Origin of the sequence: Mycolicibacterium vaccae NBRC 14118 = CIP 105934 (assembly GCF_001552715.1) — a bacterium.
GTDB classification, from domain to species: domain Bacteria; phylum Actinomycetota; class Actinomycetes; order Mycobacteriales; family Mycobacteriaceae; genus Mycobacterium; species Mycobacterium vaccae.
Genome location: NZ_BCRS01000024.1, coordinates 1 through 46,069, shown reverse-complemented (window position 1 = coordinate 46,069; position 46,069 = coordinate 1). Strand labels below are relative to the sequence as shown.

Annotated in this window: 43 protein-coding genes and 1 pseudogene; 34 read left to right on the top strand and 10 right to left on the bottom strand. The window is 67.8% G+C overall.

Features of this window, described 5'->3' with window-relative positions; all coding sequences use genetic code 11:
* The 9 genes from MVA01S_RS07295 to MVA01S_RS07255 all read left to right on the top strand — a co-directional run.
* Positions 1–262, top strand: a 262-nt coding sequence (locus MVA01S_RS07295; RefSeq protein ID WP_159426305.1) for an ROK family protein, incomplete at its 5' end; no start/stop codon positions are given.
* 271 nt (positions 263–533) lie between these two features.
* Positions 534–1,073: a 50S ribosomal protein L10 gene (gene rplJ / locus MVA01S_RS07290; protein ID WP_003929625.1), complete on the top strand. Its 540-nt coding sequence runs from the start codon at positions 534–536 to the stop codon at positions 1,071–1,073.
* 38 nt (positions 1,074–1,111) lie between these two features.
* Entirely contained in the window at positions 1,112–1,501 is a 390-nt protein-coding gene (gene rplL, locus MVA01S_RS07285; RefSeq protein WP_003929624.1) for a 50S ribosomal protein L7/L12, read from the top strand.
* A gap of 187 nt (positions 1,502–1,688) precedes the next feature.
* Complete coding sequence (locus tag MVA01S_RS07280; protein ID WP_003929623.1) at positions 1,689–2,762, top strand: ABC transporter ATP-binding protein; 1,074 nt, start codon at positions 1,689–1,691, stop codon at positions 2,760–2,762.
* Between the two features lie 288 nt (positions 2,763–3,050).
* Complete coding sequence (locus tag MVA01S_RS07275) at positions 3,051–4,799, top strand: ICP22 family protein (RefSeq protein WP_003929622.1); 1,749 nt, start codon at positions 3,051–3,053, stop codon at positions 4,797–4,799.
* Between the two features lie 70 nt (positions 4,800–4,869).
* A complete protein-coding gene (locus tag MVA01S_RS07270; RefSeq protein WP_003929621.1) occupies positions 4,870–6,603 on the top strand; it encodes a hypothetical protein in 1,734 nt (577 codons plus the stop codon).
* 285 nt (positions 6,604–6,888) lie between these two features.
* On the top strand, positions 6,889–10,401 hold the full coding sequence (gene rpoB / locus MVA01S_RS07265; protein WP_040540714.1) for a DNA-directed RNA polymerase subunit beta: 3,513 nt from the start codon (positions 6,889–6,891) through the stop codon (positions 10,399–10,401).
* Positions 10,402–10,455: 54 nt separating this feature from the next.
* Positions 10,456–14,418 carry a DNA-directed RNA polymerase subunit beta' gene (locus MVA01S_RS07260; RefSeq protein ID WP_003929619.1) on the top strand — a complete coding sequence of 1,321 codons (3,963 nt, stop codon included), beginning with the start codon at positions 10,456–10,458 and terminating at the stop codon, positions 14,416–14,418.
* A gap of 78 nt (positions 14,419–14,496) precedes the next feature.
* A complete protein-coding gene (locus MVA01S_RS07255) occupies positions 14,497–15,489 on the top strand; it encodes a calcium/sodium antiporter (protein ID WP_040540775.1) in 993 nt (330 codons plus the stop codon).
* On the opposite strand, the gene MVA01S_RS07250 is transcribed toward MVA01S_RS07255, so the two are convergent.
* The gene (locus tag MVA01S_RS07250; RefSeq protein ID WP_003929617.1) at positions 15,473–16,408 is read right to left on the bottom strand and encodes an NmrA family NAD(P)-binding protein; all 936 of its coding nucleotides are present in this window, start codon (positions 16,406–16,408) and stop codon (positions 15,473–15,475) included. The two genes, MVA01S_RS07255 and MVA01S_RS07250, sit on opposite strands and share 17 nt — an antisense overlap.
* A 31-nt stretch (positions 16,409–16,439) precedes the next feature.
* A complete protein-coding gene (locus tag MVA01S_RS07245; protein WP_003929616.1) occupies positions 16,440–17,420 on the bottom strand; it encodes a zinc-dependent alcohol dehydrogenase family protein in 981 nt (326 codons plus the stop codon).
* 104 nt (positions 17,421–17,524) lie between these two features.
* On the opposite strand from MVA01S_RS07245, the gene MVA01S_RS07240 reads away from it, so the two are divergent.
* The 3 genes from MVA01S_RS07240 to MVA01S_RS07230 all read left to right on the top strand — a co-directional run bounded on the left by MVA01S_RS07240 (position 17,525) and on the right by MVA01S_RS07230 (position 20,175).
* On the top strand, positions 17,525–18,112 hold the full coding sequence (locus MVA01S_RS07240; protein ID WP_003929615.1) for a TetR/AcrR family transcriptional regulator: 588 nt from the start codon (positions 17,525–17,527) through the stop codon (positions 18,110–18,112).
* Positions 18,113–18,122: 10 nt separating this feature from the next.
* A complete protein-coding gene (locus tag MVA01S_RS07235; protein WP_003929614.1) occupies positions 18,123–18,872 on the top strand; it encodes a deoxyribonuclease IV in 750 nt (249 codons plus the stop codon).
* Between the two features lie 106 nt (positions 18,873–18,978).
* A complete protein-coding gene (locus MVA01S_RS07230; RefSeq protein ID WP_060941564.1) occupies positions 18,979–20,175 on the top strand; it encodes a phosphatase PAP2 family protein in 1,197 nt (398 codons plus the stop codon).
* Here MVA01S_RS07230 and MVA01S_RS31905 read toward each other — a convergent pair.
* Positions 20,113–20,379 (bottom strand): annotated as a pseudogene (locus MVA01S_RS31905) (cupin domain-containing protein); the annotation flags it as partial. The gene MVA01S_RS07230 and the pseudogene MVA01S_RS31905 sit on opposite strands and share 63 nt — an antisense overlap.
* A 73-nt stretch (positions 20,380–20,452) precedes the next feature.
* On the opposite strand from MVA01S_RS31905, the gene MVA01S_RS07225 reads away from it, so the two are divergent.
* Genes MVA01S_RS07225 through MVA01S_RS07215 form a run of 3 tightly spaced genes read left to right on the top strand, consistent with a single transcriptional unit; the run spans position 20,453 to position 23,590 of the window.
* Entirely contained in the window at positions 20,453–22,111 is a 1,659-nt protein-coding gene (locus MVA01S_RS07225; protein ID WP_003929610.1) for an acyl-CoA dehydrogenase family protein, read from the top strand.
* 10 nt (positions 22,112–22,121) lie between these two features.
* Complete coding sequence (locus tag MVA01S_RS07220) at positions 22,122–22,835, top strand: PaaX family transcriptional regulator C-terminal domain-containing protein (protein ID WP_003929609.1); 714 nt, start codon at positions 22,122–22,124, stop codon at positions 22,833–22,835.
* Entirely contained in the window at positions 22,832–23,590 is a 759-nt protein-coding gene (locus tag MVA01S_RS07215; protein ID WP_003929608.1) for a crotonase/enoyl-CoA hydratase family protein, read from the top strand. Before MVA01S_RS07220 ends, MVA01S_RS07215 begins: the two co-directional genes overlap by 4 nt.
* Positions 23,591–23,680: 90 nt before the next feature.
* Here the strand turns inward: MVA01S_RS07215 and MVA01S_RS07210 are convergent, their stop codons facing one another.
* Positions 23,681–24,091 carry a DUF3060 domain-containing protein gene (locus MVA01S_RS07210; protein WP_003929607.1) on the bottom strand — a complete coding sequence of 137 codons (411 nt, stop codon included), beginning with the start codon at positions 24,089–24,091 and terminating at the stop codon, positions 23,681–23,683.
* A gap of 2 nt (positions 24,092–24,093) precedes the next feature.
* Positions 24,094–24,471, bottom strand: coding sequence for a DUF3060 domain-containing protein (locus MVA01S_RS07205; protein ID WP_040540710.1), 378 nt, complete (start codon positions 24,469–24,471; stop codon positions 24,094–24,096).
* 68 nt (positions 24,472–24,539) lie between these two features.
* Here MVA01S_RS07205 and MVA01S_RS07200 point away from each other — a divergent pair, with 68 nt between their 5' ends.
* From MVA01S_RS07200 to MVA01S_RS07155, 10 genes are all read left to right on the top strand, one after another.
* Positions 24,540–25,091 carry a DUF3558 domain-containing protein gene (locus MVA01S_RS07200; RefSeq protein ID WP_003929605.1) on the top strand — a complete coding sequence of 184 codons (552 nt, stop codon included), beginning with the start codon at positions 24,540–24,542 and terminating at the stop codon, positions 25,089–25,091.
* Between the two features lies 1 nt (position 25,092).
* Positions 25,093–25,629 carry a DUF3558 domain-containing protein gene (locus MVA01S_RS07195; protein ID WP_003929604.1) on the top strand — a complete coding sequence of 179 codons (537 nt, stop codon included), beginning with the start codon at positions 25,093–25,095 and terminating at the stop codon, positions 25,627–25,629.
* Positions 25,630–25,683: 54 nt separating this feature from the next.
* The gene (locus MVA01S_RS07190; RefSeq protein ID WP_003929603.1) at positions 25,684–26,259 is read left to right on the top strand and encodes a TetR/AcrR family transcriptional regulator; all 576 of its coding nucleotides are present in this window, start codon (positions 25,684–25,686) and stop codon (positions 26,257–26,259) included.
* 287 nt (positions 26,260–26,546) lie between these two features.
* The gene (gene rpsL, locus MVA01S_RS07185) at positions 26,547–26,921 is read left to right on the top strand and encodes a 30S ribosomal protein S12 (protein ID WP_003929602.1); all 375 of its coding nucleotides are present in this window, start codon (positions 26,547–26,549) and stop codon (positions 26,919–26,921) included.
* Positions 26,921–27,391, top strand: coding sequence for a 30S ribosomal protein S7 (rpsG, locus tag MVA01S_RS07180; protein ID WP_003929601.1), 471 nt, complete (start codon positions 26,921–26,923; stop codon positions 27,389–27,391). Before rpsL ends, rpsG begins: the two co-directional genes overlap by 1 nt.
* An 83-nt stretch (positions 27,392–27,474) precedes the next feature.
* Complete coding sequence (gene fusA / locus MVA01S_RS07175) at positions 27,475–29,577, top strand: elongation factor G (RefSeq protein WP_003929600.1); 2,103 nt, start codon at positions 27,475–27,477, stop codon at positions 29,575–29,577.
* 89 nt (positions 29,578–29,666) lie between these two features.
* Positions 29,667–30,857, top strand: coding sequence for an elongation factor Tu (tuf, locus tag MVA01S_RS07170; protein WP_003929599.1), 1,191 nt, complete (start codon positions 29,667–29,669; stop codon positions 30,855–30,857).
* 206 nt (positions 30,858–31,063) lie between these two features.
* Positions 31,064–31,882, top strand: coding sequence for a cutinase family protein (locus MVA01S_RS07165; RefSeq protein WP_040540768.1), 819 nt, complete (start codon positions 31,064–31,066; stop codon positions 31,880–31,882).
* 25 nt (positions 31,883–31,907) lie between these two features.
* Entirely contained in the window at positions 31,908–32,726 is an 819-nt protein-coding gene (locus MVA01S_RS07160; protein WP_003929597.1) for an SHOCT domain-containing protein, read from the top strand.
* 46 nt (positions 32,727–32,772) lie between these two features.
* Entirely contained in the window at positions 32,773–33,624 is an 852-nt protein-coding gene (locus MVA01S_RS07155) for a mycofactocin-coupled SDR family oxidoreductase (protein ID WP_040540678.1), read from the top strand.
* Here the strand turns inward: MVA01S_RS07155 and rocD are convergent.
* Both rocD and ddaH read right to left on the bottom strand, forming a co-directional pair.
* The gene (gene rocD, locus MVA01S_RS07150; RefSeq protein ID WP_040540675.1) at positions 33,621–34,838 is read right to left on the bottom strand and encodes an ornithine--oxo-acid transaminase; all 1,218 of its coding nucleotides are present in this window, start codon (positions 34,836–34,838) and stop codon (positions 33,621–33,623) included. The genes MVA01S_RS07155 and rocD overlap by 4 nt on opposite strands.
* Positions 34,835–35,683, bottom strand: a complete 849-nt coding sequence (ddaH, locus tag MVA01S_RS07145; protein WP_003929594.1) for a dimethylargininase — start codon at positions 35,681–35,683, stop codon at positions 34,835–34,837. Before ddaH ends, rocD begins: the two co-directional genes overlap by 4 nt.
* 113 nt (positions 35,684–35,796) lie before the next feature.
* On the opposite strand from ddaH, the gene MVA01S_RS07140 reads away from it, so the two are divergent.
* From MVA01S_RS07140 to MVA01S_RS07130, 3 genes are all read left to right on the top strand, one after another.
* Positions 35,797–36,243 carry an Rv2324 family transcriptional regulator gene (locus tag MVA01S_RS07140; protein ID WP_003929593.1) on the top strand — a complete coding sequence of 149 codons (447 nt, stop codon included), beginning with the start codon at positions 35,797–35,799 and terminating at the stop codon, positions 36,241–36,243.
* A gap of 56 nt (positions 36,244–36,299) precedes the next feature.
* Positions 36,300–37,484, top strand: coding sequence for an NAD(P)/FAD-dependent oxidoreductase (locus MVA01S_RS07135; RefSeq protein WP_174538863.1), 1,185 nt, complete (start codon positions 36,300–36,302; stop codon positions 37,482–37,484).
* Between the two features lie 92 nt (positions 37,485–37,576).
* Positions 37,577–39,109, top strand: a complete 1,533-nt coding sequence (locus MVA01S_RS07130; RefSeq protein ID WP_003929591.1) for an HNH endonuclease signature motif containing protein — start codon at positions 37,577–37,579, stop codon at positions 39,107–39,109.
* Here MVA01S_RS07130 and MVA01S_RS07125 read toward each other — a convergent pair.
* Genes MVA01S_RS07125 through mftR form a run of 3 tightly spaced genes read right to left on the bottom strand, consistent with a single transcriptional unit; the run spans position 39,106 to position 41,535 of the window.
* Positions 39,106–40,383 (bottom strand): VOC family protein, encoded by a 1,278-nt coding sequence (locus MVA01S_RS07125; RefSeq protein ID WP_003929590.1) that lies wholly within the window; start codon positions 40,381–40,383, stop codon positions 39,106–39,108. The two genes, MVA01S_RS07130 and MVA01S_RS07125, sit on opposite strands and share 4 nt — an antisense overlap.
* Positions 40,380–40,904, bottom strand: a complete 525-nt coding sequence (locus tag MVA01S_RS07120; protein WP_003929589.1) for an RNA polymerase sigma factor — start codon at positions 40,902–40,904, stop codon at positions 40,380–40,382. Before MVA01S_RS07120 ends, MVA01S_RS07125 begins: the two co-directional genes overlap by 4 nt.
* A 16-nt stretch (positions 40,905–40,920) precedes the next feature.
* Positions 40,921–41,535 (bottom strand): mycofactocin system transcriptional regulator MftR, encoded by a 615-nt coding sequence (gene mftR / locus MVA01S_RS07115; protein WP_003929588.1) that lies wholly within the window; start codon positions 41,533–41,535, stop codon positions 40,921–40,923.
* A gap of 101 nt (positions 41,536–41,636) precedes the next feature.
* Between mftR and mftA the strand changes: the two genes are divergently transcribed.
* The 6 genes from mftA to mftF form a co-directional block, all read left to right on the top strand.
* On the top strand, positions 41,637–41,729 hold the full coding sequence (gene mftA, locus MVA01S_RS32340; RefSeq protein WP_003929587.1) for a mycofactocin precursor MftA: 93 nt from the start codon (positions 41,637–41,639) through the stop codon (positions 41,727–41,729).
* A 2-nt stretch (positions 41,730–41,731) separates the two neighbouring features.
* Positions 41,732–42,022 (top strand): mycofactocin biosynthesis chaperone MftB, encoded by a 291-nt coding sequence (gene mftB, locus MVA01S_RS07110; protein ID WP_003929586.1) that lies wholly within the window; start codon positions 41,732–41,734, stop codon positions 42,020–42,022.
* Positions 42,019–43,206, top strand: a complete 1,188-nt coding sequence (gene mftC / locus MVA01S_RS07105) for a mycofactocin radical SAM maturase (RefSeq protein ID WP_003929585.1) — start codon at positions 42,019–42,021, stop codon at positions 43,204–43,206. The genes mftB and mftC overlap by 4 nt, the downstream gene beginning before the upstream one ends.
* A gap of 3 nt (positions 43,207–43,209) precedes the next feature.
* Complete coding sequence (gene mftD, locus MVA01S_RS07100; RefSeq protein ID WP_003929584.1) at positions 43,210–44,385, top strand: pre-mycofactocin synthase MftD; 1,176 nt, start codon at positions 43,210–43,212, stop codon at positions 44,383–44,385.
* Positions 44,386–44,486: 101 nt separating this feature from the next.
* Complete coding sequence (gene mftE / locus MVA01S_RS07095) at positions 44,487–45,242, top strand: mycofactocin biosynthesis peptidyl-dipeptidase MftE (protein WP_040540668.1); 756 nt, start codon at positions 44,487–44,489, stop codon at positions 45,240–45,242.
* Positions 45,239–46,069: mycofactocin biosynthesis glycosyltransferase MftF (gene mftF / locus MVA01S_RS07090; protein WP_082762376.1), on the top strand; the 831-nt coding region annotated here is incomplete at its 3' end. The genes mftE and mftF, both read left to right, overlap by 4 nt.

Genomic DNA, 46,069 nt, shown 5'->3' with positions numbered 1-46,069 from the left:
GCTGCGCGCGTTCGGTCGCGGCGCCGACGCGCTGGCGCGCACGATCGCGTCGGTGGCCGCGGTGTGCGACCTCGACCTCGTCGTTGTCGGCGGCGGGGTCGCCAAAGCCGGCGCCCTGCTGTTCGATCCGCTGCGCGAGGCCCTGACCTCGTACGCGGGGCTGGACTTCCTGGGCGGGCTGCGGGTGGTGCCGGCCGAACTCGGCGGTGATGCGGGCCTGGTCGGGGCGGCCGCGCTGGCGCGGCCCCCGCGTTTTGGCTGATCGCGGCACGGCACGCTATCCTGGTCCGGTTCCACCGAAGACCGTCGGTCACCGAGCAATCGGTTGAAGGTCCGGACACATCTGTTGTTCTTCGCGCAAGCGGCTCATCAGATATCCGGCGGCCCACGCAGGAGGACGAGGCTGGTACGTCTGTTACGTACTCTGTGCGCCCCGACCTGTCTGTGTCGGGGCGCTTGTGTTTTCCGGGCTTCTCAGTCGCCTCTCGGGCCCTGCGGTTGGTGGACATCCCAACCATCACGAGGAGGCAAGCATGGCCAAGGCTGACAAGGCCACCGCGGTCGCCGACATCGCCGAGAAGTTCAAGGAGGCGACGGCCACCGTCGTCACCGAGTACCGCGGCCTGACGGTGTCCAACCTTGCCGAGCTGCGTAGGTCGCTGGGTTCGACGACGACCTACACCGTCGCCAAGAACACCTTGGTGAAGCGTGCCGCGGCGGAGGCGGGCATCGAGGGGCTCGACGAGCTCTTCACCGGCCCGACCGCCATCGCGTTCATCGACGGCGAGCCCGTCGACGCCGCGAAGGCGCTCAAGAAGTTCGCCAAGGACAACAAGGCACTGGTCGTCAAGGGCGGCTACATGGACGGTCGCGCGCTGACCGTCTCCGAGGTCGAGCGGATCGCCGATCTCGAGTCGCGCGAGGTGCTGCTGTCCAAGATGGCCGGCGCACTCAAGGCGAAGCAGTCCCAGGCCGCGGCGCTGTTCGCAGCCCCCGCGTCCCAGGTCGCCCGCCTGGCCGCAGCTCTGCAGGAAAAGAAGGCCGGTTCGGAAAACTCCGAATCCGCCGCGTAACAAACCCCCCACCGAAGTAATCAGGAAGGACCATCACCATGGCCAAGCTCTCCACCGACGAACTGCTCGACGCGTTCAAGGAAATGACCCTGCTCGAGCTCTCTGAGTTCGTGAAGCAGTTCGAGGAGACCTTCGACGTCACCGCCGCGGCCCCGGTCGCCGTTGCCGCTGCCGGCCCCGCCGCAGGCGCCCCCGCCGAGGCCGCCGAGGAGCAGTCGGAGTTCGACGTCATCCTCGAGTCCGCCGGCGAGAAGAAGATCGGCGTCATCAAGGTCGTCCGCGAGATCGTCTCCGGCCTGGGCCTCAAGGAAGCCAAGGACCTGGTCGACAGCGCGCCCAAGCCGCTGCTGGAGAAGGTCAACAAGGACGCCGCCGAGGACGCCAAGGGCAAGCTCGAGGCTGCCGGCGCGACGGTCACCGTCAAGTAATTCGCCACATCTGAACGCTGTGGGGTCGGCCTGGCAAACGGGCCGGCCCCACAGTTGTCTGTGACTCGAAGTCGTCGACCTTGTCGGCAGACCGAGTGTTACGGCGAACCGGCGTAGGTTACAGTGACTCAAGCCACAGGGCGGGATCCTGTGGCTTGTCGTTTAGTTTTGGGCGGAAGGAATTCGCGTGGGCATTGGCATTCAGGTTGAGGGACTGACGAAGTCCTTCGGAGCCCAGCGAATCTGGGAGGACGTGACCTTCGATCTGCCCGCCGGAGAGGTCAGCGTTCTGCTCGGGCCGTCCGGTACCGGCAAGTCCGTGTTCCTGAAGTCGCTGATCGGTCTGCTGCGCCCGGAGCGCGGCAAGATCATCGTCGACGGCACCAACATCATCGAGTGCTCGGCCAAGGAGCTCTACGAGATCCGCACGCTGTTCGGCGTGATGTTCCAGGACGGCGCACTCTTCGGCTCGATGAGCCTGTACGACAACACCGCGTTCCCGCTTCGTGAGCACACGAAGAAGAAGGAAAGCGAGATCCGCAAGGTCGTCATGGAGAAGCTGGACCTCGTGGGTCTGGCCGGTGACGAGGACAAGTTCCCCGGCGAGATTTCCGGCGGTATGCGCAAGCGTGCCGGCCTGGCCCGGTCGCTGGTGCTGGACCCGCAGATCATCCTCTGCGACGAGCCGGACTCCGGTCTGGACCCCGTGCGTACCGCCTACCTCTCGCAGCTGCTGATCGACATCAACGCGCAGATCGACTGCACGATCCTGATCGTCACGCACAACATCAACATCGCGCGGACGGTGCCCGACAACATGGGCATGCTGTTCCGCAAGCACCTGGTCATGTTCGGCCCCCGCGAGGTGCTGCTGACCTCGGACGAGCCGGTGGTCAAGCAGTTCCTCAACGGTCGCCGCATCGGTCCGATCGGTATGTCCGAGGAGAAGGACGAGTCGACGATGGCCGAAGAGCAGGCCATGGTGGACGCCGGTCACCACGATGGTGGTACCGAGGAGATCGAGGGCGTGCCGCCGCAGGTGCAGGCAACCCCGGGTATGCCGGAGCGCAAGGCGGTCGCTCGCCGTCAGGCCCGCGTGCGGGAGATCATGCACACCCTGCCGCCCGCCGCCCAGTCCGCGATCCGCGAGGATCTCGACCGCCAGAGCAGCTACTCGTCGCAGGATTACCCCGACGACACGCAGCAGCGGGTCGAGGATGACGCCCCGACCGGGCGCATCCCGGTCGCCGGCGAGCGCTGATTCGCCAACTCTGATCTCGTCACACCACCCGGCGCCAGCGCCGGGTGGTGTTTCACATCTGCTGTCCCTGCGCTGTGGCACCGATCGATGTGCCCACATGTGCCGCTGCGTGCGGATTTGCGCCGGGAGTGGCTTCGGAGAGGCGTCGCTACGCGCCGACGTTAATTTCCTCTTGTAAATATTAGCTATCCGGCTATAAAGTTTGCCAGAATCGCGTGTCCGCGTCTGAAAACCGTTTTGGTGATCCGGCCGTGGTGTCGCTGCGTGATATCTGACAACGGGAGAGTGATGGTCGACCGCTATCGAGTCTGGCTGGGGGCAGGCGTTCTGGCGGGGGGATTCTCGGCGGCGATGCTCGCCGGTGCCGGGGTGGCGTCGGCGGACGACGGGTCGTCGACAGGCTCGGGATCTGCGGACAAACCGGCCTCGACCAGTTCGGACGATGGCGGTGGCGCCGATACAACGACGTCACCCGCCAAAGACGCCGACGGGGACACCGACCGGGATGCTGACGACGATTCCGGAGACGACCGGGACGACCGGGACGACGACCTGGACGACGACCTGGGCACCGACCCGGACAATGGCGGCGACGAGGACGTGCGGGCGCCCGAAGGTGACGAGGGAGCCGACGACCCCGAAGAGGCCGACGACGTTGCCGACGATGAGCTCGGCGGGGATGCCGACTACGGGTGGCCCGGTTCGGCCGCGGTTCCCGCGCCCACGCCGGGCAGGCACGCGCTGCCGGAGCCCGAGGAGTCGCTGCCGACGCCGGACCCCGACCCGATCAGCGAGCCCAGCGAGCCCACCGGACCGGCCGAAGCCGAAGCCGAGGCCGAACCGGAGCCGCCGTCACCGCTCGTCGACTCCATCGAGACCGACCTGTCGGCCCGCGACGGCGCCGCCGTCATCCAACTCGCGGCCGCGAGTTCACCCTGGGCCGGCGCGTCGGCGTTCAACCTCTTCGACGTCGTCGAGGACATCAGCACGATGTTCTACAACTGGTACACCGGCACGATGCAGTTCCTCGCCGGACCGGCCCGGGCGCCGTTCGGCAGCCGGGTCCGGGTCGAGAGGTCGTCGCTGGACCTGGGCAACGGTGTCGTCGTCTCGGCCGACTGGTACTTCCCGCCCGGCAAGACCGCGCCGAAGGGCCTGATCTACCTGCAGCACGGCATGCTCGCGAGCGCGTCGTTCTACACCGCAACCGCGGCCTATCTCGCCGAGAAGACGCACAGCATCGTGGTCGCGCCGACGCTGACCTGGAATGTCTTCGACACCGACAACTTCCCGCTGACCTTGCCCGCCACGCACCGCGCGATCGCCGACCTGTTCTCCGGCGATCGCGAGGCCCTCACCGCCAGCGCCCGGCAGGCCGGGTGGCGCAACGCCCTGCCGACGCGTGTGGTGTTGGTCGGGCACTCCGCAGGCGGAGGTCTGGCCGCGGGCACCGCGAGGTACATGGTCGAGCGGGGCCTGGCCGGCGATCTCGCGGGTGTGGTCATGCTCGACGGCGCCGGCCAGTACGGGGTGCTGAGGGCCGATCTGGCGAAGATCCCGCGTTCGATCCCGGTGTACAACCTCGCCGCGACCCCCGGTGCATGGAACAACAGAGGGCACGCCAGCCAACGCCTCAATCAGGTCAGGCCGGGCATGTTCACGGGTGTGCTGGTCCGTGGCGGACACCATTCCGACTCCATGCAGAGCACCAGCGGGCTGGTGCAGTTCATAGCCTATCTGGCCACCGGGTTCTCGTCTCCGTGGAATGTGGAGGCCAACGAGATCCTGTCCGCGGGCTGGATCAACGACATGCTCGACGGCACCTACACCGATCGGCTCTACCGGCCCGCGGTGTCACCGGTCGGCCTGGTCACCGGTCTGTGGCTGGATCCGCCGTCGACCGTCGACGCGCCTGGGCTGACCGCGTACGCGACCGCGCGCGACGTCTGCCCGGTGACCCCGACCGTCGCCGTATGCACCGATCCGCTGCCGGGGCGGGGTGGGGGACGGAGCCCGGGTTCGACCGCCGTGGCCTGATTCCGGCAAATCACTTCGGTGCCCCGGCGACCGCGATACGTTTTGCGCGGCTGCGACGGAGGGGTCACCGATGGACGACCGGCTGGCGAAGTTGGTGGGGGCAGGGGCGATCGCCGCCGGGATGGCGGGCGCACTGCTGGCCGGCGCTGGCGTCGCGGCCGCGACGACCGAGTCCGAGACGGGCAACGCGTCGACAAGTTCGGAGTCGGCCCAGCCGGAATCGGGTGAACCCGGCGACAGCGACGACACCGCCGAGTCCCCGGCCGCCGACGACGCGGAGCCGGAAGTAGACGCGACGGACGAAGACGCGGCCGAAGAAGCGGACCCCGAAGAAGAACAGGGCGCCGAAGACGAGGGCGCCCAAGACCGGGGCGCCGAAGAAGCGCAAGGCCCCGAAGAAGAAGAAGAGGCGGTCGTCGAGGAAGGCCCCGACGAGGACGAGGCGTTTGTCGTCGAGGAAACGCCCGAGGCGGACGTCGACACGGCCACCGAACTCCCGGCCGAGGTGGAACCCCAGGCGGTAACCCCGGTCCAGGACGAGGCCCGGACCGAGACCACCGCGACAGCGCCGCTCAAGAGCCATCAGACCGAGCTGGCCACGATGCTTGAGCAGCCCGGCCGGGAGCTGGCCACCGCTCCCCGGAAGCAGACGTTGCTCAGCGTCGTCGGCACGGTCATCTTCACCATCTACTCCGCGGCGATCCGCGTACTGGGCGGTCCGCCGCTGCTGCCGTGGGGCAGCACCGTCACCGTGCGCAGTTCCTCGTTGCGGATCGACTGCGGCGACGGCTACGACGTGCCCGCGGACTGGTACGTCCCGGCCGGGGACGTCCCCACCCGCCTGATCTACCTGCAGCACGGCTTCCTGGCCTCGGGAGCGTTTTACAGCTACACCGCGGCCCGGCTGGCCGAGGCGACGCACAGCATCGTCGTCGCGACGTCGGTGACGTCGAACTTCCTGGCCTGCGACGGTTGCTGGGTGGGCGGCTCACCGCTGCACAAAGCGGTGGCCGGCCTGTTCGTGGACGGCAACGCCGCGCTGGCACAGAGCGCGCTGGCCGCCGGCTATGGCGGCACGCTGCTCGACGGCGTGCAGAAGGTCGCGTTGGTCGGGCACTCCGCCGGTGGCGGGCTGGCCGCCGGCGCGGCGGGGTACATGACACAGAACGGCGCCTTCGACCGGTTGGCCGGGGTGGTGCTGCTCGACGGGGTGGGCTTCGGCGACGTGACCCCGGCGGCGCTGGGCAAGCTGCCGCAGGACTTCCCGATCTACAACCTGGCCGGCCGGTCCTATTACTGGAACCTGTCCGGCACCTCGAACACGTCGCTGGAACAGTGGCGTCCGGGGAAGTTCAACGGCGTCCAGCTCGTCGGCGGATCCCACTCGGACACCATGCTCGGCGGCAATCCGTTGATCCAGGCCGCGCTGAACATCGTCACCGGCTGGTCGAAGGTCGCCAACGTCAAGGCCGCCGAGAAGATCAGCGCCGGCTGGCTCAACGACATGTTCGCCGGCGCACCGCCGTCGGAATCGGGCTTCTACGGCGCCCCGGGAGACACCCTCACGGTCGCGACCAGCCGCGGAACAGCGACGGCCATCGTTCTGCCGGGCCCGGCCGAGCGTCAGACGTTCATCGACTGGCTGTTCACCTTCGGGGCGCGCCTGCTGTTCGGGATCAACTTCGCCACCTGCGCCGTCGAGCCGGACGAAGTGTTCACAGAAAACTCCACAAACACCGCGTCATCTCTTGACGCAACGGCGAAACCGGGCCAATCTATTGCCCAGCAATGTGTGCACGGATGACAGCAGTGAGGGCCGCCAGCCAGCGACCGAAGTTCCGTAGCACACAGTGCTGCCTCGAGGGTTGAGGAATAGGCTGTCCTGCGCTATCGTTGGACGTTGCGCTGGCTGCGCCCTGCCCACCTCGCTTTTTCCGACCCGCACTAGTCATGTGGTCCTAGCCTGAGCCCCCGCTCAGCGATCTAGACGCGTGCCCGTGCGTCCGGTGGTTGGTTGTAGCCAGCCGAACCGACGCAGAAACGCGGCAAAAACGGACCGGCTTCTCCGGTGTCGAAAGAGCCGCATTAGGTGCTGGAAGGATGCATCTTGGCAGGGTCCCGCCAGATCGAGTCAACCACTAACCACTCCGTTCCCGGAGCACCAAACAGAATTTCCTTTGCCAAGCTCCGCGAACCGCTCGAGGTTCCGGGGCTTCTCGACGTTCAGACCGAATCCTTCGAGTGGCTCATCGGGGCCGAGGACTGGTTCCGCCGCGCCGCCGAGCGCGGGGACGTGGACCCCAAGGGTGGTCTGCAGGAGGTCCTCGAGGAGCTCTCACCGATCGAGGACTTCTCGGGCTCGATGTCGCTGAGCTTCTCCGACCCGCGTTTCGACGAGGTCAAGGCGCCGGTTGACGAGTGCAAAGACAAGGACATGACGTACGCGGCTCCGCTGTTCGTCACGGCCGAGTTCATCAACAACAACACCGGTGAGATCAAGAGCCAGACGGTCTTCATGGGCGACTTCCCGATGATGACCGAGAAGGGCACCTTCATCATCAACGGCACCGAGCGTGTCGTGGTGAGCCAGCTGGTCCGTTCCCCCGGTGTGTACTTCGACGAGTCGATCGACAAGTCGACGGAGAAGACGCTGCACAGCGTCAAGGTCATTCCCGGCCGCGGCGCGTGGCTGGAGTTCGACGTCGACAAGCGCGACACCGTCGGTGTCCGCATCGACCGCAAGCGCCGTCAGCCTGTCACCGTGCTGCTCAAGGCGCTCGGCTGGACCAACGAGCAGATCGTGGAGCGCTTCGGCTTCTCCGAGATCATGATGAGCACGCTGGAGAAGGACAACACCGCAGGCACCGACGAGGCGCTGCTGGACATCTACCGGAAGCTGCGACCGGGCGAGCCCCCCACCAAGGAGTCGGCGCAGACCCTGCTGGAGAACCTGTTCTTCAAGGAGAAGCGTTACGACCTCGCACGCGTGGGCCGCTACAAGGTCAACAAGAAGCTCGGCCTCAATCTGGGCCAGCCGATCACCAGCTCGACGCTGACCGAAGAGGACGTCGTCGCGACCATCGAGTACCTGGTGCGTCTGCACCAGGGCGACCAGACGATGACCGCCCCCGGCGGCAGCGAGGTCCCCGTCGAGGTCGACGACATCGACCACTTCGGTAACCGTCGTCTGCGCACGGTCGGTGAGCTGATCCAGAACCAGATCCGCGTCGGCCTCTCGCGTATGGAGCGTGTCGTCCGCGAGCGGATGACCACCCAGGACGTCGAGGCGATCACTCCGCAGACCCTGATCAACATCCGTCCCGTCGTGGCGGCGATCAAGGAATTCTTCGGCACCAGCCAGCTGTCGCAGTTCATGGACCAGAACAACCCGCTGTCGGGTCTGACCCACAAGCGTCGCCTGTCGGCGCTGGGCCCCGGCGGTCTGTCCCGTGAGCGCGCCGGCCTCGAGGTCCGCGACGTGCACTCCAGCCACTACGGCCGCATGTGCCCGATCGAGACCCCCGAGGGTCCGAACATCGGCCTGATCGGTTCGCTGTCGGTGTACGCCCGGGTCAACCCGTTCGGCTTCATCGAGACGCCGTACCGCAAGGTCATCGACGGTGTGGTCACCGACCAGATCGACTACCTGACCGCCGACGAGGAGGACCGCCACGTCGTGGCGCAGGCCAACTCGCCGCTGGACGCGGACGGCCGGTTCACCGAGGAACGCGTGATGGTCCGCCGTAAGGGTGGCGAGGTCGAGAACGTCGCCCCCACCGACGTGGACTACATGGACGTCTCGCCGCGCCAGATGGTGTCGGTCGCGACGGCGATGATCCCGTTCCTCGAGCACGACGACGCCAACCGTGCCCTGATGGGTGCCAACATGCAGCGCCAGGCGGTTCCGCTGGTTCGCAGCGAGGCCCCGCTGGTCGGCACCGGTATGGAACTGCGCGCCGCGATCGACGCCGGCGACGTGGTCGTGACCGAAAAGGCCGGTGTGGTCGAGGAGGTCTCCGCCGACTACATCACCGTGATGGCCGACGACGGCACCCGGCACACCTACCGGATGCGCAAGTTCGCGCGCTCCAACCACGGCACGTGCGCCAACCAGCGCCCGATCGTGGACGCCGGGCAGCGGGTCGAGTCGGGCCAGGTGCTCGCCGACGGGCCGTGCACCGAGAACGGTGAGATGGCGCTGGGCAAGAACCTGCTCGTGGCGATCATGCCGTGGGAGGGCCACAACTACGAGGACGCGATCATCCTCTCCAACCGCCTGGTGGAGGAGGACGTGCTCACCTCGATTCACATCGAGGAGCACGAGATCGATGCCCGCGACACCAAGTTGGGCGCCGAGGAGATCACCCGGGACATCCCGAACGTCTCCGATGAGGTGCTGGCCGATCTCGACGAGCGCGGCATCATCCGCATCGGCGCCGAGGTCCGCGACGGCGACATCCTGGTCGGCAAGGTCACCCCGAAGGGCGAGACCGAGCTGACCCCCGAGGAGCGCCTGCTGCGCGCCATCTTCGGTGAGAAGGCCCGCGAGGTCCGCGACACGTCGCTGAAGGTGCCTCACGGTGAGTCCGGAAAGGTCATCGGCATCCGCGTGTTCTCGCGCGAGGACGACGACGAGCTGCCCGCCGGTGTCAACGAGCTGGTCCGCGTCTACGTGGCCCAGAAGCGCAAGATCTCCGACGGCGACAAGCTCGCCGGACGCCACGGCAACAAGGGCGTCATCGGCAAGATCCTGCCGGTCGAGGACATGCCGTTCCTGCCCGACGGCACCCCGGTGGACATCATCCTGAACACCCACGGTGTGCCGCGTCGTATGAACATCGGCCAGATCCTGGAGACCCACCTCGGGTGGGTTGCCAAGGCGGGCTGGAACATTCAGGTGGCGGACGGGACCGGCGAGGTTCCGCAGTGGGCGGCAAAGCTGCCCGAGCACATGCTGTCGGCTCCGCCGGACAGCATCGTGGCCACCCCGGTGTTCGATGGTGCGCAGGAAGGCGAGCTGACCGGCCTGCTCGGTGCGACGCTGCCCAACCGCGACGGCGAGACCATGGTCAACGCCGACGGCAAGGCGGTGCTGTTCGACGGCCGCAGTGGCGAACCGTTCCCGTACCCGGTGACGGTGGGCTACATGTACATCCTGAAGCTGCACCACCTGGTGGACGACAAGATCCACGCTCGCTCCACCGGTCCGTACTCGATGATCACCCAGCAGCCGCTGGGCGGTAAGGCGCAGTTCGGTGGTCAGCGGTTCGGTGAGATGGAGTGCTGGGCCATGCAGGCCTACGGCGCGGCGTACACGCTGCAGGAGCTCCTGACGATCAAGTCCGACGACACCGTCGGCCGCGTCAAGGTTTACGAGGCGATCGTCAAGGGCGAGAACATCCCCGAGCCGGGCATCCCGGAGTCGTTCAAGGTGCTTCTCAAGGAGCTGCAGTCGCTGTGCCTCAACGTCGAGGTGTTGTCTTCTGACGGCGCGGCGATCGAGATGCGTGACGGCGACGACGAGGACCTGGAGCGCGCTGCTGCCAACCTCGGAATCAACCTGTCCCGCAACGAATCCGCCTCCGTGGAAGATCTCGCGTAGATCTCGCCCGTTGACCCGAAAATTTTCTAGTCCCGCAAGGGGAAAGGGAGTTACGTGCTAGACGTCAACTTCTTCGATGAACTCCGCATCGGTCTCGCGACCGCGGACGACATCCGCAACTGGTCCTTCGGCGAGGTCAAAAAGCCGGAGACCATCAACTACCGCACGCTCAAGCCAGAGAAGGACGGCCTGTTCTGCGAGAAGATCTTCGGACCTACTCGCGACTGGGAGTGCTACTGCGGCAAGTACAAGCGCGTCCGGTTCAAGGGCATCATCTGTGAGCGCTGCGGCGTCGAGGTGACCCGTGCCAAGGTGCGTCGTGAGCGGATGGGCCACATCGAGCTGGCCGCTCCCGTCACGCACATCTGGTACTTCAAGGGCGTGCCGTCGCGGTTGGGCTACCTGCTCGACCTGGCCCCGAAGGATCTCGAGAAGATCATCTACTTCGCGGCCTACGTGATCACCGCGGTCAACGACGAGATGCGCCACAACGAGCTGTCCACGCTGGAAGCCGAGATGGCCGTCGAGCGTAAGGCGATCGAGGATCAGCGCGACGCCGACCTGGAGGCACGGGCGCAGAAGCTCGAGGCCGACATGAAGGAGCTCGAGGACGAAGGCGCCAAGAGCGACGTCAAGCGCAAGGTGCGTGACGGCGGCGAGCGTGAGATGCGCCAGCTGCGCGACCGGGCCCAGCGTGAGCTGGACCGGCTCGACGAGATCTGGACGACGTTCACCAAGCTGGCTCCCAAGCAGCTGATCGTGGACGAGCTGCTCTACCGCGAGCTGCAGGACCGCTACGGCGAGTACTTCGAAGGCGCCATGGGTGCCGAGTCGATCAAGAAGCTCATCGAGACCTTCGACATCGACGCCGAGGCCGAGTCGCTGCGCGACACCATCAAGAACGGCAAGGGCCAGAAGAAGCTGCGTGCGCTGAAGCGACTCAAGGTCGTCGCCGCGTTCCAGACGAACCGGAACTCGCCGATGGGCATGGTGCTCGACGCTGTTCCGGTGATCCCGCCGGAGCTGCGCCCGATGGTTCAGCTCGACGGTGGTCGTTTCGCGACGTCGGATCTCAACGACCTGTACCGCCGCGTGATCAACCGCAACAACCGGCTCAAGCGACTGATCGACCTCGGCGCGCCCGAGATCATCGTCAACAACGAGAAGCGCATGCTTCAGGAGTCGGTGGACGCGCTGTTCGACAACGGCCGTCGCGGCCGGCCCGTCACCGGGCCCGGCAACCGTCCGCTCAAGTCGCTGTCCGATCTGCTCAAGGGCAAGCAGGGCCGCTTCCGTCAGAACCTGCTCGGTAAGCGCGTCGACTACTCGGGCCGTTCGGTCATCGTGGTCGGCCCGCAGCTCAAGCTGCACCAGTGTGGTCTGCCCAAGCTGATGGCACTCGAGCTGTTCAAGCCGTTCGTGATGAAGCGTCTGGTCGACCTGAACCACGCGCAGAACATCAAGAGCGCCAAGCGGATGGTGGAGCGTCAGCGTCCCCAGGTGTGGGATGTCCTCGAAGAGGTCATCTCGGAGCACCCGGTGCTGCTGAACCGCGCACCAACCCTGCACCGCCTCGGTATCCAGGCCTTCGAGCCGCAGCTGGTGGAGGGCAAGGCCATCCAGCTGCACCCGCTGGTCTGTGAGGCGTTCAACGCCGACTTCGACGGCGACCAGATGGCCGTGCACCTTCCGCTGTCCGCGGAGGCGCAGGCCGAGGCCCGCATCCTGATGCTGTCCTCGAACAACATCCTGTCGCCCGCGTCGGGCCGCCCGCTGGCCATGCCGCGTCTGGACATGGTGACCGGTCTGTTCTTCCTGACCACCGAGATCCCGGGTGACACAGGCGAGTACACCCCGGCCGCCAAGGACACCCCGGAGACCGGCGTCTACAGCAGCCCGGCCGAGGCGATCATGGCCATGGACCGCGGTTCGCTGAGCGTGCGCGCCAAGATCAAGGTGCGGCTGACCACCCAGCGTCCGCCGGCCGACATCGAGGCCGAGCGGTTCCCCGACGGCTGGAACATGGGCGACGCCTGGACGGCGGAGACCACCCTGGGCCGTGTGCTGTTCAACGAGCTGCTGCCGCGGGGCTACCCGTTCGTCAACAAGCAGATGCACAAGAAGGTCCAGGCGGCGATCATCAACGATCTCGCCGAGCGCTACCCGATGATCGTGGTCGCGCAGACCGTGGACAAGCTCAAGGACGCCGGGTTCCACTGGGCCACCCGTTCGGGTGTCACCGTGTCGATGGCCGACGTGCTGGTCCCGCCGGAGAAGACCGAGATCCTCGAGCGCTACGAGGCGGAAGCCGACAGCATCGAGAAGCAGTACCAGCGCGGCAAGCTCAACAAGGGCGAGCGCAACGAAGCGTTGGTGAAGATCTGGCAGGACGCGACCGAAGAGGTCGGTCAGGCGCTGCGGTCGCACTACCCGAAGGACAACCCGATCATCACGATCGTGGATTCGGGTGCGACGGGTAACTTCACCCAGACGCGGACACTGGCCGGCATGAAGGGTCTGGTGACCAACCCCAAGGGCGAGTTCATCCCGCGTCCGATCAAGTCCTCGTTCCGCGAGGGTCTGACGGTGCTGGAGTACTTCATCAACACCCACGGCGCCCGTAAGGGCCTGGCGGACACCGCACTTCGTACCGCCGACTCGGGTTACCTGACCCGTCGTCTGGTCGACGTGTCACAGGACGTCATCGTGCGCGAGACCGACTGTGAGACCGAGCGCGGCATCACCGTCACGCTGGCCGAACTGCAGGGCACCGGTAAAGACGCGGCCTTGGTGCGCGATCAGCACATCGAGACGTCGGCCTACGCGCGGACGCTGGCCAGCGACGCGGTCGACGCCAACGGCAACGTCGTCGTCGAGCGTGGGCACGATCTCGGTGACCCGGCGATCGATGCGCTGCTGGCCGCCGGCATCACCGAGGTGAAGGTCCGCTCCGTGCTGACCTGCGGCACCGGCACCGGCGTGTGCGCGATGTGCTACGGCCGTTCGATGGCGACCGGCAAGCTGGTCGACATCGGCGAGGCCGTCGGCATCGTGGCCGCGCAGTCCATCGGTGAGCCCGGCACGCAGCTGACGATGCGTACCTTCCACCAGGGTGGTGTCACCGGCGGTGCCGACATCGTCGGTGGTCTGCCCCGCGTGCAGGAGCTGTTCGAGGCGCGTATCCCGCGCAACCGGGCTCCGATCGCCGACGTCTCCGGCCGGGTCCGGCTGGAGGAGAGCGACAAGTTCTACAAGATCACCATCGTTCCCGACGACGGGGGCGAGGAGGTCGTGTACGACAAGCTCTCGCGTCGTCAGCGTCTGAAGGTGTTCAAGCACGACGACGGCTCCGAGCGTCTGCTGACCGACGGCGACCACGTCGACGTCGGCCAGCAGCTGCTGGAAGGTTCGGCCGACCCGCACGAGGTGCTGCGCGTCCAGGGTCCCCGCGAGGTGCAGATCCACCTCGTCAAGGAGGTCCAGGAGGTCTACCGCGCCCAGGGTGTGTCGATCCACGACAAGCACATCGAGGTCATCGTCCGGCAGATGCTGCGTCGCGTCACGATCATCGATTCGGGTGCGACGGAGTTCCTGCCCGGCTCGCTGACCGAGCGTGGCGAGTTCGAGACCGAGAACCGTCGCGTCGTGGCCGAGGGTGGCGAGCCCGCGGCCGGACGTCCGGTGCTGATGGGTATCACGAAGGCATCGCTGGCCACGGATTCGTGGCTGTCGGCGGCGTCGTTCCAGGAGACCACCCGCGTGCTGACCGATGCGGCGATCAACTGCCGCAGCGACAAGCTGCAGGGTCTGAAGGAGAACGTGATCATCGGCAAGCTGATCCCGGCAGGCACCGGCATCAACCGGTACCGCAACATCCAGGTGCAGCCGACCGAGGAAGCCCGCGCTGCGGCGTACACGATCCCGTCCTACGAGGATCAGTACTACAGCCCGGACTTCGGCCAGGCCACCGGCGCCGCGGTGCCGCTGGACGATTACGGCTACTCGGACTACCGGTAAGTCAACGGGAAGCCCCCGCCCCGATGGGGCGGGGGCTTTTCCGTATCTGGGTCTTCTGTATCTGATCTGAAACTGATGATGACGACGAACGTTCTCTGGTTCCTCGCGGGATTGGCCGCACTGGTCGTGGGTGCCGAAGTGATGGTGCGCGGCGGGGTGGGGCTGGCCGGGCGGTTGGGCATCAGCCCGATCGTCATCGGCCTGACCGTGGTCTCGATCGGCACAAGCTTGCCCGAGCTGGCCGTCGGGGTGGTCGCGGCGGGGGAGGGCAGCGGCGCGCTGGCGGTCGGCAACATCGCCGGCACCAACATCGTGAACCTGCTGCTCATCCTCGGGTTGAGCGCACTGCTGGTCCCGTTGGCGCTGCAGATGCGCACCATCCGGTTCGAGTTGCCGATCATGGCGCTGGCCGCGGGGCTGCTGTGGCTGCTGGCCGCCGACGGGGTGTTGACGCGTGTGGACGGGCTGATCCTGGTGGTCTGTGCGTTCGTCTACACCGCGGGGGTGATCTGGTCGTCGCGGCGGGAGTCGTGGCAGATCAACGAGGAGTTCGCGGGGGAGTATCCCGCCGACGCGGTCGACGGTGACGCCGCGACCATCCTGGTCCGGCGGCGCACCTCGGCCTATCTGACGATGACGCTGGTCGGCATCGGGATCGTAGTGATCGGCGCCGAATGGCTGGTCGACGGCGCGGTGGGTCTGGCCCGCGGGTTCGGTGTCAGCGATGCGTTGATCGGGCTGACCGTGGTGGCGATCGGGACCTCGGCGCCCGAGTTGGTGACGACCGTGGTGTCGACCATCCGCGGCGACCGCGACATCGCGATCGGCAACCTGATCGGCAGCAGCATCTACAACATCCTGCTCATCCTCGGCCTCACCTGCCTGGTGCCGGCCGGCGGCCTGTTGCTGCCCGACAGCCTGGTCCGCATCGACATCCCGATCATGGTGGCCGTCGCGGTGGTGTGTATCCCGATCTTCCTGTCGGGCCGGCGGGTCAGCCGCATCGAAGGCGGCTTCATGGTCGCCGCCTACCTGGTCTACCTGGCGTTCGTGGTCAGCACGCAGTCCTAGCGGGGGTGAATCGCGCGAGGTTCGCCGCGAGGAATTCGCGCACGGTGACCGGTTCCCGGCCGATCAGGCTCCGCAGTTGCGCGCGGTCGGCGGGCAGGGTGCGCCCTCGGGTGGCGACCATGTGGCCGACGGCCGAGATGTGCTGCGCCATTGCCGGGTTGACCACGTCCTGACCGGGGTGCCGGGACAACTGTTCGAGGTCGTGGCGCCATTCGTCCTGGGACACGGCTTCGAAGTGGACGACGTGGTCGGTGAGTTCGGCCAGCAGCGCGGCGATATCGGTATGGCTGAGGGTCTCGGATCCCTTCGCGTGGAACACCGGTTCGGTAAACCGGTCGGGCTGCAGCAGGGCCGTCAACGCCAGTTCGGCGGCGTCGCCGCCGCTGATCCAGGCGACCTCCCGGTGGCCGAAGGAGTTGCGGATGACGCCCCGGGCGGCGACGGATCTGCCGTGCAGGACCGCGAGGTTCTCGTGGAACAACGCGGCGACGCGCAGGATGGTCACGTCGAGGCCCGCCCACTGCAGGATCTCCTCGGCCAGCCACTGGGCGCGTCCCAGATCGCTGGGGCTGGCGGGGTGGGCGGGACCCATCGACATCACGACCGTGCGTGGCATGCGTCGGACCTCGCGGACCGCGGCGGCGTAGTTGGCGGCGGCGGTGACGACGCCGGCGTCGATCGGATAGGTGAAGTAGGCGAGGTCGACTCCGGTCAGGGCAGTTACGAGGGTGCGCCGGTCGTGCAGATCGCCGACGGCGATCTCGGCGCCCATCGCGGCGAGGCGCTCGGTGCGCGCAGAGAGTGCCCGGGTCAGCACGCGCACGGCGCGACCCTCTTCTATCAGGCGCCGCACGAGGTGTTCGCCGGTGCTGCCGTGGCGGCCGGTCGCGCCGGTCACCAGGATCGGGTTGGCTGTCATGTCTGTCGCTCCTTGGGTCCGGGGGGAGGGGTCAGTCGAAGGTGAACAGCACCTTGCCGTCGCGGCGCGACGTCTCTGCGTGTGCGAACGCCTTGTGGTGCTCGTCGAGCCGGTAGGTGGCCTCGACGGGGACCGACAGTTCACCGTCGGCGACGAGGCGGGCGAGGAAGGACAGCGTGTCGGCGACCTGACGCGGGGGCGTCCGGGCATACCAGTTGCCGAGCCAGAATCCGGTGAAGCGGATCTCCCTGGAGAGCAACGCCTGGGTGGACGGCCCGGTCGGTGCGCCGGTGAGCGAGCCGTAGGTGACCGCCGTGCCGCCGAAGTCGAGTGCGCCGATCAGTTCGGCTGCGTGATCTGCCCCCAGCGGGTCCAGCACCAGGCGCAGGCGGCGGTCGCCGAGTTCGTCGGCGATCCGGTGCGCGAGGTCCGGGCCGCTGACGAGGACGACGTCGCCGCCGGCTGCGCGGATCTCGGCGGCGACGTCGTCGCGGCGCACCACGTTGAGGGTCCTGATACCGCGGCGCCGCGCGAGCGCCACCACGAGGCGGCCCACCGCGGAGTTCGCCGCCGTCTGGCCGATCCAGTCCCCGGCGGTGAGGTCGGTCCGCTCCAGCAGCACGTGGGCGGTCGCCGGGTTGATCGTCACCATCGCGAGTTGCCGCGGGTCGGCGTCGGGTGCCTCGACGACGTCGGCACGGGCCACGACGACCTGTTCCGCCCAGGTGCCGGTCCGGTAGGTGGGCAGCAGCATCACGCGCTTGCCGATGATGCGGTCGTCCACCTGCGGTCCCACGTCCGTCACGATGCCGACGCCTTCGGCCCCGACGGTGGCGGGCAGCGCCGGGCGGACGAGGTATCTGCCCTGGATCAGCAGCAGGTCCGACGGGTTGATCGGGGCGGCCTCCATGCGGACCGACACCTGGCCCTGCTGGGGCGCGGGCTGCGGGCTGTCGGTGAGCACGACCGACTCCCCGGGTGGGCCGACCTGGGTCATGACGAGATGGCGCATGTGTTCCTCTTCATCGCGCAGAAGTACACCGATCGGTGTACATCGGACTATAAACCCTGTGCAACCGTGATCGTCAAGCCATACCGGTCGGTACACTTCAGGACGTGGTCAACGACTCGAGCAACACGGGTGGGGGCCGGGGCGCACGGGAGCGGCTCGTCGCGGCCGCTGCCCGGCTCTTCTACCGGGACGGCATCAACGCCACCGGCGTGGAAGCGGTCATCCAGCAGGCCAACGTGTCGAAACGGACCCTGTACCAACACTTCTCGGGCAAGGCGGAGCTGGTGGAGGACTACCTGCGCGCCCTGGACCGGACCGGCACCCCGCTGGAGCGAGCCCTGGACCGTGCCGACCTCCCGCCGCGGGAACGGCTGCTGGCGATCTTCGACGCGCCCCCGGTGGACCGGTTCCGCGGTTGCCCCTTCCACAACGCCGCGGTGGAGTCGGCAGGCACCTGGCCCGCGGTGGACGACCTGGTGCGGGCCCACAAGCGGCGCTTTCAGGAGCGACTCATCGCGGTGGCGGCCGAGGCCGGCGCCGAGGACCCCTATGCGCTGGGCAATCAGCTGCTGGTGGTGTTCGAGGGCGCCACGGCGCTGGCGACGACACTCAACGACACCGCTGCGCTGCTCCACGCCAGGACCGCGGCGGCCCGGCTGATCGATGACGCGACTGTCGGGGCGCGGGCCTAGACTCGGCGGCGTGCTCATAGGTTCGCATGTCCACGGAGACGACCCCCTGGCAGCGGCGCAGGCTGACGGCGCCGACGTGGTGCAGTTCTTCCTCGGCAATCCGCAGAGCTGGAAGAAGCCGCCACCCCGCGAGGACGCCGAGGTGCTCAAGGCGGCCACCATCCCGATCTACGTGCACGCGCCGTACCTGATCAACGTCGCGTCGGCGAACAACCGGGTGCGGATCCCGTCACGCAAGATCCTGCAGGACACCTGCGACGCGGCCTCGGCGGTCGGCGCCACCGCGGTGATCGTGCACGGCGGACACGCCGACGACAACGACATGGAGGCCGGCTTTGAGCGCTGGGTCAAGGCGCTGGCCAGCCTGAAGACGGACGTGCCGGTCTACCTGGAGAACACCGCGGGCGGTGACCACGCGATGGCCCGGCACTTCGACACCATCGCCCGGCTGTGGGACCGCATCGGTGACACCGGGATCGGCTTCTGCCTGGACACCTGCCACGCCTGGGCGGCCGGCGAGGCGCTCGTCGACGCGGTGGAACGGATCAAGGGCATCACCGGACGCATCGACCTGGTGCACTGCAACGACTCGCGCGACGCGGCCGGCTCGGGCGCCGACCGGCACGCCAACTTCGGTTCCGGCCAGATCGATCCCCAACTGCTCGTCGCGGTGGTCAAGGCCGCCGGTGCGCCGGTGATCTGCGAGACCTCCGACGAGGGCCGCAAGGACGACATCGCCTTCCTGCGGGAGCACGTCTGAGCCGCCGCCAGCGCATTTGTCGCTGAACAGTTACCGAACTGCGGGTGGCGAGGCGGTTAAATAGGCTCGCACCGGAATTCTGGTGCTTCCTCGTCGAAAGGCCTCCGTGTCCGCGATTGACGATCCACCGTCGATTGCGGGTCCTGCGGGCTGTGCCCCCCCGACCGACCGGCGCGTACGCCGGCTGACCGTGCTGCGCTGGGTGGCCGTGGCCACCTGGGCCGTCGTCGTGGGGTGGCGCACCGTCGACGACGGGTTCGCGTTCAACCGCGAGCTGCTGCTGCTCTACATCTGCACCGGACTGCTCGCCGCCAGCATCGGGCAGGGCCGCCGGATGTTCTACGTGATCCGCGACTGGCTGCCGTTCGCGCTGGTGCTGCTGGCCTACGACCTCAGCCGCGGCGCCGCCACGATGGTCGGCCGGCCCACGCTGTGGCACTGGCAGGCCGACGCCGACCGCTGGTTGTTCGCCGGGACGATGCCGACGGTGTGGCTGCAGGAACGGTTGAAGCTACCGACTCCGCCGTGGTGGGAGATCGGCATCAGCACCGTCTACATGTCGTTCTTCATCCTCCCGTACGTGATCGCCGGGGTGCTGTGGCTGCGTAACCGCGCGGAGTGGAAGGCGTTCGTACGGTTGTTCGTCGGCCTGAACTTCGCGGCGCTGATCGTCTACGTGCTGCTGCCCGCCGCGCCGCCGTGGGCCGCGGCGCGCTGCACGCCGGCCGACGTGGCAGGCGGCCCGTCCGGTCCGCGGTGCATGTTCGGCTCGGCCCGCGGTGTACCCGACGGCGGTGTGCTGGGCGCGATGCAGTTCAGCCAGGACGGCGCGAACCAGTGGATCGAGCGGATCGTCGGCCGTGGCTGGGGCAAGTTGAACCTGCACTCGGCCAGCGCGCTCATCGACCAGGGACAGGCCAGCGTGAACCTGGTGGCCGCCATCCCGTCACTGCATGCGGGGATGACCGCGGCGATCGCGGCTTTCCTGTGGGTCCGGTTGAGCCGGCGATGGCATCCGGTGCTGATCGCCTATGTCCTGGTGATGGCGTTCACGTTGGTCTACACCGCCGAGCATTACGTGGTGGACATCCTGCTCGGCTGGGCGCTGGCGGCGGCCGCCGTGTACGTGCTGCGCCGCTATGACGCCCGGCGACGTGCCCGGGTCTCAGCCGGCGCTGAGATAGACCTTGCGCAGCGGCTCGGTGACGGTCCAAACCGTGTGGGTGCCCGCGGCGAGTCGGACGACGTCGCCGCTGCCGAGGTCCAGTCCTGGGCTCCCATCCGCGAACTCGACCCGCGCTGAACCGCTGAGCACCACGAACACCTCGTCGACCTCGACGTCGCGCATGCCGCCGACGCTCATCTCCCACACGCCCACGTCTACGCCGGCGAACTCGGTGAGCGTCTGCACCCCGGTGGTGGGGGCGCCGGTGACGACCTGATCGGCGGGCACCGGTTCGTGGCTGAGGGCAAGGGTGGCCGCGTGCGTGACGGAGTTCGGGCGCATGGGAAGAAGTATGCGGTGCCGCGGGGCATTACAGGTATTGTGCGATTGTCGGGCCAGGTGTAACACTTCGGGTATGTCGGACACTCACGTCGTCACCAACCAGGTCCCGCCGCTGGAGGACTTCAACCCCGCCGCCGCGCCGGTCCTGACCGAGGCGTTGATCCGCGAGGGCGGCGAGTGGGGCCTCGACGAGGTCGCCCAGCTCGGCGGGCTGGCCGGCGGCCGCACCGCGCAGCGCTGGGGCGAGCTCGCCGACCGGCACCGGCCGGTGCTGCACACCCACGACCGCACCGGCCACCGCATCGACGAGGTCGAGTACGACCCCGCCTACCACGAGCTGATGAACGTCGCCGTCGGCCATGGCCTGCACGCCGCGCCGTGGGCCGACGACCGGCCCGGCTCCCACGTGGTGCGCGCAGCGAAGAACTCGGTGTGGACGCCCGAGCCCGGCCATCTCTGCCCGATCTCGATGACCTACGCCGTCGTGCCCGCGCTGCGCCACAACCCGGAGCTCGCCGCGATCTACGAACCGCTGCTGACCAGCCGCGTCTACGACCCCGAACTGGCGGTGCCCACCACCAAGCCCGGCATCACCGCCGGGATGTCGATGACGGAGAAGCAGGGCGGCTCCGACGTCCGCGCCGGCACCACCGAGGCCACGCCGAACGGCGACGGCACCTGGTCGTTGCGCGGGCACAAATGGTTCACCTCCGCGCCGATGTGCGACGTCTTCCTGGTGCTGGCCCAGGCCTCCGGGGGCGAGCGAAGCGACGGGGGGAAATCCGGCGGGCTGAGCTGCTTCTTCCTGCCGCGGATCCTGCCCGACGGCACCCGCAACCGGATGTTCCTGCAGCGGCTGAAGGACAAGCTCGGCAACCACGCCAACGCCTCCAGCGAGGTCGAGTACGACGGGGCCACCGGGTGGCTGGTCGGGCAGGAGGGCCGGGGCGTGCGGACCATCATCGAGATGGTGAACCTGACCCGCCTGGACTGCACGCTGGGCAGCGCGACGAGCATGCGCACCGGCGTGATGCGGGCCGCCCACCACGCCCAGCACCGGAAGGCCTTCGGCGCGTACCTGATCGACCAGCCGCTGATGCGCAACGTGCTCGCCGACCTCGCGGTCGAGGCCGAGGCCGCGACGATGCTGGCGATGCGGATGGCCGGCGCCACCGACCGCGCGGTGCGCGGTGACGAACGCGAAACCCTGCTCCGCAGAATCGGTCTGGCGGCCGCCAAGTATTGGGTGTGCAAGCGGGCCACCCCGCACGCGGCCGAGGCGATGGAGTGCCTGGGCGGCAACGGCTACGTCGAGGACTCCGGGATGCCCCGGCTGTACCGGGAGGCTCCGCTGATGGGGATCTGGGAGGGCTCGGGCAACGTCAGCGCACTGGACACCCTGCGCGCCATGGCAACCCGGCCCGAGTGCGTCGACGTGCTGTTCGACGAACTGGCCGTCACCGACGGCCACGACCCGCGCCTCGACGCGCACGTGCGGAGTCTGCGGCCGCAGCTGGAGGACCTCGCGACGATCCAGTACCGGGCCCGGCAGGTCGCCGAGGACATCGCGCTGGCGCTGCAGGGCTCACTGCTGGTGCGCCACGGCCACCCGGCCGTCGCCGAGGCGTTCCTGGCCAGCAGGCTCGGGGGGCAGTGGGGTGGTGCGTTCGGCACCCTGCCCACCGGCCTGGACCTGGCGCCGGTCATCGAGCGTGCCCTCGTCAAGGCGTGACGACATGCGCATGACGGCGCGCTCGGTGGTGCTCAGCGTGCTGCTCGGCGCCCATCCGGCATGGGCCACCGCGGCCGAGCTGGTCCGGCTCACCGGTGATTTCGGCATCAGGGAGCCGACGGTCCGGGTGGCACTGACCCGCATGGTGGGCGCCGGGGATCTGGTGCGCTCCGAGGACGGCTACCGGCTCTCGGACCGGCTGCTCGCCCGTCAGCGTCGCCAGGACGACGCGCTCACCCCGCGGCGGACGGACTGGGACGGCAGCTGGACCACGGTGGTCATCACCAGCGTCGGAACCGACGCCAGGACCCGCGCCCAACTGCGAAACATGCTCCAGGACAACCGCTTCGGCGAACTGCGCGAAGGGGTCTGGATGCGGCCGGCGAACGTGGCCGTCGCGCTCCCGGACGAGATCGCGGACAGGGTGCGGATCCTGTCGGCCCGGGACGACGACCCCGCAGACCTGGCCGCCCGATTGTGGGACCTGTCCGGCTGGTCGGCGACGGGGCACGGACTGCTGGCGCAGATGGCCGATGCCGGCGACGTGCCCGGCCGGTTCGTCGTCGCGGCGGCGATGGTGCGTCACCTGCTCACGGATCCGGTGCTGCCCGACGAACTGCTGCCCGCAGGCTGGCCCGGTGCGTCGCTGCGGCGCGCCTACGAGGATTTCGCCGCCGAACTGGTCGCGCGGCGTGACGGTGTGGAACTCATGGAGGCGACGTGACGGTCAGGGTGGAGAAGAACGGCGCGGTGACCACGGTCATCCTGGACCGGCCGCACGCGCGCAACGCCGTCGACGGGCCCACGGCGATGGAGCTCCATGCCGCTTTCGACGCGTTCGACAAGGACGACTCGGCCTCGGTGGCGGTGCTCTGGGGAGACAACGGGACATTCTGCGCGGGAGCGGATCTCAAGTCGATCGGCACGCCGCAGTCCAATCCCGTGCACCGCACCGGCCCCGCGCCGATGGGGCCGAGTCGGATGGTGCTGTCCAAGCCGGTGATCGCGGCGGTCAGCGGGTACGCCGTCGCCGGCGGCCTCGAGTTGGCGCTGTGGTGCGATCTGCGCGTCGTCGAGCAGGACGCCGTGATGGGCGTCTTCTGCCGCCGCTGGGGGGTGCCGCTGATCGACGGCGGCACCGTGCGGCTGCCGCGGCTGATCGGCCACAGCCGGGCCATGGACCTGATCCTGACCGGTCGCGCCGTCGACGCCGACGAGGCCCACGCCATCGGGCTGGCCAACCGCGTGGTGCCGAAAGGTCAAGCGCGCCAACATGCCGAAGCGCTCGCGGCCGAACTCGCGCAGTGGCCGCAGCAGTGCATGCGGTCGGACCGGATGTCGCTGCTGAACCAGTGGGGGATGTCCGAGGCCGACGCCATGGACGTCGAGTTCGGAAGTCTGTCGCGCGTCGCTGCCGAATCCGTGGAAGGCGCAGCGCGTTTCAGCGCAGGCGCGGGGCGCCACGGACAGAAGGCCTAGTTCCGGACGGGCTTGCCCGCGCGACTGTGGGTGTTGTGCACGGTATTTCGGCGAAAGGCGAGCACAAGCCCCACAGTCGCGTGAGACCGGTCAGCCCTTGGTGATGTCGTTGTTCCTGCCGGTGTCGTTGACCTTCGGGTCGCCGTCCCGGTAGGTGACGGTGTTGTTCAACCCGACCACCGACAGTTCGCTGTCGACCCGCTCGAACGAGATCTTGTTGTCGGCGCCGCCGATGTTTGCTTTGGCGCACGTGCCCTTGACGGTGAGGGTGTTGTTGGAGCCGCCGACGTTGAGCGACTTGCCGTCGGCGCAGTCGATCTCGGCGGTCGTGCCGAACGACCCGTAGTTGATGGTGTTGCCGATCTCCACCTGGGCACCGGAGGTGCCCGCCGTCGCCGTCGGCTTGTCGGTGTCCTGGCCGGTCGAACCGCACGCGGTGAGCGAGACCGCCAGCGTGGCGGCACCGAGACAGCTGATCAGGCGGAGGTGGCGAGGCGTCATGCCTAGGCGGATACCCGATCGATGCGGTTTGTCATCCCGAGCTCGCGGCCGCGGTCCCACACGATCGGTGCGCCGTCCTTGTAGTACACCGTCTGATCCCAGCCGTACACCGTGATGTCGTTGATGACGTTGTCGGCGACCACGACGTTCGACGAACCCTGCACGGTGACCGCCCAGCAGGTGCCCAGCGCGTTGATCTGGTTGTTGTTGCCCAAAACAATCAGCGTGGCGTTATTGCAGTCGATGGTCTGGACGACGCCGATCCCCGTGATGTGGGTGTCGCCGTTCTCGGCCTGCGCGACCGGGTTCACCGACATCAGCGCGGCCCCGACCGCCAATGCGCCCACCGCGAACACTCGTCCCACCACCGATGCAGTCACACCCGGCAGCCTACGACGTCGTTCGCTCGCGCTGTCGGGTATCGCCGACACGAGTACCGTGAGCGGCGATGCTCCGGATCGGTCGTGGTGTCGGTCGTGTTCTCGCCGTCGCGGTCACTGCGACGGCGACAGTTGCAGGCTGTGCGCAGACCGTCAGCGGCACCGCGCAACGCGCCGACGCTGCCGCCGCGGGCCCCGACCGCAGCTACGGCTACATCGACGACCGCTGCGGCCTGCTCGACGACAGCACGGTGCAGGCCATGCTCGGCGCCGACGAGGTCACCCGCCCCTACAGCGGCGCGGTCTGCCAGTACATCCTGACCCGGCGTGCCGGCGATGCAGCGACCGTCGACGTCACGTTCTCGTGGTTCGACACCGGAACCCTGCAGCGGGAACGGCAGCTGGCCACCGCGCGCGGTGCCACCGTCACCGACGAGGTGGTGGAACGTCACAAGGCGTTCTCCGCACGCCGGGACACCACCGGGGCCGCCTGCTCGGCCACCGCCGCGGCCGGATCGGGTGTGTTGAGCTGGTGGGTGCAGTACCGCGGGCAGTCCACCGGGGATCCCTGCATCGACGCCGCGAAGCTGCTCTCGGCGACGTTGCGCTCGGACATGTGACGTGAGCACACGCATCACCGCCCGCCTCTGCGTGGGGCTGGCCCTCGGCGCGCTGCTGGCCGGATGCGGGGGCACCGAGGACCCCGGCGGCCCGGCCCCCGGCGCGGGCTCCGCGACGTCGGGGGAGGGGTTCGAGAGCGTGGACTGCAACGGCATCACCGACGCCGACATCGCCGCGGTGGCCGGACCGGACCTGTACACCCCCGCGGTGGTCAGCGACGCCGGCTGCTTCTGGCAGGAGGACACCATGGCCGACGGCATCGGCGCGGGCATGGGCATCTCGACCTGGTGGTACCGCGGCTCCGACATGGACACCGAGCGGGGGCTGGAGGAGCGCGCCGGCCGCACCCTGACCGAGATGACCGTGGACGGGAACAAGGGTTTCAAGGCCTACGACGACGCCGCGTGCAGCATCTACGTGGCCAAGGGGACCGACGTGATCACGTGGTCGATCCAGACGATGAACGCCACCGGGATGCCCGATCTGTGCGGTGTCATCGAAGAACTGGCGCAGCTGAGCCAACAGCGGGTGAACTAGAGTTGCCTGCTGGCCCGGATGTTTCCGGGCGGCGGACGATGCGAGGGGGATGGCATGGCAGCTCGTCCGCCGCGCTCGACCAGGCTCAGCCGCGACGCGATCGTCAACGCGGCGCTGACGTTCCTGGACCGGGAGGGCTGGGACGCGCTGACCATCAACGCGCTGGCCAATCAGCTCGGGACCAAGGGTCCGTCGCTCTACAACCACGTGCACTCGCTCGATGATCTGCGTCGCACGGTCCGCATGCGGGTGGTCGGGGACATCATCGAGATGCTCAACACCGTCGGGCAGGGCCGCAGCCCCGACGACGCGGTGATGGTGATGGCCAGCGCCTACCGCAGTTACGCCCACCACCACCCGGGCCGGTACTCGGCGTTCACCCGGATGCCGCTCGGCGGCGACGACCCGGAGTTCACCGAGGCCACCAGGGCCGCCGCGGCGCCGGTCATCGAGGTGCTGGGCACGTTCGGGCTGGAGAGTGAGGCCGCGTTCAACGCGGCGCTGGAGTTCTGGTCGGCCATGCACGGCTTCGTTCTGCTGGAGATGACCGGGGTGATGGCAGGCATCGATACGGACGCGGTGTTCAACGACATGGTGGCCCGATTGGCCGCCGGTATGCGGCTCCGCTGATGGGGCGTTGCAGGAGATTCGCAGGTCAGCGGGTTTTGTTGAGGTATGCGGCCCTGGTATTGTGGACGTTCGTGCCTGGCCGATAAGGCGCAGCATGCCTGCACGCCGGGCGAATTCGCATGTCTCGCTCTCGCGGGGTGCCGTGAAACTGTCCCAGACAGTCAACGGCGACCGCATGCGACACGCCCGGACGCGGGGTAACCGCGGAGGGCATAACAGCAGTACAGAGAACTTAAGACGAACCAAGCACGCACGTCAGAACGACGAGGAACACAGAAAGCCGGTACATGCCAACCATCAACCAGCTGGTCCGTAAGGGTCGCCGCGACAAGATCGCCAAGGTCAAGACCGCGGCACTCAAAGGCAGCCCGCAGCGTCGCGGCGTGTGCACCCGCGTGTACACCACGACCCCGAAGAAGCCGAACTCGGCGCTTCGCAAGGTCGCGCGCGTGCGCCTGACCAGCGCGGTCGAGGTCACCGCATACATCCCCGGCGAAGGCCACAACCTGCAGGAGCACTCGATGGTGCTCGTGCGCGGCGGTCGTGTGAAGGACCTCCCCGGCGTGCGCTACAAGATCATCCGCGGCTCGCTGGACACCCAGGGCGTCAAGAACCGCAAGCAAGCCCGCAGCCGTTACGGCGCGAAGAAGGAGAAGAGCTGATGCCGCGCAAGGGACCCGCGCCCAAGCGTCCGTTGGTCAACGATCCGGTCTACGGGTCGCAGCTGGTCACCCAGCTGGTCAACAAAGTTCTGCTGGACGGGAAGAAATCGCTGGCCGAGCGCATTGTCTATGGTGCGCTCGAACAGGCCCGTGAGAAGACCGGTACCGACCCCGTGGTGACGCTCAAGCGCGCCATGGACAACGTCAAGCCGTCGCTCGAGGTTCGCAGCCGCCGCGTCGGTGGCGCCACCTACCAGGTTCCCGTCGAGGTCCGCCCGGACCGCTCGGTCACCCTGGCCCTGCGTTGGCTGGTCAGCTTCTCCAAGCAGCGTCGCGAGAAGACCATGGTCGAGCGCCTGGCCAACGAGATCCTCGACGCCAGCAACGGTCTGGGTGCCGCCGTCAAACGACGCGAAGACACCCACAAGATGGCTGAGGCCAACCGCGCCTTCGCGCACTACCGCTGGTGATCGCTCGCCCGCGGGCACTGCTCCGGGCGTGAGAAGCCACCAAGGCTGACAACAGCAACGATCAAGCGAGAGAGAAGACTTCCGTGGCACAGGACGTGCTGACCGACCTGAGCAAGGTCCGCAACATCGGCATCATGGCCCACATCGATGCCGGTAAGACGACGACGACCGAGCGCATCCTCTACTACACCGGTGTGAACTACAAGATCGGTGAGACGCACGACGGTGCCTCCACGACCGACTGGATGGAGCAGGAGCAGGAGCGGGGCATCACGATCACCTCCGCTGCCGTCACCTGTTTCTGGAACCAGAACCAGATCAACATCATCGACACCCCCGGCCACGTCGACTTCACCGTCGAGGTGGAGCGCAGCCTTCGCGTGCTCGACGGCGCGGTCGCGGTGTTCGACGGTAAAGAGGGCGTGGAGCCGCAGTCCGAGCAGGTCTGGCGTCAGGCCGACAAGTACGACGTGCCGCGTATCTGCTTCGTCAACAAGATGGACAAGCTGGGCGCCGACTTCTACTTCACCGTGCGCACCATCGAGGAGCGCCTCGGTGCCCGGCCGCTGGTCATCCAGCTGCCGATCGGCGCCGAGAACGACTTCATCGGCATCATCGACCTGGTCGAGATGAAGGCCAAGGTGTGGCGCGGCGAGACGGCCCTCGGCGAGAAGTACGAGGTCGAGGACATCCCGGCCGATCTCGCCGACAAGGCCGAGGAGTACCGCACCAAGCTCATCGAGACGGTCGCCGAGACCGACGAGGCGCTGATGGAGAAGTACTTCGGTGGCGAAGAGCTGTCGACGGACGAGATCAAGGGCGCGATCCGCAAGCTGACGATCAACAGCGAGCTGTATCCGGTGCTCTGCGGTAGCGCGTTCAAGAACAAAGGCGTGCAGCCGATGCTCGACGCCGTGATCGACTACCTGCCCTCGCCGCTGGACGTCGAGTCCGTGCAGGGCCACGTGCCCGGCAAGGAAGACGAGCCTGTCACCCGCAAGCCGTCGGTGGACGAGCCGTTCTCGGCTCTGGCTTTCAAGGTCGCGACGCACCCGTTCTTCGGCAAGCTGACCTACGTGCGCGTGTACTCCGGCAAGGTCGACTCCGGTTCGGCGGTCGTCAACGCGACCAAGGGCAAGAAGGAGCGCCTCGGCAAGCTGTTCCAGATGCACGCCAACAAGGAGAACCCTGTCGAGCGTGCGTCGGCCGGCCACATCTACGCGGTGATCGGCCTGAAGGACACCACCACCGGTGACACCCTGTCGGATCCGAACGATCAGGTCGTTCTCGAGTCGATGACCTTCCCCGATCCGGTGATCGAGGTGGCCATCGAGCCCAAGACCAAGAGCGACCAGGAGAAGCTGGGAACGGCCATCCAGAAGCTCGCCGAAGAGGACCCGACCTTCAAGGTGCACCTGGACCAGGAGACCGGCCAGACCGTCATCGGCGGCATGGGCGAGCTGCACCTGGACATCCTGGTGGACCGCATGCGTCGCGAGTTCAAGGTCGAGGCCAACGTCGGCAAGCCGCAGGTCGCCTACAAGGAGACCATCAAGCGCGCGGTCGACAAGGTCGAGTTCACCCACAAGAAGCAGACGGGTGGCTCCGGCCAGTTCGCGAAGGTGCTCGTCAGCATCGAGCCCTTCACGGGCGAGGACGGCGCGACCTACGAGTTCGAGAACAAGGTCACGGGCGGCCGCATCCCGCGCGAGTACATCCCGTCGGTGGATGCCGGCGCGCAGGACGCCATGCAGTACGGCGTGCTGGCCGGCTACCCGCTGGTTAACGTCAAGCTGACGCTGCTCGACGGTGCCTACCACGAGGTCGACTCGTCGGAAATGGCATTCAAGGTTGCCGGCTCCCAGGTCATGAAGAAGGCTGCCGCCCAGGCGCAGCCGGTGATCCTGGAGCCAGTGATGGCGGTCGAGGTCACGACGCCCGAGGATTACATGGGTGAAGTGATCGGCGACCTGAACTCCCGCCGTGGTCAGATCCAGGCCATGGAGGAGCGGAGCGGTGCTCGTGTCGTGAAGGCGCAGGTTCCGCTGTCGGAGATGTTCGGCTACGTCGGAGACCTTCGGTCGAAGACCCAGGGCCGGGCCAACTACTCCATGGTGTTCGACTCGTACGCCGAAGTTCCGGCGAACGTGTCGAAGGAGATCATCGCGAAGGCGACGGGCCAGTAATCTGACCCGCTGGTTTCGCGGAACCACACAACTGCAACGATCAACACTGCTTTAGAAGAAGCACCAACACAGTCCAGGAGGACACAGAAGTGGCGAAGGCGAAGTTCGAGCGGACGAAGCCGCACGTCAACATCGGGACCATCGGTCACGTTGACCACGGCAAGACCACACTGACTGCAGCGATCACCAAGGTCCTGCACGACAAGTACCCCGATTTGAACGAGTCGCGCGCATTCGACCAGATCGACAATGCGCCCGAGGAGCGTCAGCGCGGTATCACGATCAACATCTCCCACGTGGAGTACCAGACCGACAAGCGTCACTACGCACACGTCGACGCCCCCGGTCACGCTGACTACATCAAGAACATGATCACCGGTGCCGCCCAGATGGACGGCGCAATCCTCGTGGTCGCCGCCACTGACGGCCCGATGCCGCAGACCCGCGAGCACGTGCTGCTGGCCCGCCAGGTCGGCGTGCCCTACATCCTGGTGGCCCTGAACAAGGCCGACATGGTGGACGACGAGGAGCTCATCGAGCTCGTCGAGATGGAGGTCCGCGAACTGCTGGCCGCCCAGGACTTCGACGAGGAAGCTCCGGTCATCAAGGTGTCGGCGCTCAAGGCGCTCGAGGGCGACCCGCAGTGGGTCAAGTCCGTCGAGGAGCTCATGGAGGCCGTGGACGCCTCGATCCCGGATCCGGTCCGCGAGACCGACAAGCCGTTCCTGATGCCCGTCGAGGACGTCTTCACGATCACCGGCCGCGGCACCGTGGTCACCGGTCGTGTCGAGCGCGGCGTGATCAACGTGAACGAGGAAGTCGAGATCGTCGGCATCCGCCCGACCGTCACCAAGACGACCGTCACCGGTGTCGAGATGTTCCGCAAGCTGCTCGATCAGGGCATGGCGGGCGACAACGTCGGTCTGCTGGTGCGTGGCATCAAGCGTGAGGACGTCGAGCGTGGCCAGGTTGTGGTCAAGCCCGGCACCACCACGCCGCACACCGAGTTCGAGGGCAGCGTCTACATCCTGTCCAAGGACGAGGGTGGCCGCCACACGCCGTTCTTCAACAACTACCGCCCGCAGTTCTACTTCCGTACCACGGACGTGACCGGCGTGGTGACCCTCCCCGAGGGCACCGAGATGGTGATGCCCGGTGACAACACCGACATCTCCGTCAAGCTGATCCAGCCCGTCGCCATGGACGAGGGCCTGCGCTTCGCGATCCGCGAGGGTGGCCGTACCGTCGGCGCCGGCCGCGTCACCAAGATCATCAAGTGATGATCTGAACCCAGTTCCGCGAAAGTGGCGCTCACCTCCGGGTGGGCGCCACTTTTGTGTTCCCGACCGGTGTAACGGGTCGACAAACAAGTCCGATGTATTGGGCAACGGCTGTCGAGGGGTCAGTCGGGGTGTGAAGTGAGGATCGTCGCTTGAGGTTCGTTGAGAAGAGCTTGAGGTTCGTCGAGAAGAGCAGGACCGGCCTGATGGCACTCGCGGCTGCGGTGGGGGCCGCTGCCGCCACCGTCCTGACGGCCGGGGCTGCGTCCGCGCAGCCCGCCTGTCCGGATGTGCACTGGATCGGGGCCGCGGGCTCCGGTGAGCGCGCCGGGTACATGAGCGCCGACGCCGGCATGGGCCGGGTCGTGTACAAGTCCTACCGTGATTTCGCGTCGCTGGTTCAGCAGAGCGGCCGCACGATCACCGCCGAGGCGGTCAACTATCCCGCCACCGAGGTGCCCGAGGACGGCGGCGTCCTGGCATGGGCGGGATTCATGAGCAGTGTCGACACCGGCGCGGACGCGCTGGGTCTCCAGTACCAGCAGTTCGTCGCGCAGTGCCCGACCAGCCAGGTGGTGCTCGCCGGGTACTCGCAGGGCGCGATGGTGGTGCACCGCAACCTGCACGCACTCGATGCGAGCCCGAATCTTGCCGCTGCGCTGCTCGTCGCCGACGGCGACCGTCTTCCGCAGGACCCGACGATCAACCTCGGCTCGGTGACGTCGGTGCCGGGCGCAGGCAAGGGTGTCGCGCAGGACTGGCCGATCCTGGCCGGGGCTCCCGGGCCGCTGCCGGTGACGATCGGTGCCAGGACCATCAGCGTCTGCGATCTCGGGGATGCGGTGTGCGACTACGACCCCGACGCCGAGGACGAGATGAACCCGGCCGCCGTCGCGGTGCACACGAGCTACGCCCGCAGGACGGCAGCGATGGATCCCTGGACGGTGCCGCTGTACCAACTCGTCAGCCGGGTGCCCGCGCCCGCACCGGCTGCGCTTCCCGTGCAGGTAGCAGCCGGCTCCTGAGCCGTTCGGCGGTCATAATCTCCGCATGTCGACGTTCTGGCGATATGTGAAGATTCAGCTCTTCATGCTGCTGTGCGGCATCGTGGGGCCGATCTTCCTGGTCATCTACTTCGCCACCGGTGCCGATCCGCTGCTCAAGTGGATGTTCTGGACGGGCCTGCTCGTCACCGCGGGCGACGTGCTGATCGCGCTGGTACTAACCAACCTGGGCACCCGGTCCGCGGCCAGGAAGCAGGCGCTGGAAGCCACGGGCGTGCTGGCTCTGGCCCAGGTGGTCGGGATCCACGAGACGCACACGAGGATCAACGAACAGCCCCTGGTCAAACTGGACCTGCAGGTGTCCGGGCCGGGCATCACGCCGTTCGTGACGCAGGACCAGGTGGTCGCGTCGGTGAGCCGGCTGCCGATGATCACCGGCGGCAAACTGGTGATGCTCGTGGAGCCCGTGACGAACGAGTACCAGATCGATTGGGAGCGAAGCGCTTTCGTCGCAGGCTTGATGCCGGCCACGTTCAGCGTCGCCGACGACGACCGGACCTACGACCTGACCGGTCAAGCCGACGCGCTGATGGAGATCCTGCAGGTGCTCAAATCGCACGGCATCGGGATGGGCGGCCTGGTCGACCTCCGTGCCAACCCGGCGGCGCGCAGGCAGGTGCAGGACATCGTCCGGCACGCCGCCGCTCAGCAGACGCCACCGCCGGTGCCCGCGGCCTATCTGCCGTCGTCCGCCGAACCGACCACCTCGCAACGTCTTCAGGAGCTCGAGACCCTGCGGGCGACCGGTTCGATCACCGAGGACGAGTACACCGCCAAACGTCAGCAGATCATCGCCGACCTCTGAGCGGGATTACTAGAACGCGTTCTAATTCGGCTGTTAGCCTGACCCCATGGCATCAGGTGCACCCTTGGAAGGCCGCGTCGCGCTGATCACCGGCGCTGCGCGAGGTCAGGGCCGCGCGCACGCGGCCCGGTTGGCCGCAGACGGCGCCGACATCGTCGCGATCGACGTCTGCCGGCCCGTCTCGGACTCGATCACCTACCCGATGCCCACCTCCGAGGACCTGGCCGAGACGGTGCGCCTGGTTGAGGCCACCGGCCGCAAGGTGCTGGCCCGCGAGGTCGACATCCGCGACCTGGCCGCCCAGCAGCAGCTCGTCGCCGACGCGGTCGAGCAGTTCGGCCGGCTCGATATCGTGGTGGCCAACGCCGGCGTGTTGAGCTGGGGCCGCATCTGGGAGATGTCAGAGGAGCAGTGGGACACCGTCGTCGACGTCAACCTCAACGGCACCTGGCGCACGATCCGCGCGGCGGTGCCCGCGATGATCGACGCCGGCAACGGCGGTTCGATCGTCATCGTCAGCTCGTCGGCCGGGTTGAAGGCCACGCCGGGCAATGCGCATTACGCGGCGTCCAAGCACGGCCTGGTGGCGCTGACCAATGCGCTGGCCCTGGAGGCGGGGGAGTACGGCATCCGGGTGAACTCGATCCATCCGTACTCGATCGACACGCCGATGATCGAGAAGGACGCGATGATGGAGATCTTCTCGAAGTACCCGACGTTCTTGCACAGCTTCGCACCGATGCCGTTCAAACCCGTTGCGCGCGAAGGTAAACCAGGCCTGCAGGAGTTCATGACGGTCGAGCAGGTCGCCGACGTGGTGGCCTGGCTGGCCAGTGACGCATCGGCGACGATCTCGGGGTCGCAGATCGCCGTCGACCGCGGCACCATGAAGTACTAGCTACTCAGCACTGCGGCGAACTGCTCAACGGCCCAGTCGATCTCGTCGGCGGTGACCACCAGCGGGGGCGCGAAGCGCAGCGTCGAACCGTGGGTGTCCTTGACGAGCACGCCGCGTTCGGCCAGGCGCAGGCTGACCTGCTTGCCGCTGCCGAGCGCCGGGTCCAGGTCGACCCCGGCCCACAGCCCCTTCCCGCGTACCGCCAGCACTCCGCGGCCGGTGAGTGCGGCCAGGCGCGCGTGCAGGTGCGCGCCGAGTTCGGCGGAGCGGCGCTGGAACTCGCCCCGGCGCAGGATCTCCACGACCGTGCTGCCGATCGCGGTGGCCAGCGGGTTCCCCCCGAACGTGGAGCCGTGCTCGCCGGGGTGCAGCACGCCGAGGACGTCGCTGTCGGCGACCACCGCCGACAGCGGGACCACGCCGCCGCCGAGTGCCTTGCCCAGCAGGTACACATCGGGCACCACGCCCCAGTGGTCGCATGCGAACGTCCGCCCGGTGCGGGCGAGCCCGGACTGGATCTCGTCGGCGATCATCAGCACCCGGCGTTCGGTGCAGAGCGCGCGCACCCGCGGCAGGTAGTCGTCGGGAGGCACGATGACGCCTGCCTCGCCCTGGATCGGTTCCAGCAGGACGGCGACGGTCTCGTCGTCCACCGCCCGGGCCAGCGCGTCGGCGTCGCCGAAGGGCACCGCGCGGAAGCCGGGCGTGTAGGGACCGAACCCGCGGCGCGCGGTCTCGTCGTCGGAGAAACTGATGATCGTCGTGGTGCGACCGTGGAAGTTGTTGTGCGCGACAATGATATTAGGGGTACTCGGGTGATTGACGCCCTTGACGTCGGCGCCCCACTTGCGCGCCACCTTGATGGCGCTCTCCACGGCCTCGGCGCCGCTGTTCATCGGCAGCACCATGTCCTTGCCGCACAGCTCTGCCAGCGACGCGCAGAACGGGGCGAGCCGGTCGGAGTGGAACGCGCGGCTGACCAGGGTCACCGCGTCGAGCTGCGCGTGGGCCGCCGCGACGATCTCGGGGTTGCGGTGCCCGAAGTTCACGGCGGAGTACGCGGCCAGGCAGTCGAGATAGCGGCGCCCGTCGACATCGGTGATCCAGGCGCCGTCGGCGCGCGCGGCGACAACCGGCAGCGGGGAGTAGTTGTGCGCGACGTGCCGGCGGTCGAGGTCGATGATCGCGTCGGCGGTGGACGTCATGGCCGTCATCGGTGGATCTCCAGCGTGCAGCATTTCACCGACCCGCCTCCCTTCAGCAGTTCGGACAGGTCGACGGGCACCGGGTGGAAGCCGGCGCGATGCAACTGCTCGGCGAAACCGGTTGCTGCCGAGGGTAATACGACGTTGCGCCCGTCGGAGACGACGTTGAGGCCCAGCACGTAGGCGTCGGCGCTGGCGACTTCGGCGGCGTCGGGGAACAGGCGTTCCAAGGTCGCGCGGGAGGCGGGCGCGAACGCCGGAGGGTAGTAGGCGACGGTCGCGTCGTCGAGTACGGCCAGTGCGGTGTCGAGGTGGTAGAAGCGCGGATCCACCAGTTCCAGGCTGACGACCGGCATCCCGATGTGGGCGGCGACCTCGTCGTGGGCGCGACGGTCGGTGCGGAAGCCGTACCCGGCGAGAATCGTCGAGCCGACCGCGAGGAAGTCGCCCTGACCCTCGTTGACATGCCGGGTCTCGTTGGGGTGGTAGCCGTTTCGCGACATCCACTCGGCATACGCAATGGCTTCCCCGGTGCGCTCGGGGTAGGCGAAGCGGGCGACGACGGCCCGGCCGTTGACGACCGTGCCGCCGTTGGCCGCGTAGACCATGTCCGGCAGGCCGGGCAGCGGATCGAGGAGTTCGACGGCGTGGCCGAGGTCGAGATAGGTGCGCCGCAGGGCCTCCCACTGGGCGAGCGCGCGGTCGGTGTCGACCGGCGTCGTGGTGTCCATCCACGGGTTGATGGCGTAGTCGACGGCGAAGTGCGTCGGCGGGGTCATCAGGTAGTGGCGCTTGCCGGCGGTGCGTTCGGTGGTGCGCTCGAGGGACTGTGCGCCGGCGAGCTCGGTCGTCATAAAACACACGATATTGGCGGCATTTCACGCAATCAATCGACGAATCTTGCGTGTCTTGTGCTGATCTGTTGTTCTAGGAGAGCATTCCCGGCGATCTATTGTGTAGGAGCGAGATGGACCGGCTCGATGACACCGATGAGCGCATTCTGGCCGAGTTGGCCGACAACGCCCGGGCGACGTTCGCCGAGATCGGCCACCAGGTGAACCTGTCCGCTCCGGCGGTGAAGCGCCGGGTGGACCGGATGGTGGACGCGGGCGTCATCAAGGGATTCACCACGGTGATCGATCGCAGCGCGCTGGGGTGGACGACCGAGGCCTACGTCCAGGTGTTCTGCCACGGCACCATCGCGCCCACCGCGCTGCGGGCAGCCTGGCGCGACATCCCGGAAGTGGTCAGCGCTGCGACGGTGACGGGCACGGCTGACGCGATGCTGCACGTGCTGGCGCGCGACATGCGGCACCTGGAGGAGGCGCTGGAACGCATCCGGGCCAGCGCGGACGTCGAACGCAGTGAGAGCATCGTCGTGCTGTCCAACCTCATCGAGCGCGCACCACGCTGAGCAGCTAGCTGTGGGGTGGCGCACAACAGCGTCCCGGCATCGTGTACAAAGCCCACGTGAGCACATCTGAGGTGTCCGGCGGCGTTGTCATCGTCGGCGGCGGGCTGGCGGCCGCCCGCACGGCCGAGCAGTTGCGTCGTGCGGAGTATGCGGGAGCGGTCACGATCGTCAGCGACGAGGATCACCTGCCGTATGACCGGCCGCCGCTGTCCAAAGAGGTGCTGCGCGCCGAGACCGACGACGTCACGCTGAAGCCGGCCGAGTTCTACGCCGACAACAACATCACCGTGCTGCTCGGCAACGGTGCGAAGTCGGTGGACGCCGAGGCGAAGACATTGACCCTGGCCGACGGCACCGTATTGAGCTACGACGAGCTGGTCATCGCGACCGGCCTTGTGCCCAAGCGTATTCCGTCCTTCCCTGACCTGGCCGGCATCCACGTGCTGCGCAACTTCGACGAGAGCCTGGCCCTGCGCAAGGAGGCCGGGACGGCCCGCCATGCGGTCGTGGTGGGCGCCGGTTTCATCGGCTGCGAGGTCGCGGCCAGCCTGCGCAAGCTCGGTGTCGACGTGGTGCTCGTGGAGCCGCAGCCCGCGCCGCTGGCCTCTGTGCTCGGCCGCCAGATCGGCGACCTGGTGACGCGACTGCACCGCGCCGAGGGGGTCGACGTCCGCTGCGGCGTCGGGGTCTCCGGCGTCAGTGGCGACGACCGGGTCCGCGCGGTCACGCTGAGCGACGGCACGGAGCTGTCCGCCGACATCGTCATCGTGGGCATCGGTTCGCACCCCGCGACGGATTGGCTCACCGGCAGCGGCATCGCGGTCGACAACGGCGTGGTCTGCGACGAGGCCGGCCGCGCGAGCGCGCCGCACGTATGGGCCATCGGCGACGTCGCGTCGTGGCGCGACACGGTCGGCGGTCAAGTGCGCGTTGAGCATTGGAGCAACGTCGCCGACCAGGCGCGGGTGCTGGTGCCGACCATGCTGGGTCAGGAACCGCCGGCCGCCGTTTCGGTGCCGTACTTCTGGAGCGACCAGTACGACGTCAAGATCCAGGCCCTCGGTGAGCCGGAGGCCACCGACACCGTGCACATCGTCGAAGACGACGGACGTAAGTTCCTCGCCTACTACGAGCGCGACGGCGTCGTGGTCGGCGTGGTCGGCGGCGGCTTCCCGGGCAAGGTCATGAAAGTCCGGTCCAAGATCGCCGCCGGCGCGCCGATCTCCGACCTCCTCGGCTAGCCTTCTCGCCCAGACTGCGCCGAGGATGCAATCTCGGCGAGGGCTGTGGATATCCGCGGTAACTGTCGGCGGAGGCGGGTAGGATCGAACGTATGTTCGATCGAATGCATGCGGGGAGGGATGAGCCGGCCCTGATCGCTGCGATCGAAGAGGCTGCGCGTGAGGAAGCCCAGGCCGGTGCGCGCAAGTTGGCCGCGATCGCCGAATTGGTCGATCTGACGGTCGAGGAGGACGACGAACGCGGCAGGTGGGCTTTCGATCCATGGAAGAACGCCGCGTGCCACGTCGGTGCCGCACTGTCGATCAGTCAGCAGCGCGCCTCTGCTCAGATGTGCATTGCGACGGCGCTGCGTTACCGACTGCCCAAGGTTGCGGCCTTGTACTTGCGGGGCCGACTGAGTGCCCGGTTGATCTCGGAGATCACTTGGCGCACGCAGCTGGTCGCCGACGAAGTCATTGCCGTCGTCGATGCGACGCTGGCCGGTAAGGCCGAGAAGTGGGGGCCGCTGTCCGACGAGAAACTGATCAAGGGAATCAACGCCGAGATCGAGCGTCACGACCCCGACGCAGTACGCCGCACGAAGGAAGTTCTCAAGAAGCGGGATGTGCATATCGGGGCGCATGACGATCCCAACGAGGTCATTTCGCTCTGGGGATTGTTGTTGCCTCCTGACGCCGCGGCATACAGAGCTCGGATTGCCAAGCTCGTCAAGGGGCTGTGTGACGCGGATCCGCGGCCGATAGGCGAGCGGCGATCGGATGCAATGGGTGCGATCGGTCGGGGCGATGACCACCTGCCGTGCCGGTGCGGCGCTTCGGCATGCGCCGCGAGCGGTCCCGGGAAATCGAACATCGTGATTCACGTGATCGCCGACGAGGCTGCGGTCGATGCCGCGCAGCAGCTGATCGCCGCCGAGGACCGCGGACGGCAGAATGTCAGGGTCGAGCCTGAGGCCGAAGGGGAGACCGATTCCTGCGCAAAGGAATCCGGGGTGGCACTGCTTCCGGCGGCTCAGGTCCTGCCGATCGCCGAGTTGGCAGAGGCCATCCGCTCGGGAGCGTCGATCAAGCCGTTGTGGCTGCCGGGCCCCGATCCCGAACCGCGCTATCAGCCCTCGGCAAAGCTGGCCGCCTTCATTCGCGCCCGCGACCTGTTCTGCCGCTTCCCGGGATGCGATGTTCCCGCCGAACGCTGCGACATCGACCACGTCGTTCCTTATCCGTACGGGCCGACCCACGCGTCGAACATGCACTGCAAGTGCCGAACTCACCACTTGATGAAGACCTTCTGGGGCGGCTCCGACGGCTGGCGCGATAGACAACTACCCGATGGCACCGTCATCTGGACCACGCCGGCCGGGCAGACCTACACCACGACGCCCGGGAGTCGGCTGTTCTTCCCGACGTGGAACACGACGACCGCGGAACTGCCGCCGATGACCCAACCCCCACCCGGGGCGGGCCGCGATGTCCAGATGCCGAAACGGCAACGCACCCGAGCCGCGGACAGGGCGGCACGCATCAAGGCCGAGCGTGAGTCCAACGCTGTCCAACGCGTCATCGATCGGCAACCCCGAGAACCTCAGCCGCCACCTGATTACGGCGACGACCCGCCGCCTTTCTAGAGCTCGCCGAGGTAGAAGCGGGTCCCCTGATCATCGGTGCACAGCGCGGACTTCCCGTAGGACTGCTGCGACGGCTCATCGATCACGGTGCCGCCCGCCTCGCGCACCCGCGCCACCGCCGCGTCGATGTCGTCCACGGTCCACATCGGCACGGTGACGGCAGTCGTACTGCCGCCCGCGGCACCCGACATCGGACGGGTCCCTTCGATTTCCCAGCCGTCGGCGACCCGCCCGGGCGAGAACGTCCAGAACAACACCCTGCTGTAGAACGCTCTGAACTCGGCCGAATCCGGCACCTCGTAGGTGATATAGGACAGCTCGCCGGGCCCGCCGCCGTTCAGCAGCGGCCTCGGTTCCACCTGATTCGGGACGTACACGCCGAACTCGGCGCCCTGAGAGTCGGTGGCGCGCAGCACGTCACCGAAACCCAGCCGCTCGACCGCGCCGACGGATCCGCCGCCGGACACGATGCTGTCCCGCGCGCCGTCCAGGTCGGTCACCGCGTAGCAGCAGAACAGCGTCTGTCGGTCTGCCGACGCCAGGCCGATGCGCTGACCGACGTTGGTCACCGTCTGGGTCGCGGCGTCGACCTCCCAGCCGAGCACGCGGCCGTAGAACGCCGCCGCGAGTTGCGCGTCCGGCGTCCACACCGAAACGAACCCGACGTCACCGTGCTGGATCGGCACGACGGCGCCGGTCACCGGGCCGGTGAGCATCCATCGGTGCCCGAACGGGTCGACCAGTGCGGCGTTTCGGGCGCCGTAATTCTCGTACGGCTCGCGCTGGATGTGCGCACCCCCGTCGCGGGCGCGCCGCAACGCGGCATCGGTGTCTGTCACCGTGACCATCAGGCTCACCGAGACCGCTTGCGGGGAAGGCGCTTTCAGCCCGATCTCGGGGTACTCATCGGCCAGGTAGAGCACGCCGCCGGCCAGCGACAGTTCGGCGTGCCCAATTCGGCCGTCGTCCATCTCGACCGGATCGCCGGCCAGCGCGGCGCCGAATACGTCGATGTACCAGTCGATGGCGGCGCGGGCGTCGGCGACGGTGAGATAGGGCACGGCCGCACCGTGCACCACCGGCGCCGGCCGGGTGAGTTCGGCGATGGCAGTATCGGTTCCGCTCATGGTCACTCCTTGGGTTCGGTCGGGTTGCTGTTCGAAGAGATCGGCCGCGGACTCGAGCCGGGCCCGCAGGCGCCGCGCGAACCCCTGATCCGGTGCGACGGGGAGGTCGCCGGCGCGCAGCACGTCGAGCGGGTCGTATCCGGTCACGGCCGTCCTCCTTCCGGTTGCGGGTACGCGGCTCGGAACGCGCGCCGGGCGCGCACGAGCAGCGCCTCGGTCGCGTGGACCGTGCGCCCGATCAACTCGGCGCACTCCGGCACCGAGCAGTCGTCCATGTAGCGCAGCGCCAGCACGGTGCGGTGGTGCGCGGGCAGCCGGGCCAGCACCTGCTCGGCGACGATGCGGTTCAGTTCCGCGTCCCAGGTGTCCTCGGGGTCGGCCGGTTCGGGTGGCTCAGCCATCGGCACCGAGTGCCGGTCATGCCGCCGCCGGTAGTGGTCGGCCAGCTTGTGCCGTGCCACCCCGATGAGCCACGGCACCGTCAGTTCCGGCGGTGACGGTTTGCGCGCAGCATCCATCGCCGCCAGGAAGGTCTCCGACGTCAGGTCCTCGGCCGCCCCGCGGTCACCGCAGCGCCTGACGAAGTAGCCGTAGACCGCCGGCAGAGCCTCGTCGTACAGCGCGAGCAGTGCCCGCGGAGCGTGCTCGCCGTCCGGTTGGGCGCTCACACCTCTATCGTCGCCTTCAGGCGCCGAACTCCGACACCCCAGTTTCCAGACCGGCCAGACCGGACGACAGCATGTCGAACGACTCGCCCAGCGCGACCGGCAGCGCCACCGACTCGTCGGCCAGCCAGTGCTCGTAGGCCGACAGGGACACCGCGAGCATCGTCCACGCCACCGTCTGCGGCATCAGGTGCGCCGGCTCGACTCCCAGCCTGCGGGCCACGAAGGCTGCGATCACCGCCCGCCACCCCGCATACATCGTCATCGAATAGGCCTGCAGCGCTTCGGTCTCCAGGATCAGCCGCATCCGCTGCCGGTGCCGTTCGGGGTCGTCGAAGTCGTTGAACGCCAGCAGCGCGGTGCGCAGCGCGTCGCGGATCGGCACGCCTGGGCCGAACTCGTCGAGCAGTTCCCGCATGTGCCCGAGGTGGGCGTCGAAGTCGCCCCAGGGCAGCGCGCTCTTGGACGGGTAGTAGCGGAACAGGGTCCGGCGGGCGATGCCGGCCGCGGCCGCGACGTCGTCGACGCTGACGTCGTCGAACCCGCGCGCCATGAACAGGTCCAGCGCGACATCGCTGAGGTGCGCGAAGCTCGTCGACCGGCGGCGGCCCACCCGCGCTTTTGCGGCGCCCATCTGCCCCCTCTTCCGTTTCTGCACTCGATGCCATATTGTGAGCGACCTACGTCACAAGTGTCGAGACCCTACCGGGTCCAGTCAGCAGAAAGGCCAGATCCATGGATCAGAATCAGCATGCCCAGACCGACGAACTGGTGACCGAGAGCCTGGTCGAAGAGGTCTCGATCGACGGGATGTGCGGGGTCTACTGAGCATGACTGCGCCGACGTTTGACGCCGACCGGCACTGGCGGTTGCACCCGCAGGTGGCGGTGCGGCCGGAGCCGTTCGGCGCCCTGCTCTACCACTTCGGGACCCGCAAGCTGTCGTTCCTGAAGAACCGGACGATCGTCGAGGTGATCAACTCGCTTCCTGATCACCCCGACGCTCGTTCCGCTTGCCGCGCCGCCGGGATCGACGATGCCGCGCAGGCGCCCTACTTCCACGCGCTGGGTGTGCTGGTCCAGTCGCAGATGCTCGTCGCCGACCCAGGAGAGAAGTCATGACGCTCGCCGCACCCGTACCCCGGCTCGTCGACCAGTTCGAGCGCGGCCTGGACGCACCCATCTGCCTGACGTGGGAGCTCACCTACGCGTGCAACCTGTCCTGCGTGCACTGCCTGTCCTCGTCGGGCAAGCGCGACCCGCGCGAGCTGTCCACCCAGCAGTGCAAGGACATCATCGACGAGCTCGAACGCATGCAGGTGTTCTATGTGAACATCGGTGGCGGAGAACCCACTGTGCGCAGCGACTTCTGGGAGCTCGTCGACTACGCGACCGAGCACCACGTCGGGGTGAAGTTCTCCACCAACGGGGTTCGGATCAACAAAGAGGTGGCCGCCAAACTGGCCGCCAGTGACTACGTCGACGTGCAGATCTCGCTCGACGGCGCCACCGCCGAGGTCAACGACGCGGTCCGCGGCCCGGGTTCGTTCGCGATGGCGATCCGTGCCCTGGAGAACCTCAAAGAGGCGGGCTTCAAGGACGCCAAGATCTCGGTGGTGGTCACCCGTCACAACATCGACCAGCTCGACGACTTCAAGGCGCTGGCCGACAACTACGGCGCCACGCTGCGCATCACCCGACTGCGCCCGTCGGGCCGCGGCGCCGACGTGTGGGACGACCTGCACCCGACGCCGGCCCAGCAGGTCCAGCTCTACGACTGGCTGGTCGCCCGCGGCGAGCGGGTGCTCACGGGTGACTCGTTCTTCCATCTGTCGGGGCTGGGTGAGCCCGGCGCGCTGGCAGGCCTGAACCTGTGCGGTGCGGGGCGCGTGGTCTGCCTGATCGACCCGGTGGGCGACGTCTACGCCTGCCCGTTCGCCATCCACGACAAGTTCCTGGCCGGAAACATTCTCACCAGCAATGGCTTCCAAGACGTGTGGCAGAACTCGGAACTGTTCCGCGAGTTACGCGAGCCGCAGTCGGCCGGCGCCTGCAGCGGGTGCAACCACTACGACGCCTGCCGCGGCGGCTGCATGGCCGCCAAGTTCTTCACGGGCCTGCCGCTGGACGGCCCTGATCCCGAGTGCGTCCAGGGCTACGGTGAGCCGGCGCTGGCGCTGGAACGCGACAAGCCGAAATCCAGCGTGGACCACTCGCGCTCCGGCGGCCGCACACCCAAGGGCCCCATCCCGCTCACACTTCTGACCGTTCCTCCGAAGAAGTTCTGCAACGAAAGTCCTGTGTAACCCATGGCACGTGATACCTGGTTCGAAACCGTCGCCATCGCCCAGCAGCGGGCGAAGAAGCGGCTGCCGAAATCCGCCTACTCCTCGCTGATCTCGGCGAGCGAGAAGGGCGTGACCGTTTCCGACAACGTCGAGTCGTTCGCCGAACTCGGCTTCGCCCCGCATGTCATCGGCGCCACCGAGAAGCGCGAGATGTCGACAACGGTGATGGGGCAGGATATTTCGCTGCCGGTGATCATCTCGCCGACCGGCGTGCAGGCCATCGACCCGGACGGTGAGGTGGCGGTGGCACGCGCGGCCGCTGCGCGCGGCACCGCGATGGGCCTGTCCTCGTTCGCGAGCAAGCCGATGGAGGAGGTCACGGCGGTCAACGACAAGATCTTCTTCCAGATCTACTGGCTGGGCAGCCGCGACGAGATCCTCGCGCGCATGGAGCGCGCCAGGGCGGCCGGTGCCAAGGGCCTGATCCTGACCACCGACTGGAGCTTCGCGCACGGACGGGACTGGGGTAGCCCGAAGATCCCGGAGCAGATGGATCTCAAGACCATGCTGCGAATGTCGCCGGAGGTCATCACGAAGCCGCGCTGGTTCTTCAGCTTCGCCAAGAATCTGCGTCCACCGGACCTGCGGGTGCCCAACCAGGGCCGCATCGGTGAGGCGGGTCCGACCTTTTTCGAGGCCTACGGCCAGTGGATGGGCACTCCGCCTCCGACCTGGGAAGACGTCGCCTGGCTGCGCGAGCAGTGGGGTGGACCGTTCCTGCTCAAGGGCACGGTGCGTGTCGATGACGCCAAACGCGCTGTGGATGCCGGTGTTTCGGCGATCACCGTGTCCAACCACGGCGGCAACAACATCGACGGCACACCCGCGGCGATCCGCTGCCTGCCGGCCATCGCCGATGCTGTCGGCGACCAGGTCGAGGTTTTGCTGGACGGCGGGATCCGGCGCGGCAGCGACGTGGTCAAAGCCGTTGCTCTGGGAGCCAGGGCCGTGATGATCGGCCGCGCCTATCTGTGGGGCCTGGCGGCCAACGGACAGGCTGGCGTCGAGAATGTGCTCGACATCCTGCGCGGTGGTATCGACTCAGCGCTGATGGGTTTGGGCAAATCCTCGATCCACGAACTGACCCGCGAGGACATCCTGGTCCCGGAGGGTTTCACCAGGACTCTCGGGGTCTGATACGGGCGGGGCACAGGGGGCTGGTGTGTTTGCGCGACCGGCCCCCGGCCCAGTTCGGTAAATCAGTTGCTTCGCATGACCCAACATCCGGCGCACGGCAGGTGAATTCGGCCTACCATCGTCGCGTGGTCTTCCCCCGTGAGCTCGGGAACTCAACGTCGAGGCAGCTGCACGACTCTTTGACCCAGCAGATGCCCGCATTGGTCGTTCCAGTCGGTTCCCTCGAGCAACACGGACCCCATCTTCCGTTGGACACCGACACCCGCATCGCCTCCGCCGTCGCGGAGGCTCTCATCACCCGGCTGCGGGCCGGGGACTCGCCGGAGTGGGTGATCGCGCCTGCCATCGGCTACGGGGCCAGCGGGGAGCACGAGGGCTTCCCGGGCACCGTCTCGGTCGGCACCGCCGTGCTGGCCCAGCTGCTGACCGAGTTCGCCCGATCCGCGTGCCGCTGGGCCTCGCGGATCGTGTTCGTCAACGGCCACGGCGGTAACGTCGAGGCGCTGCGCCGTGCCGTGGGCCTGCTGCGCGACGAGAGCCGGGATGTGGGATGGTCGTCCTGTGTGTCCAGCAATGCCGATGCGCATGCCGGTCATACCGAAACATCCGTATTGCTACATATTTCGCCGGACGCGGTGAGGCAGGATGAGCTGGTGCCGGGCAACCGGGCGCCGCTGTCTGAGCTGATGCCGCAGATGCGGCGAGGGGGAGTGGCCGCGGTGAGTTCGCTGGGGATTCTGGGGGATCCCACCACCGCGACCGCGGAGGAGGGGGAGAGGATCTTTGCCGAGATGGTCGACGCGTGTGCGGGGCGGGTTCGCCGCTGGGCACCGGACCGCGTGGGGATGCTGACGTGACGGGGCCACGGCTTCCGGACGGGTTCGCAGTCCAGGTGGACCGGCGGGTGCGGGTGCTCGGCGAGGGCGCCGCCCTGCTCGGCGGTTCGCCGACGCGTCTGCTCCGGCTTGCCCCCGCCGCGCAGACCATGCTCAACGGCGGCAGGCTCGAAGTGCACGACGCGGTCAGCGCGCAGCTGGCGCGCACCCTGCTCGACGCCACCGTTGCCCATCCGCGCCCGCTCAGCGGACCGTCGCACCGTGACGTCACGGTGGTGATCCCGGTGCGCGACAACGCTTCCGGCCTGGGTCGGCTGGTCGCCGCGCTGCGCGGGCTGCGGGTCGTGATTGTCGACGACGGCTCGGCCGTGCCGGTGGCCGAGTCGGACTTCGCGTCGATGCGGTGCGACGTCTGCGTGCTGCGCCACGACACCAGCAGGGGACCCGCAGCCGCCCGCAACACCGGGCTGGCGTCCTGCACCACCGATCTGGTCGCGTTCCTGGACTCCGACGTCGTCCCCCGCAAGGGCTGGCTCGAAGCGTTGCTCGGCCATTTCTGCGACCCGGCGGTGGCCCTGGTCGCGCCGCGCATCGTCGCGCTGAACCCGTCCGACAGTGTCGTCGCCCGGTACGAGGCCGTGCGCTCGTCGCTGGACCTCGGCGTGCGCGAGGCACCGGTGATCCCGTTCGGGAACGTGTCCTACGTGCCCAGCGCCGCGATCATCTGCAGGCGCACCGCGCTGCTGGAGGTCGGCGGCTTCGACGAGTCGCTGGTCTCCGGGGAGGACGTCGACCTGTGCTGGCGGCTCAACGAGGCGGGCGCCCGTCTGCGTTACGAGCCGATCGCG

Bases quoted from the DNA above. Each gene is read 5' to 3' on its own strand.
- rplJ (WP_003929625.1), top strand. From the start codon at position 534: ATGGCCAAGGCTGACAAGGCCACCGCGGTCGCCGACATCGCCGAGAAG.
- mftD (WP_003929584.1), top strand. From the start codon at position 43,210: ATGGCACGTGATACCTGGTTCGAAACCGTCGCCATCGCCCAGCAGCGG.
- mftB (WP_003929586.1), top strand. From the start codon at position 41,732: ATGACTGCGCCGACGTTTGACGCCGACCGGCACTGGCGGTTGCACCCG.
- MVA01S_RS07160 (WP_003929597.1), top strand. From the start codon at position 31,908: ATGTCGACGTTCTGGCGATATGTGAAGATTCAGCTCTTCATGCTGCTG.
- MVA01S_RS07255 (WP_040540775.1), top strand. From the start codon at position 14,497: ATGACGACGAACGTTCTCTGGTTCCTCGCGGGATTGGCCGCACTGGTC.
- MVA01S_RS07200 (WP_003929605.1), top strand. From the start codon at position 24,540: ATGCTCCGGATCGGTCGTGGTGTCGGTCGTGTTCTCGCCGTCGCGGTC.
- MVA01S_RS07245 (WP_003929616.1), bottom strand. From the start codon at position 17,420: ATGCGCCATCTCGTCATGACCCAGGTCGGCCCACCCGGGGAGTCGGTC.
- MVA01S_RS07270 (WP_003929621.1), top strand. From the start codon at position 4,870: ATGGACGACCGGCTGGCGAAGTTGGTGGGGGCAGGGGCGATCGCCGCC.
- MVA01S_RS07165 (WP_040540768.1), top strand. From the start codon at position 31,064: ATGGCACTCGCGGCTGCGGTGGGGGCCGCTGCCGCCACCGTCCTGACG.
- MVA01S_RS07140 (WP_003929593.1), top strand. From the start codon at position 35,797: ATGGACCGGCTCGATGACACCGATGAGCGCATTCTGGCCGAGTTGGCC.
- rpsG (WP_003929601.1), top strand. From the start codon at position 26,921: ATGCCGCGCAAGGGACCCGCGCCCAAGCGTCCGTTGGTCAACGATCCG.
- MVA01S_RS07190 (WP_003929603.1), top strand. From the start codon at position 25,684: ATGGCAGCTCGTCCGCCGCGCTCGACCAGGCTCAGCCGCGACGCGATC.
- mftA (WP_003929587.1), top strand. From the start codon at position 41,637: ATGGATCAGAATCAGCATGCCCAGACCGACGAACTGGTGACCGAGAGC.
- MVA01S_RS07225 (WP_003929610.1), top strand. From the start codon at position 20,453: ATGTCGGACACTCACGTCGTCACCAACCAGGTCCCGCCGCTGGAGGAC.
- MVA01S_RS07130 (WP_003929591.1), top strand. From the start codon at position 37,577: ATGTTCGATCGAATGCATGCGGGGAGGGATGAGCCGGCCCTGATCGCT.
- ddaH (WP_003929594.1), bottom strand. From the start codon at position 35,683: ATGACGACCGAGCTCGCCGGCGCACAGTCCCTCGAGCGCACCACCGAA.
- rplL (WP_003929624.1), top strand. From the start codon at position 1,112: ATGGCCAAGCTCTCCACCGACGAACTGCTCGACGCGTTCAAGGAAATG.
- MVA01S_RS07275 (WP_003929622.1), top strand. From the start codon at position 3,051: ATGGTCGACCGCTATCGAGTCTGGCTGGGGGCAGGCGTTCTGGCGGGG.
- rocD (WP_040540675.1), bottom strand. From the start codon at position 34,838: ATGACGGCCATGACGTCCACCGCCGACGCGATCATCGACCTCGACCGC.
- mftR (WP_003929588.1), bottom strand. From the start codon at position 41,535: ATGGGCGCCGCAAAAGCGCGGGTGGGCCGCCGCCGGTCGACGAGCTTC.
- MVA01S_RS07155 (WP_040540678.1), top strand. From the start codon at position 32,773: ATGGCATCAGGTGCACCCTTGGAAGGCCGCGTCGCGCTGATCACCGGC.
- MVA01S_RS07210 (WP_003929607.1), bottom strand. From the start codon at position 24,091: ATGACGCCTCGCCACCTCCGCCTGATCAGCTGTCTCGGTGCCGCCACG.
- MVA01S_RS07250 (WP_003929617.1), bottom strand. From the start codon at position 16,408: ATGACAGCCAACCCGATCCTGGTGACCGGCGCGACCGGCCGCCACGGC.
- rpsL (WP_003929602.1), top strand. From the start codon at position 26,547: ATGCCAACCATCAACCAGCTGGTCCGTAAGGGTCGCCGCGACAAGATC.
- MVA01S_RS07220 (WP_003929609.1), top strand. From the start codon at position 22,122: ATGACGGCGCGCTCGGTGGTGCTCAGCGTGCTGCTCGGCGCCCATCCG.
- mftC (WP_003929585.1), top strand. From the start codon at position 42,019: ATGACGCTCGCCGCACCCGTACCCCGGCTCGTCGACCAGTTCGAGCGC.